The 57,671-nt window shown below is 66.4% G+C and carries 44 protein-coding genes (1 of these 44 running past the window's edge); 18 read left to right on the top strand and 26 right to left on the bottom strand.

All coding sequences use genetic code 11. From position 1 onward, the window contains the following. A protein-coding gene (locus OXF11_13410; GenBank protein MCY4488094.1) for a DUF4175 family protein crosses the window boundary here: on the bottom strand, window positions 1-2,329 show its 5' portion. 995 nt of this gene lie to the left of the window's left edge; the window shows 2,329 of its 3,324 coding nt (coding positions 1-2,329); its start codon is at window positions 2,327-2,329; the stop codon falls past the left edge of the window. Window positions 2,330-2,579: 250 nt separating this feature from the next. Here OXF11_13410 and OXF11_13405 point away from each other — a divergent pair, with 250 nt between their 5' ends. Continuing rightward, on the top strand, window positions 2,580-4,163 hold the full coding sequence (locus tag OXF11_13405; protein ID MCY4488093.1) for an ethanolamine ammonia-lyase reactivating factor EutA: 1,584 nt from the start codon (window positions 2,580-2,582) through the stop codon (window positions 4,161-4,163). A gap of 17 nt (window positions 4,164-4,180) precedes the next feature. Here the strand turns inward: OXF11_13405 and OXF11_13400 are convergent, their stop codons facing one another. The 6 genes from OXF11_13400 to OXF11_13375 form a co-directional block, all read right to left on the bottom strand. After that, window positions 4,181-5,176, bottom strand: a complete 996-nt coding sequence (locus OXF11_13400; protein ID MCY4488092.1) for a TauD/TfdA family dioxygenase — start codon at window positions 5,174-5,176, stop codon at window positions 4,181-4,183. Beyond that, window positions 5,177-6,502, bottom strand: a complete 1,326-nt coding sequence (locus OXF11_13395) for an HlyD family type I secretion periplasmic adaptor subunit (GenBank protein MCY4488091.1) — start codon at window positions 6,500-6,502, stop codon at window positions 5,177-5,179. 227 nt (window positions 6,503-6,729) lie between these two features. Then, window positions 6,730-7,383 (bottom strand): GPP34 family phosphoprotein, encoded by a 654-nt coding sequence (locus tag OXF11_13390; GenBank protein MCY4488090.1) that lies wholly within the window; start codon window positions 7,381-7,383, stop codon window positions 6,730-6,732. A 14-nt stretch (window positions 7,384-7,397) separates the two neighbouring features. Next, window positions 7,398-7,730 (bottom strand): STAS domain-containing protein, encoded by a 333-nt coding sequence (locus OXF11_13385; GenBank protein ID MCY4488089.1) that lies wholly within the window; start codon window positions 7,728-7,730, stop codon window positions 7,398-7,400. A 140-nt stretch (window positions 7,731-7,870) separates the two neighbouring features. Then, window positions 7,871-9,442 (bottom strand): UbiD family decarboxylase, encoded by a 1,572-nt coding sequence (locus OXF11_13380; GenBank protein ID MCY4488088.1) that lies wholly within the window; start codon window positions 9,440-9,442, stop codon window positions 7,871-7,873. 209 nt (window positions 9,443-9,651) lie between these two features. Then, the gene (locus OXF11_13375) at window positions 9,652-10,416 is read right to left on the bottom strand and encodes a class II aldolase/adducin family protein (GenBank protein MCY4488087.1); all 765 of its coding nucleotides are present in this window, start codon (window positions 10,414-10,416) and stop codon (window positions 9,652-9,654) included. Between the two features lie 336 nt (window positions 10,417-10,752). Between OXF11_13375 and ileS the strand changes: the two genes are divergently transcribed. The 8 genes from ileS to OXF11_13335 all read left to right on the top strand — a co-directional run bounded on the left by ileS (window position 10,753) and on the right by OXF11_13335 (window position 18,903). After that, window positions 10,753-13,665 carry an isoleucine--tRNA ligase gene (gene ileS, locus OXF11_13370; GenBank protein ID MCY4488086.1) on the top strand — a complete coding sequence of 971 codons (2,913 nt, stop codon included), beginning with the start codon at window positions 10,753-10,755 and terminating at the stop codon, window positions 13,663-13,665. Beyond that, complete coding sequence (gene lspA / locus OXF11_13365; protein MCY4488085.1) at window positions 13,632-14,150, top strand: signal peptidase II; 519 nt, start codon at window positions 13,632-13,634, stop codon at window positions 14,148-14,150. Before ileS ends, lspA begins: the two co-directional genes overlap by 34 nt. Next, window positions 14,147-14,545, top strand: a complete 399-nt coding sequence (locus tag OXF11_13360) for a hypothetical protein (protein MCY4488084.1) — start codon at window positions 14,147-14,149, stop codon at window positions 14,543-14,545. Before lspA ends, OXF11_13360 begins: the two co-directional genes overlap by 4 nt. A 49-nt stretch (window positions 14,546-14,594) precedes the next feature. Further along, window positions 14,595-15,827 carry a CoA transferase gene (locus OXF11_13355; GenBank protein MCY4488083.1) on the top strand — a complete coding sequence of 411 codons (1,233 nt, stop codon included), beginning with the start codon at window positions 14,595-14,597 and terminating at the stop codon, window positions 15,825-15,827. 94 nt (window positions 15,828-15,921) lie between these two features. Beyond that, a complete protein-coding gene (locus OXF11_13350; protein MCY4488082.1) occupies window positions 15,922-17,136 on the top strand; it encodes a CoA transferase in 1,215 nt (404 codons plus the stop codon). 64 nt (window positions 17,137-17,200) lie between these two features. Beyond that, window positions 17,201-17,668, top strand: coding sequence for a M67 family metallopeptidase (locus tag OXF11_13345; protein MCY4488081.1), 468 nt, complete (start codon window positions 17,201-17,203; stop codon window positions 17,666-17,668). After that, window positions 17,665-18,522 carry an alpha/beta hydrolase gene (locus OXF11_13340; protein MCY4488080.1) on the top strand — a complete coding sequence of 286 codons (858 nt, stop codon included), beginning with the start codon at window positions 17,665-17,667 and terminating at the stop codon, window positions 18,520-18,522. The genes OXF11_13345 and OXF11_13340 overlap by 4 nt, the downstream gene beginning before the upstream one ends. Before the next feature lie 96 nt (window positions 18,523-18,618). After that, the gene (locus OXF11_13335; protein ID MCY4488079.1) at window positions 18,619-18,903 is read left to right on the top strand and encodes a DUF3553 domain-containing protein; all 285 of its coding nucleotides are present in this window, start codon (window positions 18,619-18,621) and stop codon (window positions 18,901-18,903) included. Window positions 18,904-18,980: 77 nt separating this feature from the next. On the opposite strand, the gene OXF11_13330 is transcribed toward OXF11_13335, so the two are convergent. From OXF11_13330 to OXF11_13315, 4 genes are all read right to left on the bottom strand, one after another. Beyond that, entirely contained in the window at window positions 18,981-20,135 is a 1,155-nt protein-coding gene (locus OXF11_13330) for an AAA family ATPase (protein ID MCY4488078.1), read from the bottom strand. Between the two features lie 142 nt (window positions 20,136-20,277). After that, window positions 20,278-21,006 (bottom strand): dienelactone hydrolase family protein, encoded by a 729-nt coding sequence (locus OXF11_13325; protein MCY4488077.1) that lies wholly within the window; start codon window positions 21,004-21,006, stop codon window positions 20,278-20,280. A 68-nt stretch (window positions 21,007-21,074) separates the two neighbouring features. Continuing rightward, window positions 21,075-23,246: a TRAP transporter permease gene (locus OXF11_13320; GenBank protein ID MCY4488076.1), complete on the bottom strand. Its 2,172-nt coding sequence runs from the start codon at window positions 23,244-23,246 to the stop codon at window positions 21,075-21,077. A gap of 117 nt (window positions 23,247-23,363) precedes the next feature. Next, window positions 23,364-24,329 (bottom strand): TAXI family TRAP transporter solute-binding subunit, encoded by a 966-nt coding sequence (locus tag OXF11_13315; GenBank protein ID MCY4488075.1) that lies wholly within the window; start codon window positions 24,327-24,329, stop codon window positions 23,364-23,366. 274 nt (window positions 24,330-24,603) lie between these two features. Here OXF11_13315 and OXF11_13310 point away from each other — a divergent pair, with 274 nt between their 5' ends. The 4 genes from OXF11_13310 to metH all read left to right on the top strand — a co-directional run bounded on the left by OXF11_13310 (window position 24,604) and on the right by metH (window position 31,513). Then, window positions 24,604-26,007, top strand: a complete 1,404-nt coding sequence (locus OXF11_13310; protein MCY4488074.1) for a glutamine synthetase family protein — start codon at window positions 24,604-24,606, stop codon at window positions 26,005-26,007. 1 nt (window position 26,008) lies between these two features. Continuing rightward, entirely contained in the window at window positions 26,009-26,719 is a 711-nt protein-coding gene (locus OXF11_13305; protein MCY4488073.1) for a gamma-glutamyl-gamma-aminobutyrate hydrolase family protein, read from the top strand. Window positions 26,720-26,788: 69 nt separating this feature from the next. Further along, the gene (locus OXF11_13300) at window positions 26,789-27,577 is read left to right on the top strand and encodes a glucose 1-dehydrogenase (protein ID MCY4488072.1); all 789 of its coding nucleotides are present in this window, start codon (window positions 26,789-26,791) and stop codon (window positions 27,575-27,577) included. Between the two features lie 255 nt (window positions 27,578-27,832). Beyond that, window positions 27,833-31,513, top strand: a complete 3,681-nt coding sequence (gene metH, locus OXF11_13295) for a methionine synthase (GenBank protein MCY4488071.1) — start codon at window positions 27,833-27,835, stop codon at window positions 31,511-31,513. A 93-nt stretch (window positions 31,514-31,606) separates the two neighbouring features. Here the strand turns inward: metH and OXF11_13290 are convergent, their stop codons facing one another. From OXF11_13290 to OXF11_13275, 4 genes are all read right to left on the bottom strand, one after another. Next, window positions 31,607-32,425, bottom strand: coding sequence for an alpha/beta hydrolase (locus tag OXF11_13290; protein ID MCY4488070.1), 819 nt, complete (start codon window positions 32,423-32,425; stop codon window positions 31,607-31,609). After that, window positions 32,422-33,666 carry an LLM class flavin-dependent oxidoreductase gene (locus OXF11_13285; protein MCY4488069.1) on the bottom strand — a complete coding sequence of 415 codons (1,245 nt, stop codon included), beginning with the start codon at window positions 33,664-33,666 and terminating at the stop codon, window positions 32,422-32,424. Before OXF11_13285 ends, OXF11_13290 begins: the two co-directional genes overlap by 4 nt. Window positions 33,667-33,732: 66 nt before the next feature. Continuing rightward, a complete protein-coding gene (locus OXF11_13280; GenBank protein ID MCY4488068.1) occupies window positions 33,733-34,299 on the bottom strand; it encodes a TIGR04211 family SH3 domain-containing protein in 567 nt (188 codons plus the stop codon). Beyond that, window positions 34,299-35,162 (bottom strand): alpha/beta hydrolase, encoded by an 864-nt coding sequence (locus tag OXF11_13275; protein MCY4488067.1) that lies wholly within the window; start codon window positions 35,160-35,162, stop codon window positions 34,299-34,301. Before OXF11_13275 ends, OXF11_13280 begins: the two co-directional genes overlap by 1 nt. Before the next feature lie 208 nt (window positions 35,163-35,370). Here OXF11_13275 and OXF11_13270 point away from each other — a divergent pair, with 208 nt between their 5' ends. Beyond that, a complete protein-coding gene (locus tag OXF11_13270) occupies window positions 35,371-36,714 on the top strand; it encodes an aminopeptidase P N-terminal domain-containing protein (protein ID MCY4488066.1) in 1,344 nt (447 codons plus the stop codon). Here OXF11_13270 and OXF11_13265 read toward each other — a convergent pair. The 7 genes from OXF11_13265 to OXF11_13235 all read right to left on the bottom strand — a co-directional run bounded on the left by OXF11_13265 (window position 36,711) and on the right by OXF11_13235 (window position 46,644). Continuing rightward, window positions 36,711-36,896 (bottom strand): hypothetical protein, encoded by a 186-nt coding sequence (locus tag OXF11_13265; GenBank protein MCY4488065.1) that lies wholly within the window; start codon window positions 36,894-36,896, stop codon window positions 36,711-36,713. The two genes, OXF11_13270 and OXF11_13265, sit on opposite strands and share 4 nt — an antisense overlap. A gap of 100 nt (window positions 36,897-36,996) precedes the next feature. Then, entirely contained in the window at window positions 36,997-39,189 is a 2,193-nt protein-coding gene (locus tag OXF11_13260; GenBank protein ID MCY4488064.1) for a phospho-sugar mutase, read from the bottom strand. Window positions 39,190-39,600: 411 nt separating this feature from the next. Beyond that, entirely contained in the window at window positions 39,601-41,175 is a 1,575-nt protein-coding gene (locus OXF11_13255; protein MCY4488063.1) for a UbiD family decarboxylase, read from the bottom strand. Window positions 41,176-41,398: 223 nt separating this feature from the next. Beyond that, on the bottom strand, window positions 41,399-42,760 hold the full coding sequence (locus OXF11_13250) for an MFS transporter (GenBank protein MCY4488062.1): 1,362 nt from the start codon (window positions 42,758-42,760) through the stop codon (window positions 41,399-41,401). After that, entirely contained in the window at window positions 42,727-44,019 is a 1,293-nt protein-coding gene (locus tag OXF11_13245) for an MFS transporter (GenBank protein ID MCY4488061.1), read from the bottom strand. The genes OXF11_13250 and OXF11_13245 overlap by 34 nt, the downstream gene beginning before the upstream one ends. A gap of 46 nt (window positions 44,020-44,065) precedes the next feature. Beyond that, window positions 44,066-45,355, bottom strand: a complete 1,290-nt coding sequence (locus OXF11_13240; protein ID MCY4488060.1) for an MFS transporter — start codon at window positions 45,353-45,355, stop codon at window positions 44,066-44,068. A 5-nt stretch (window positions 45,356-45,360) separates the two neighbouring features. Next, window positions 45,361-46,644 (bottom strand): LLM class F420-dependent oxidoreductase, encoded by a 1,284-nt coding sequence (locus OXF11_13235; protein MCY4488059.1) that lies wholly within the window; start codon window positions 46,642-46,644, stop codon window positions 45,361-45,363. Between OXF11_13235 and OXF11_13230 the strand changes: the two genes are divergently transcribed. The 4 genes from OXF11_13230 to OXF11_13215 all read left to right on the top strand — a co-directional run bounded on the left by OXF11_13230 (window position 46,594) and on the right by OXF11_13215 (window position 51,355). Further along, a complete protein-coding gene (locus OXF11_13230) occupies window positions 46,594-47,511 on the top strand; it encodes a DUF1932 domain-containing protein (GenBank protein MCY4488058.1) in 918 nt (305 codons plus the stop codon). The two genes, OXF11_13235 and OXF11_13230, sit on opposite strands and share 51 nt — an antisense overlap. A gap of 153 nt (window positions 47,512-47,664) precedes the next feature. After that, window positions 47,665-49,434 (top strand): thiamine pyrophosphate-binding protein, encoded by a 1,770-nt coding sequence (locus OXF11_13225; protein ID MCY4488057.1) that lies wholly within the window; start codon window positions 47,665-47,667, stop codon window positions 49,432-49,434. Window positions 49,435-49,534: 100 nt separating this feature from the next. Then, complete coding sequence (locus OXF11_13220) at window positions 49,535-50,350, top strand: transglutaminase-like domain-containing protein (protein ID MCY4488056.1); 816 nt, start codon at window positions 49,535-49,537, stop codon at window positions 50,348-50,350. Between the two features lie 24 nt (window positions 50,351-50,374). Beyond that, on the top strand, window positions 50,375-51,355 hold the full coding sequence (locus OXF11_13215; GenBank protein MCY4488055.1) for a molybdopterin guanine dinucleotide synthesis: 981 nt from the start codon (window positions 50,375-50,377) through the stop codon (window positions 51,353-51,355). A gap of 139 nt (window positions 51,356-51,494) precedes the next feature. On the opposite strand, the gene OXF11_13210 is transcribed toward OXF11_13215, so the two are convergent. The 4 genes from OXF11_13210 to OXF11_13195 form a co-directional block, all read right to left on the bottom strand. Continuing rightward, window positions 51,495-52,262 carry a hypothetical protein gene (locus OXF11_13210; protein MCY4488054.1) on the bottom strand — a complete coding sequence of 256 codons (768 nt, stop codon included), beginning with the start codon at window positions 52,260-52,262 and terminating at the stop codon, window positions 51,495-51,497. Window positions 52,263-52,269: 7 nt separating this feature from the next. Then, on the bottom strand, window positions 52,270-53,541 hold the full coding sequence (locus tag OXF11_13205) for a hypothetical protein (protein MCY4488053.1): 1,272 nt from the start codon (window positions 53,539-53,541) through the stop codon (window positions 52,270-52,272). 12 nt (window positions 53,542-53,553) lie between these two features. Then, the gene (locus OXF11_13200) at window positions 53,554-54,507 is read right to left on the bottom strand and encodes a hypothetical protein (GenBank protein MCY4488052.1); all 954 of its coding nucleotides are present in this window, start codon (window positions 54,505-54,507) and stop codon (window positions 53,554-53,556) included. Window positions 54,508-55,495: 988 nt separating this feature from the next. Next, on the bottom strand, window positions 55,496-57,523 hold the full coding sequence (locus OXF11_13195; protein MCY4488051.1) for a DUF4070 domain-containing protein: 2,028 nt from the start codon (window positions 57,521-57,523) through the stop codon (window positions 55,496-55,498). Between the last annotated feature and the right edge of the window lie 148 nt (window positions 57,524-57,671).

Here is a 57,671-nt window from a genome sequence, read left to right as displayed (position 1 = left end):
ACTGGCCCATGGCCCCCTGCATGCGCGACATCATGTTGCCCTGGGCCTGTTGTTGTCCGCTGCGCAGCATGGCGGCCAACTGCGCCATCTGGTTGAACATCTCCCGCGCCATCTGGAGCGCCCCTTCGATGTCGCCTTCCCTCAGTTTCTGGCGGATCTGCTCCATCATCGAGCGCATGTCCGAGAAGGGCATGTTGCGCATGGACGACGGGTTGACGAACTCGTTGGGCATCTGGCGGGCCAACTGCGAGAGCGAGGCCTGAAGCTCCTGGAGCTGCTGTGCCAGCTTGGACAACTCCTGGAGCACTTCGTCCAGCTCCTTGTTGCCGCTGCGCAGCTTCTCCAGCGACTCGAGAAAGCGTTCCTGGTTCTTGACCATGTCGCGGGCGGAGTCGGCCATGTCCTGACCCGTCATCCGGCGGCTCACGTCCTCGCTCAGCATCGAGAGCCGCTCCAGCTCGGTGGCCATGGCGTCGTGGGCGCGCTCGCGCTCCTCCGGCGACGCCGCCTGGCGCATCTGCTCCACCAAGTCCTCGCGCGCATGCCGCAGGTTGCGCTTCAGGGTCTCCAGGTCGGACCACGTGGCGAAGTCGCTGATGCGGTCCTCGCGCGTACGCTGCATGGTGTCGTCCACGCGCTGCATCATCCGGTCGATGCCTTCGGCCAGCCGTTCTATCGGCCGGTCCGCCGCCTGCTCGTCACCGGCCGGCTGGTCCGGCGGCGCCTCCAGGTGGTCGCCCAGCAGGTCCACCATCTTGTCCGAGATGTCGCGGATCATCTCGGCGACCTGGCGGTGCTCGGCCTTGAGATTCTTGAGGCGCAGGCTCAGGGGCCGCGACTTGCCCACCTTGGGACCCGAGATGGTGTCGTTGTCCAGCACCTCGAGGTGGTAGACCACCACGTCGCCTTCCTCCAGGCGCATGCCGTCGAGGTCCCAGATGAAGGTCTCCTGGAGTTCACGGGTCAGCTCGGCGCGCCACACCGGGATGCGCTCCTCGCGCTCGCCGATGGTGGCCACCAGCGTGACTTCCTGGAGGCCGTAGTCGTCGTTCGCGCGGTATTCCAGCGCGATGCGTTCGTCGCCGTTCACCTCCAGGTCTTCCGAGGGCTTGAGCACCTCCACCACCGGAAAGCCGTCGGGCACCGCGTGCATCGCGTAGGGAACCGGCAGGTTCTCGAAACCGAAGCCGTCCTCGATGCGAATGCGGTATCGCTGCGAGCGGAACAGCACCAGGCTCCCCTGGGCCAGGTCGCCGGCTACCTTGAGCGGCACCTCCCGGCCGTCGTCCAGGGCGACGACGGCGCCCGCCATGGCCTTGTTGGCGCTGGCGGAGAAGCTCAGCGTGGAGCCCTTGATGCCGCGCACGTTGCCGCTGGAGAAGGTCTGGTGTGGCAGGCCGGTGTAGTGGGGCGGATAGAGGGTGACCTTGAGGCCGGTGACCACCGGCCGGTCCACCGCCGTGATCCGGTACCAAGGTGAGACGAAGGGGCCGGTCACCACGCGATAGTCCAGATCTTCCGTGACCTCCGGCAGCACCGCCGCGTAGCGGTTGGCGTCGCCGGCGTTCTCGCCGGTCGTCATGGCGACGGCGTCGACCCCGGCGGCTTCGCCGGCGCCGGAAGAGGGCGGGGGCCGGAAAGCGAGTTCCACGACCTCGGGCTGCGCGCCGGAGGTGACGGCTTCCACCGATACCGCGGTGCCGCGGATGACGCGCACGTCGCGGGTCACGACGTGGATGAAGATCTCGGCGGGCGGCATGTGCTCCAGCGGGTGTGCGACCAGCGCCAGGGAGCGCGCGGGGAACCCCGGATGCCACAAGGCGAGCGCGAGGACCGGGATCACGGCCAGCGCGAGCAGGCGCGCCTTGGTCCGGAGCGGCCGGGTGTCCACCAGTGCGGTGGGCCGCAGGTCGCCGATCTGTGCGCGGGTCTGGCGGATGAGCGCGAGGATCATCGGGGCCGAGACGCCGGCGCCTCTTCCCGGGTCCGCGAGTTGCGGATAAAGCTGCAACGAGTTGATCAGGTTGTTGCGCAGGTCCGGATGTTGCCGTTCGATGGCGCGCGCCGCCCACCCCAGGCCCCGGCGGCGCAGGAACGCGTACAGGATGAATCCCGCCAGCACCAGGAGAATCAGGATGGACAGCACGCTGAAGACCAGGGGCGCGTAGAGGAGCCGCTCCTTCACCAGGTCGACGCCGACGCCCAGGGCCGCCAGCACCGCCAGCGCGGTGGCGCCGAGGCAGAGCGCCTCCAGCCCCTCGACGGTTCGCAACCGCGCCAGGAACCTCTTCAGGAAATCGTCGATCGGGCGGTATTCTTCTTCGTGCACTGGAGGTCCCTTCCCGGCGCCTCGGGAACGCTTGTCGACCCTTGATAGCCTGGGTGCAACGCGCGTTCGGCACCGACCGAAAGCACGCGATTCATTCTAGAGTTTTTTCCCGTTTTGACAAGCGCTCTCGACCGGATGTTCCGGCGCATCGCGGCGCGTCGGCCGCGCCGCCCTCCAACTGGAAAGCCGCCGGGGCTTGTGCTAGTAGCCAACCATGTTTGCCCGCATTTCCCGAAAGGAACCTTCTTGAATGGATCGCGATTCCGCCGAGCTTCCTCTCCTGTGTCACGAAGGACATGAAGACCACGACCACGACGACATGCCGCTGCCCGATGAAGACCACCCCATGTGGCGCTCGGAGCGCATCTCGCTGACTTCGGTCGGCATCGACATCGGCTCGTCCCCCTCCCATCTCATCTTCTCCAGGTTGTTGCTGCGCCGCCAGGGCATCTCCCTGTCGAGCCGCTTCGTGGTGGTGAGCCGCGAGATCGTGTACGAGTCGCCGATCCTGCTGACCCCGTACGTCGACAAGCTCACCATCGATACGGAGAAGCTCAACGATTTCATCCACGACGCCTACGCGCGCGCCGGTCTTACGCGGCAGGACATCGACACCGGCGCCCTGATCGTGACCGGCGAGGCGGCCAAGAAGAAGAACGCCGAGGCCATCGCGGCCCTGTTCTCGGAGGAGGCGGGCAAGTTCGTGTGCGCCACCGCGGGGCACAACCTCGAGGCGATCCTGGCGGCGTTCGGCTCCGGCGCGGTGGAGTTGTCCAACCAGGACGGAGATGTCGCGTGCATGAACGTGGACGTCGGCGGCGGCACCAGCAAGATCGCGGTTACCCGCGACGGGCAGGTGGTGGACACCGCGGCGCTCGAGGTGGGCGCGCGGCTGGTGGCGCTGGACGGCGCGCAGCAAATCAACCGCCTGGAGGACGCGGGCGCGCGCGTCGCCGCGGCCAGCGGCCTGTCGCTGGCCCTGGGCCAGACGCTGGCGGAGGCCGACAAGGAGCGCATGGCCGACACCCTGAGCGGCTGTCTCATGGAAGTGCTGGGACGCGGGCCGCTGTCGCCGCTGACCCGGGAGATGATGCTCACGCCGGCGCTGTCCTACGAGGGGCCGATCCACACGCTCCAGTTCTCCGGCGGCGTGTCCGAGTACATCTACGGCTACGAGACCGCGGACAAGGGAGACCTGGGCAACTACGTGGGGCGCAAGATCCGCGCGGGCGCGGTGGAACTGTCGACCCGCGAGTCGTGGCGGTTCAAGGAACCGGACGTGCGCATCCGTGCCACGGTCATCGGTGCGTCGCAGTACACGGTGCAGGTGAGCGGCAACACCATCTTCCTTTCCGACGACTCGGTACTGCCGCTGCGGAACCTGCAGGTGATCACGCCTCATTTCCGCCAGACCGAGCCGCTCTCCACCGAGGACGTGCGCGGTTCCATCGAGAACGCGCTCCAGCGCTTCGACATGACCGACGGCGACCGCGGCGCGGCGCTGGCGCTCCATTGGGACCTGGGCCCCTCCTACCCCCTCATCAAGACCCTGGCCACCGGTGTGGTGGAAGGCATGCGCGAGCACCTGCGCCGGGGACATCACCTCGTGCTGGTGTTCGACGCGGACATCGCCAAGCTCGTGGGCAACATCATCGACAAGGAAATCCTCCCCGGGGCCGGGGTCATCTCCATTGACGGCATCGACCTCAAGGACTTCGACTTCGTCGACATCGGTGAGGAACTGCCGGACGCCAAGGCGGTGCCGGTGGTCATCAAGTCCCTCATCTTCCGCCACGAGGAATGGGGCCGGGGGCGGCTGCTGGCCACCGAATGACCCAAGGCCGCGGCCGCTCACGCCGCCGGGACGCGTTCCTTCCCCTTGCGCCGAAGACGGATCGGGTGCTCCGGATCGAGGGGCCTGAAGTCGGCCACGGAGAGCCAGACTCTCAGCAGATGGCGCTCGGAGCCGTCGCCGGTGAAGCGTGTGCGCGAATGCAGGACCACGTGGTTGTTGAAGTACTCGACGTCCCCGGGTCGAAGCTCCAGTGAAACCGCCACCTGGTCCGCGACCTCGTTGAACACCTCCAGTGCCTGGTTCTGTGCCGCTGTCAGCTCCGGAACCCCCGCAAGTCTCTGTGCCCGCTTGATGTGCACCGGATAGGCGCAGGCGTTGAAGACGCCGTCGCGGACGCTCACGAACGGCAGGCGGGTCCAGCGGTGCCCGTAGTCCGGATGAGGCTCCTGCAGCGCCACGTGGAAGGGGCGGGTGAGGACGCGCAGTTGATCCGGACAGTCGGCCGCCAGGATGTTGTAGACGCTGGCGGCGCTGGCGAAGCGCCGTGTGCCGCCGCCACGGGCGGCGCGCAGGCACACGAACCCGATCACGTCTTCGAGGTCGGCGTGGAAGGGAAGGGCGCCGGCGGCGCGGAAGCCCAGACCCTTGTTCTCCGCCTCCTCGCGCACGTGCGCGAGCGTAACCCCTCTGAACTGTTCCACGGGCTCGCCGAGACACCGGCTCAGCGCCATGAACGTCGTGGCCGCGGCCTGTGCCGTCAGCTCCTGAACCGGAAGCCCGCGCAGGATCCGGAACCCCACGCCCGAGCGCAGCTCCCACCCGGTCCGCGCCATCTGCCACGCGAGGAAGGAACCTGCCGGCACCGAGGGGGGTTCGCCGTGAAGGGCGGCGCGAGACATCGCCGACAACTCCGTCAGCTCGTTCGGGGTGAAATCATGCAACCACGCGGGCGACCGGTCGAGGTCGCCCGGCACCCATGCCGCGGGGTCGGACGCCCGCGGGAACTCCGCCGTGCATGGAACAGGGGTCGAAACGTTCGTGTCCGTGTGCACTTACTTCTCCCGGAATGCGTCCTGCCGGTAGCCGCGAAGAGGCTGAAGGACGTATTCGATGAGGCGTTGTTTGCCCAGGATGACCGCGGCCTCCGATGACATGCCGGGCAGCAGGTTGATCTTCCGGCCCTCCACCACCATGTAGCTCTGGTCGAGATCGATGAGAGCCTTGAACACGGGGCCGCTCGGTACGGTTCCGGACGCGGGGGAGGATGCGCCTGCCGCACCCGCCGAGACTCCGTCCTGGGCTCCCGCGTTCACCGCGTCCTTGCCGACGTGGCGCACGGTCCCCTCGATGGCGCCGTAGCGGCGGAAATCGAACGTGGTCACCTTGAGGGTGACCCGCTGGCCGGGCTTGACGAAACCGATGTCGGAATTGGCGATAAACGCTTCCACCTGGATGCCGGCGTCGCGGGGAACGATGACCATGAGTCGGGCGCCCGGTTCCACCATGCCGTCTTCCGTATGCACCGCGAGGTCCTGGACGACGCCGTCCACGGGTGCGCGCAGGGTATGGCGCGCGCGCAGCTCCCGCGCCTGGCGAATGTCCTCGCGCAGCACGAGGATACGCTCGCTCACGGCGGCCAGGGCGCCCCGGCGCTCGCGGTAGAACTCCGACACTGTCCGCTCCTTCTGCGCCCGCATCGCCGCCAACCCGGCCCGGACCTCGGCCAGCTCCCGCTCGCGCAACGCCGTGTTGCCCTCCATCTCCACCAGCCGTTCCTGTTCGTCGATGAAGGCCAGGCGTGAGCCGTGGTTCGTGCGATAGAGGGTCTCGCGCATGGCGGTTCGCTCGCGCAGGATCGGCAGAAGCCGGCGATGCTTCGCCAGGGCGGCCTCCAGGGTGCCCCTCTCCGCCCGGCGCTCGGCCATGCGGTTGTCGAGTTCCCGGAGGTGTGCGCGGTGCGCCGCGATCTGATCCGTCAGGAGTGCCTCGTGGATGGAGACGATCGCGGGCGGCGCGCCGTCGGGTGGGCGGAAGTTGCGTTTTTCGCGCCAGCCCAGGAGGGCCACCAGGCGCGCCGCCTCCACCGACCGGGTCTGGAGTTCGCTCGTGCGTTTGGAGATCTCGGCGTCCACGAGGGTCGTGTCGAACTCGATGAGGAGGTCGTCGCGTTCCACCGGGCTCCCTTCCTCCACGGAGATGCGCCTGATCTTGCCGGCCTCGAAGGACCGGATCACCTTCACCTGTTCGGTGGGGACGATCCGCCCGGGCGCCACCGCCGCCAGCTCCACCTCCGCCACGGAGGCCCACGTGAGCGTGCCCACGAGAAAGACGCACAACGCCACGAGCAAGAGTATGTCTGTGCGACGGGACTGGTTCATCACCGGCTCTCGGACGAGGCCAGATTCCTTCGGCCTCACGAATAAGGATCGACCACGGAGAGCCGGACTTTAGCGGCGAGGAGGTAGAACTTTCTTGGAAATGTGCAAGCGGGTGGGGCGCCGGAAGTACGGGCACGGGCTCGCAAAGCGGTGCCGGTCGACCCCGATCTGGTGGACAAGGCGCGTTGCGCCGGGCAGGGCTGTTCGAGTGGCCTGGCGGAAACTCGCTAGTGCGCCACCTGGGCCATGGCCATGGTGATGGACTCCTCGATGTCGGCGATGACGGCGCCGACCTCGCGGCCGATGAGGTCCATCTTGCGGAGCTGTTCGATGCGCGGGCGCACCCGCTCCATCTCCCGCTCCGAGAAAAGATCGCCGAGGATGTCGCAGGCGTCGACGAGGCATACCAGTGCGATGTCACGGGGATCGGGCATGTCGTCGGACAGCAGTACGTCCTCCATGCGCAGCTTGACGCCGCGTTCCACGCGCCCGTCGATGGTGGGATAGCGCCGCGACTGGAACACCCACAGGAAGCGCTCGTCCTTGGCCTCGATGATGCCGCGTTCGATGAGGTTGTCCATGACTCGCTGGCGAATGGCGGCGGCCTGCTCCCGCGCCAGCAACTCCACCCATCCCTTGGTGTCCAGGTTCTCGCCGGAGTTGGCGATGCGCTCCAGCGCGCCGTCGAACAGGGAATTGCCGGTAGGCGTGGCATCGATGACCACGAGCCGCTCGGGGTCCGTGTCGACGCGGTTGGCGAAAGCCAGATCCATCAACACCGCGCCGATCAGGATGTGTTCCACGGCGCCGCCGCGGATGGGCAGGAACAGCCCATCGTCGTCCAGCATCAAGAGTGTGATTTCTTCGGTGAATGTGAGCATGGCGTCGCCTCGACCTATCCCGCGGCGAGGGCTGAATCGCGGGTCTCGTGGTATTCGAGCATGTTGAGAAAGCCGCTGACCTCCATGACCGACTTGCACGAGGGCTGGAGCGCGCACACCGACAACTTTCCGCCTTGCTGCTGGCACTTCTTGGCGCTCACAAGGACCACGCGCAGTCCGGCGCTGCTGATGTAGTCCATGTTGGCGCAGTCCAACAGCACGCGATGATCGCCGCGCTCGATGATTTCCGAGATGCGTTTCTCCAGCTCGGGGCTGGTAAACCCGTCAACGCGCCCGCTCGGGGCCACAACGATCGTGGATCCGCTGGTTTCCTCTTGAATGTCCATCCGACACCTATTCCCGGGTTCGATAACCCTGTTCCTTGCACCCCGACGGCGTGATCGCCAATTACAACTGATCGGCCAAACTCAGAAACCGGCCCAACAATATCACAGGGTCGTGCCCTGGGCAACAAGCCCGCGGCCCGCTATTCCTTGCCGGGTTCGAATCCGCCCTGTTCGTGGTACACGACCTTTTTGTCTTCCTCGAAGGCGCGCACCGTGGGTATGGTGCCGCGCAGCCCCAGTTCCTTCCAGCGTTCCGCCACCTGGTCGTACATCTCCCGGCGCAGGGTGGTGCGCTTGGAGAAGACCGGCAGGTAGCGGTGCTCCTTGCAGGCGTTGATGAGCGCCTTGGAGCCGTAGGGCCGCTCCTCCGGCGGGTTCTGGGTCGGGTCCAGCCACGTGCTCCAGGTGTTGCGCAGCACGTCGATGTCCTCGATGGGGTTGGAGCGGCTGCTCATGGCCCAGATCACCTGGTCCATGTCCGTGGGGTCGATGTCCTCGTCCACGGCAATGATCCATTTGGTGTAGTAGGCGCCGCCGGGTACCTGCGCCGCCAGCGCCAGGCACTGGGCCGCGTGACCGGCGTAGCGTTGCTCCAGGCTGATGACCGTCATGCCGAAGCCGCCGGCGCCCGCCGGGTGGGCGTAGACGCCTTGCACGCCCGGGATGCCGAGCTTCTCCATGTCGTCCCAGATGCGCGCCGAGCGGATGATGGCGAAGAAGCCGCTCTGCTCGCACGATGGGTAGTCCGCCATGATGGCGTTGGTGAGCACCGGGCGGGTGCGATGGTGCACGCGGGTGACCTCCACCAGCGGACAGCCCGCCTCGGGCCGGCCGTAGTAGCCCGGAAATTCGCCGAACGGCCCTTCGGTCTTGACGGAATTGGGGCGGATGACGCCCTCGATCACCAGTTCGGCGTTGGCCGGCAGCAACAGGTCGCTGGTCTCGGCGCGCACCACCGGGATGGCTTCGCCCTTGATGCCGCCGGCGAACTCGTACTCGGACACGTTCTTGGGGAAGGTCTGGGAGCCCACCAGCATGAACAGCGGGTCGATGCCCCAGGCCGCGGCCACGGGCACGGCCTCGCCCTTCTCCCAGGAGCGGGTGATGTGCAGGCGCGCGTCCTTGCCCGGCGACAGGTAGAGCCCCACCTCGTTCTTGCCCTGGAGCATCATCCGGTAGGTGCCGATGTTGAGGTAGCCGGAGTCCGGGTCGCGCGTGAACACCGCGTCCGCCGTGCCGGCGTAGCGGCCGCCGTCCAGCGGCCAGTGGCGCGGGATGGGGAGCTGCTCCAGGTCGATGTCGTCGCCGGCGAGGGTGTTTTCGTACACCGGCGCCTGGGCCGCCGGGATCTCGCGCGGCGGAATGCGGTCCTTCATCTTCTCCTTCAGCCGGCGGATCAGCTCCAGCGTGGGAGTCTCGGGCGGCTCCTCGATGGTGAGGGCGATGCGCTTGGGGCTCGGCCCCAGGATGTTCCACAGCATGCGCGCGCCGATGGCGCTGTCCTCGAACCCCTTGGGGTTCTCGAACAGGATGGCGGGCGACGGCTCCTGCTTGGCCACCAGGTAGGTGATGGCGCTCATCTCCTCGTCGCGGTCCACCGGCTTGTCGATCTGGATCAGCTCGTTGACCCCTTCGGCCCGGTCGAGCCATTCACGGAGGTCTTGAATCGGGCGGCTGGTCCCCGCGGACCCGGCGCTGTTCGCTTCGGCCATGCTTCACCTTCCTTGTCGTGCGGTGTTCGTGGTTGTTGTCGGCGCCCGCTAGTGTGGTGTCTCACAAATACGCTTGTGAATCTGCGAGGGCATTTTGGTCGTCGGCAAGGCGCGATGACGAGCAGTGGCCAATACCACGTGAGGAAGAGCAACGCAGCCGACGGCCAAAAGGACCCGCAGAGTCATAAGCGTATTTGTGAGACACCACACTAGTCCTTCATGTCGTTCGGCAGCAGGCCGGAGAAATAGGCGAACGCGTGATGGGCGCGGCCGCGGTTCGTGGCACCCATGACGGCGATGTTCCGGTCCGGCATGGAGGGCGCCTCGCCGATGCTGCTGGCCACCCACTGCATGTAGGCGGTGCGCTCCAGGTAGACGGCGTGGCTCGTGGCCTCCTCGACACAGTCGCCCACCGTGGTCATGCCGTGACCCTGCATGAGCACGGCCATGCGGTCGCCCAGCGTGGCCACCAGCTCGGCGCCGTCCTGGAGCGTGTAGATGAGCCGGGGGCTGTGGAAGATGGGCGTTTCCGGGGCGAACGCCGAGGCCTGGTTGTAGATGGGACGGATGGGCACGCCGGCGATGGCGAAGGCCGTGGCCAGGGGCTGGTGCGTGTGCACCACCGAGTTGAGGTCCGGGCGCGCATTCAGGATGGCCGCGTGGATCATGGTTTCACGGGGCGGGATCTTGAGATCGATGACCGCCTTCTGGTTTCCGGCCTTGGCCCAGTTGGCTTCGCAGTTCTCCATGTAGTCGTCGATGTCCACTTCCATGAGGTCCTTGGCGCGGATGGACCCGAGGGGTGCGAGCACCGGCTTGATGAGCAGGCGATTGGTGCCGGGGATGCGCGCACTCACGTGGCCGTGGTAGTCGGCGAGTCCCTGGTGGAAGAGGATGCGCGTGGCCAGCGCCACGGTTTTCCTGAGTTGCCCGATCTGACGCGCGCTGGCCTTGCCTGGTTGTTTCTTGGCCATGGAGATGCCTCCTCGAAATGCCGAACCGGCACCCGCCGCGGGATTCGTCGATCACACGGATGAACGGCAAGGCGGAACGCTGCTTCAGCGGGAATGAGAACGAGCGGAAAGCCCGTCGGAACTGCCGGTTTCATATCACAAGGCCGCGTGTGAATCCACCCGGCGGCCGTCGGGCTGTACCATACGAAGCGGCTTTGTGTTACAACTCTTTTCAACCTGCTCGGCCCGATCAGCGGCCCGGTCGAGGACACGACGACTCGACCCGAGGCCCGAATTCCCCGCATGGTCAACCCGACGTTCCGGAAGTCGCTTGCCGGCAAGTGAGGGACGAAGTTCATGGATTACAAAGCAACGCTCAACCTCCCCAAGACCGCGTTTCCCATGCGCGGCAACCTGCCCCAGAAGGAGCCCGCGCGGGTGGAGCAGTGGGAGCGTGAAGCCATTCACGAGCAGATGGTGGAGGCCAATCGCGGCCGCCCGACGTTCATCCTCCATGACGGCCCCCCCTACGCCAACGAGCGCATTCACATCGGACACGCGCTCAACAAGGTCCTGAAGGACATCATCGTCAAGTACAAGAGCATGCGCGGTTTCTGCGCGCCCTACATCCCGGGCTGGGACTGTCACGGGCTTCCCATCGAGCTGCAGGTGGAAAAGAGCCTCGGGCGCGCCAAGAAGAACGCCCTCAGCAAGGTGGAGGTGCGCAGGCTGTGCCGGGAACACGCGGAGAAGTTCATCGGGGTGCAGCGCGAGGAGTTCAAGCGCCTGGGAGTGCTGGGTCGGTGGGAGGAGCCTTACCGCACCATCGACTATTCCTATGAGGCCACCGAGGTGCGCGAGCTGGGCAAGTTCATGGCCAGCGGCGCGATGTACCGGAGCAAGAAGCCGGTGTACTGGTGTGCGTCCTGCGCCACCGCCCTGGCCGAGGCCGAGGTCGAGTACAACGATCAGGTGACGCCCTCGGTGTACGTGAAGTTTCCGGTCAAGGATGCCAAGGGAAAGCTGCCCGATGAGGACTGCGCCTTCGTCATCTGGACCACCACGCCCTGGACGCTGCCGGCCAACCAGGCCATCGCCCTGCACCCGGAGATGCGTTACCGGCGGGTACGCACGCCCGCGGGCGTGCTGGTGGTGGCGGAGGAGCTGTCGTCCTCGCTGATGGAGGTCTTCGGCTACGGCGCCGGCGAGTTCGAGGCGCTGGAGGGGTCCTGGTCCGGGGCCGAGCTGGAGGGCATCGTGTGCGCGCACGCGTGGCTCGAGCGGGACGTCGCGGTCATCCTCGGCGACTTCGTCACCGCGGATCAGGGTACCGGCTGCGTTCACGTGGCGCCGGGCCACGGGCACGAGGACTTCGAGGCCGGCCAGCGCTACGGCCTCGAGGCCTACGCGCCGGTGGACGGGGCCGGACGCTTCACCGCGGACGCGGAGGAGTTCGCGGGCCAGATGGTTTTCGACGCCAACCCCGCCATCGTCGCCAGGCTGAGCGAGGCGGGCAAGCTGCTCAAGGCCCAGGACTTCAACCACAGCTACCCCCACTGCTGGCGCTGCAAGCAGCCGGTGCTGTTCCGCGCCACCGAGCAGTGGTTCATCTCCATGGCGCACACGGGTCTGCGGCAGGGCTCCCTGGACGCCATCGAGCGGGTGCAGTGGATCCCGCCCTGGGGACAGGACCGCATCACCGGCATGATGGCCAACCGGCCCGACTGGTGCATTTCCCGCCAGCGTTCCTGGGGCGTTCCCATCCCCGTGCTCTACTGCAAGGACTGCGGCGAGATGCAGTTGAGCGAGGCGCTGTGCGAGCACGTGGCGGAACTGTTCGAGGAAGAGGGGTCCGACGCCTGGTTCGCGCGCCCGCCGGAAGAGCTGGTGCCCGCGGGACTATCGTGCCGGGCCTGCGGTTCCACCCGGTTCTCCAAGGAGGAGGACATCCTGGACGTGTGGTTCGACTCGGGCGTGAGCCACGCCGCGGTGGTGGAACGCCGCCCGGAGCTGGGCGGACGGGCGGACCTCTACCTGGAGGGCAGCGACCAGCACCGGGGTTGGTTTCACACCTCGCTCCTGACCTCGGTGGGGACCCGCGGCCGGGCGCCCTACGAGGGCGTCCTCACCCACGGCTTCGTGCTCGACGGCAAGGGCCACAAGATGTCCAAGTCCATGGGCAACGTCACCGCGCCGCAGGAGATCATCAAGAAGTTCGGCGCCGACATCATCCGGCTGTGGGTGGCCGCCGAGGACTACCGCGACGACGTGCGCATCTCCAACGAGATCCTGAACCGCCTGGTGGAGTCGTACCGGCGGCTGCGCAACACCGCCCGGTTCCTCATCGGCAATCTCCACGACTTCGACCCGGCGCGCGACGCCGTGAGCGCGGACGCCCTGGAACCCCTGGACCGCTGGATCCTCGACCGCAACCAGCGGTTGCTGGGACGGTGCCTGGATGCCTTCGACAGGTACGAGTTCCACTTCGTCTACCACGCGCTCAACAACTACTGCAGCGTGGACCTGAGCGCGCTCTACCTCGACATCGTCAAGGACCGGCTCTATTGCGCGGGGCGCGACTCCGCTGCCCGCCGCTCGGCCCAGACCGCCCTCCACGGCATCCTGCAGACCCTGGTGCACCTGATGGCGCCGGTGCTGTCGTTCACCGCAGAGGAGATCTGGGAGCACGCGCCGCGCACGGCGACGAGCCCCGACAGCGTGCTGCTCTCGCCCATCCCGGAACCCGACGAAGGGTTGCTGGACGCCGCGGTGGCGGCGGAGTGGGAGTTGCGGCTGGACCTGCGCGGCGAGGTGCTGAAGGCGCTGGAGGTGGCGCGCCAGTGCGGCGCCATCGGCCATTCCCTCGACGCGCGGGTGGCGCTTTACCCGGACGCTTACGACAAGGCGCCGGACGTCCGGGAGCTGCTGCGCGGAGGCGCGCCCATGCCCTGGGAGGATGTCTTCATCGTGTCGCAGGTGTCCGTCATGGCGGGCGGTGCGCCCGCGGACCTGGCCTACCCGGATCCCAAGGCCGAGCCTGGCGCCGAGGCCGGCAACGGTGACGGTGCCGCGGCCGCGGGTCAGGGCACGGGTTACGAGAGTACGCACCTGGGCGGGACCATCGCCGTGTACCCCGCGGACGGGGCCAAGTGCGAGCGATGTTGGAAGTATCACGTGGGCGTGGGCGAGGACCCGGACCAACCGGGCGTCTGCCCGCGCTGCGCGGAGGTGTTGCGATCTTTACCGCGGGCCGAAAACGCGCACGCGTAATCCTGCTGCTGGCCGCGATCCTGTTGCTCGACCAGGGCACCAAGCTGATCGTGGACCGCACGATTCCGCTGTACCGCTCCATTCCGGTCATCGAGGGCTGGTTCGACCTGACCCACGCGCGCAACACGGGTGCCGCCTTCGGGCTGCTGGCCGGCGAGCGCAGGGCCGTGGGCTCCTTCATTCTGATCGTGTTCTCGTTGGCGGCCGTGGGCTTCATCATCCACCTGCTGCGCAGGCTGGTGGAGACCGATACCGGGCTGATCCTGTCGCTGACGTTCATACTGGCGGGCGCGCTGGGCAACCTCATCGATCGCGTGTTCTACGGCGAGGTGATCGATTTCCTGGACGTGTACTGGAACGGTTACCACTGGCCCGCGTTCAATGTCGCGGACAGCTTCATCACCGTCGGCGCGGTGCTGTGCCTGTGGTTCCTGATGCGGACCAAGGGCCGGGACCCGTTCGCGCCGCGGAGTCCAACGGCGTGAACCGGCGCGGTGTTCTGTGCGTGGCGCTGCTGCTGGCACTCGCGGGCTGCCAGGGGGAAGGCGACACCACGCCTCGGGCCGCCGCCGAGGCGTTCTTGGACCGGCACTACGTCGAGATCGACCTCGCCAGGGCCAGGGATCTCACCGCCGGTCTCGCGCGGAGCAAGATCGATGAGGAGCTTCGGCTCACCTCGGGCCAGGCCATCGACGTGGCCACGCGCAAGCCCCGGGTCTACTACAAGCTGTTGCAACAACGGGAGTCCAGGGGACGCACCGCCTTTGTCTACGAGCTCACCATCCGCCCCGATGGAGGCGGCGAGTTCAACCGCAGACTCATGATCCGCGTGCGCAAGGAAGAGGCGGGTTGGCGCGTGTCGAACTACATGGAATACTGACTCAAAATCGAACCTTGGTTGAACGATGACTCTACGCGAAAACGGACCTTTGTCTCCCTATCGTATCCTGGACCTGACCGACGAACTCGGCTTCCTCTGCGGCAAGACGCTGGGTGATCTCGGCGCGGACGTGATCAAGGTGGAGCGTCCGGGCGGCGACGCGGCCCGGCGCATCGGTCCGTACCTCGACGGCGGGCAGGACCCGGAAAAGAGCCTCTACTGGTTCGCGTTCAACAACAACAAGCGCGGGATCACGCTGAACCTCGAGTCAGCCGAGGGGCGGGAGCTGTTCAAGCGTTTCGTGGAGAAGGCGGACTTCGTCCTGGAGACGTTCCGGCCGGGCTACCTGGAGGACATCGGCCTCGCCCACGACGTGCTGCGCGGCGTCAACCCCAGGCTGGTTCAGGTCTCCATCACCCCCTTCGGCCAGACCGGTCCCTACAGCCGCTACCGCGCCACGGACATCGAGATCATGGCCATGAGCGGCTGCATGTCGCTCACCGGCGATCCGGGCAAGCCGCCGCTCCGGGTGACCTTTCCCCAGTCCTACCAGTGGACCGGCTCCTACGCCGCCATGGCGGCGCTGGTGGCCCACACCCAGCGGCGGCGCACCGGCCGCGGCGAACACGTGGACGTGTCCGCCCAGGCGTGCATGCTCTGGGGCTTCTCCCACGCGCATACCTTCTGGGACCTCAACCGCTCGGTGGAAAAGCGCGCCGGCTCCTTCATGACCGGCCGCACCATCACCGGCGCCAAGATGCGGGTTTTCTGGCCCTGCAAGGACGGCTACCTGAACTTCATCATTTACGGGGGCGAGGCCGGCCGCAAGACCAACCAGGCGTTGGTGGAGTGGATGGCCGAGAAGGGTGAGGCGCCCGCGTTCCTGCTGGAAAGGGACTGGCGCACGTTCAACATCGAGCGCGTGACCCAGGAAGAGATCGACGTCATGGAGGCGCCCATCGCCGAGTTCTTCACCGGGGTCACCAAGCGGGAGTTCTTCGAGGCCGTGACCGGCCGCGGCATGCTGGGCTATCCCGTGTCCACCGCCCAGGAACTCCTGGCGGATCCCCAGCTCGCGGCGCGGGATTTCTGGCAGGAGGTGGAGCATCCCGAGTTGAACCGCTCCCTGACCTACCCCGGGGGGTTCGCCCGTTTCTCGGAAGTGCCGTGCCGGATCTACCGGCGGGCGCCCCTCATCGGCGAACACAACGGGGAAGTTTATGGCGAGCTGGGACTGGATGCCGGGGAGTTGGCGCGACTGGACAGCGCGGGCGTGATATAGCGAAAATTCTCGGCGGGCGACGCGGGACGAGGAACGCCATTGCCGGACGGTCCGCGTCGTCGCCTCATCAACGAATCCATGGAATGAAAGCGTCATGAAAGCACTGGAAGGTCTCAAGGTCGTGGAGGCCGCCGCATACGCGGCCGGACCCGTGGTGGGCAAGCATCTCGTGGACCAGGGGGCCACGGTGGTGCACGTGGAGTCGCGGACGCGGCCCGACGGCTTCCGCACCCACTATCCGCCGTACAAGGACAACATTCACGGGCTGAACCGGTCCGGTCTGTTCGCCCTGTGCAACAGCGAGAAACTGGGCATCACCCTCAACCTGAAGAAGGGCCCGAAAGCCCTTGCCCTGGCCAAGCGCCTCGTGGAGTGGGCGGACGTCCTGGTGGAGAACTTCAGCCCCGGCACCATTGGCCGGTTGGGCCTGGGCTACGAGGCCCTGAGGGAGGTCAACCCGCGGCTTATCATGCTGAGCAGCTCGAACCTGGGACAGACCGGACCCCACGCGCACCATCCCGGCTTCGGCTCCCAGCTCTCTTCCCTGGCCGGCTTCACCAACCTTACGGGCTACCGGGACGGCTCCCCCCAGATCCTCTACGGCCCCTACATCGACTACATCGCGGTGGGCTACGGCGTGGTGGCCGTGCTGGCGGCCCTGGAGTACCGCGAGGCCACCGGCCGCGGCCAGCACATCGATCTGGCGCAGTACGAGACCGGCCTCCAGTACATCGCGCCGTTGTTGCTGGACTACACCGTCAACGGCCGCATCGCCGAACGCGACGGCAACCGCCACCCGGAGGCCTCGCCCCACGGCGCCTTCCCCTGCGCGGGGGAGGACCAATGGTGCGTGCTGAGCGTGGCATCCGACGAGCAGTGGCGCGCGCTGTGCCAGACCATGGACCGCCCGGACTGGGGCGGCCGCGACGAGTACTCCACGGCCGAACGCCGGCGCGCCCGCGCCGACGAGCTGGAAGCGCGCATCGGCGAGTGGACCCGGCAATTCGAGGCGCGGGAGCTGGTGGAGAAGCTCCAGGCCGCGGGCGTCCCCGCGGGCATGATCAACGGCATGGAACAGATCTACGACGACCCCCAGCTCGTGCACCGGGGGCAGTGGACCCGCATGGAACAGGCCGAGATCGGCGCCATGTCCTACCAGCGCGCCCCCTACACCCTGTCCGAGAGCGACAGCGGCCCCGACCGCCCGGATCCTCTGCTGGGCGAGCACAACGCCTACGTCTACCGCGAACTGCTGGGCCTCTCGGAAGCGGAGTTCGAGGCGTTCACGCAAGAGGGAATCATCGACTAGTGCGGTCATCCCCGTTCGGTCGTTCCCGCGAAAGCGGGAATCCAGGAGTGGTGGGGAGGGTCCAGTGTTCGTGCTGAGCGAGCCGGTCTTCGCAAACATCGCTGAACACGCCTCGGAGACCTACCCGGAGGAATGCTGCGGGGTGATCCTCGGCGGCGAGGGCGGCGACGAGGTACATCGGCTCGAGAACATCCAGAACCGGCTGCACGCCACCGACCCCGAGACGTTTCCCAGGGACGCGCGGACCGCTTACACCCTGGATCCCAGGGAATTGGAAGCGATCCTGGAACAGGCGGAACGCCGCGGCCTGGCGTTCAAGGCCCTCTACCACTCCCATCCCGATCACGACGCCTACTTCTCCGCCGAAGACAAGGCCTGCGCCACGCCCTTTGGCGAGCCTACCTATCCGGACACGGCGCAGATCGTCATCTCCGTCATGGGCGGCAAGGTCGGCCGCGCCGCGGTCTACGCGTGGGACCCGGACGTCGGCGATTTCGTGGAGAGCCCGACGCGGAAAGTTCCGGGCCGTTGAAACCCGAACATCACAGCCTGGACGTGCGCGGTCTGCGCATACACTGGGTCGAGTGGGGCAGGCAGGGCTCGCAACCGCTCATCCTCGTCCACGGCTTCCGCGACCACTGTCGGACCTGGGACTTCTTCGTCGATGAACTACTGGCGACGCTGCCGGACCTGTGGCTCGTGGCGCCGGACTGTCGGGGCCACGGCGACAGCGGCTGGGTAGGCGCCGGCGGCTACTATCATTTCTTCGACTATCTGCTCGATCTCGACGCCCTCATCCGGCATTTTGGTCAACCGGTCGTGCGGCTCGTGGGCCACTCCATGGGCGGCACCATCGCGTGCCTGTACGCGGGGACTCATCCCGAGCGGGTGTCCAGGCTCGCGCTGGTGGAGGGATTGGGTCCGGTGGGGATGTCGTTCGCCGACGCGCCCGGTCGCGCGGCGCGATGGCTGGAGCAGGTTCCGGCGGTGAAGGAGGGCGCCGGCTACGCGAGTCCGGACGAGGCGGTGGACCGCCTCCTGCGCGCCCATCCGAGGTTGACGGCGGAACGGGCGCGCCACCTGGCGAAGCACGGCATGCGCCGTAGCGAGTCGGGCGCATGGCAATGGAAGTTCGATCCGCTTCACCGCACCACAACGCCGCAACCCTTCTACCTGGAACAGTTCCGCGCGTTCCTGCGCCGCGTCGCCTGCCCGACCTTGGTCGTTCAAGGCGCCGAGAGCGATCACCGGGAACGCGGCGACATCGAGGCTCGTTGCAAGCTGGTTCCGGGCGCAAGTCTGGTGACCGTTGCCGACGCGGGCCACATGGTCCAGCAGGACAACCCGGAGGCGCTGGCCGGTGTCCTGGCATCGTTCCTCGCGTGAGCAGCAGGGCGGTCACGGCACGCCGAGAGCGCCGGGCGCCGATTTGTATTGCCCGGCCGATGCTGTTACCGTGCAAGCCAAGCAGGGAGAAGGACCGTGCGCAACGACGTAAGGCTATTCCTGAGGGCGGGAGAGCAGGTCAAGCACAACCGCAACCTCCAGTGGGGCGTCGGCATCGTTGAAGAGGTGATGACCTCCAGCGTCCCTGGCGGCACCTGCCTCGCCCGCATCCGCTTCCAGGACGGCCGCCTTCGCGTCTTCCACAACGACCTCGACAACGAAAGCTGCTGCTACTACTTCGGCATCCGCCACTACGACGACCCCGGCCACAACGGCATCCGCCGCCAGCTCCTGGCGTATTTCGATGCCGACGACTGCTGACGAATAAAGTAGACCTTGGGCGCGGTACCGATGATCGGTCCGGGTGGCGAATCACGTCGGAGAGGTGCGTTTTCCCGTCAGGCCAGACCGGTCGTCGCCGGTAACCCCCCGGTCGTGCACACGTTGAACACCCAGTCACCCCGTCGCACGCGGTATGGGCGCTTGGCCGCGGGACTGACAAGGTAGTTGTCCCCCAGCGGATAAATTTCGCGGAACGCCTGGACCGCGGCGATGTTCAACCTGTCGGGATCGATCCGGCACTCGAAGAGATCCAACCGGTCGCGTCCCCGGCGGACCACGAAGTCCACCTCGCGGCGCGACTTGTCCAGCCAGTAGAAGATATCCTCGTCCCGGTGCCTGAAACGCAGAGCGTCCAGAACGAGATGCTCCCACAGCAGCCCGCGGTCGTCGTCCCTGACACTGTCCCAACCCTTTTCCAGCGTGACGAAACCCGTATCGAAGGCATAACACTTGGGGCGGCTGACGATCTCGCGCCGGCCGCCGCCATGGAAGGGGCGCACCAGATGCACCGCGTGAGCGATCTGCATGGCCTCGATGTGGGCCTTGACGGACGGACGGCTGAGTTCGCTGAGACTGGCGAGCTTACCGTAGTCGAGTTGCCCGCCGCTCTGGCGCAGCAGCAGCCGGAAAAGGGACAGGAAGCCCTGACGGTTGCGGATCGCGAACAGTTCCAGGATGTCGCGGGCGTAGAAGCCGTCGATCCATTCGCTGAAGAACTCGGGGTCCTTGCGCTCCGCCAACAGCGGCTCCGGCAGGCCGCCGTGAAGCAGCCGGCGGTCGAGACTTCCGATCCCGAACGGACCGGAACATTCCTCCCACAACACCGGGCAAAGGTGCACTTCCGCCTTGCGTCCCGTGAGCGAGTCACGAAACTTGCCGGTGGCAGCCAACGTCGACGATCCCGTGGCCAACACTCTGACCTGCGGATATTCGTCGGCCGCGATCTTCAATAGACGGCTGGGGTCGGTCAGACGGTGCACCTCGTCCAACACTACGACGGCCCCCGGCGTCTGACCTTCCAGGAACAGCTCCGGATCCTCGAGAGCCCGAAGCGAGGACGGCAGATCACAGTTCAGATGGATGACGTTCTCATCCGGCAGCATCCGCGCCAACGTCGTCTTGCCTACCCGACGGACTCCCGATAGCCAGACCACGGACCGACGTGACCAGGCTCGGAGGACTCGGTCCAACCAAAGTGCGCGTTCAATCATACTCGTATCTTACATTCAGGCGTCCAAATGTAAAGTATGATTTCACGGAGCTCGTAAGCGTGTCAACGGTCAGCGTGTGGAGGAAGGCGGGACTTGGCAAGTAGTCCAGGCCATTGCCAAGTCCCGTCCGTTGAGCGGTCGGTCAGCCCGAAAGATTGGCTTTGAAGAAATCCGCCGTGCGCTGCCACGCGTCCCCGGCGGCGTCCGGGTGCCAGCGGTCGGCGTTGGTGTTGTTGTTGAAGGCGTGCTTGGCGCCGTCGCCGTAGATCTTGAGGTCGATGCTCTTGCCCGCCTTGGCCAACGCTTCTTTCAGGGGGTCGATGCCGGGCATGATGTTGGGGTCGTCCTCGGCGTAGTTGCCCATGAGCGGGCAGGAGATGTCGGCCACCTGCTCCAGCGGATCGGGGTTGCGGCCGTAGTACACCACGGCGGCGTCGAGTTGGTTGCACTTGGTGGCGAAGTTGAGGGACTGGCCGCCGCCCCAGCAGTAGCCCACGACCCCGACTTTGCCGTTGGCGAAGCCCTGGCTCTTGAGGTACTCGACGGCGCTGGTCAGGTCTTCAACGCAGCCCGCCGGGTCCAGGCTCCGGATGGCGGCGATGGCGTCTTGCGAGCTCTGGTACTGGGCGGTGCCGCCGGTGCGTTGAAGCATGTCCGGAGCCAGGGCGGCGAAGCCCTCCTTGGCGAAGTGGCGCGCCACGTCCTTGATGTGGTCGACCAGGCCGACGTTCTCGTGAATGACGACGACGGAGCCCAGGCTGGCGCCGCCCTTGGGCCGCGACAGGTAGCCGGTGCAGCTTCCGTATTCCACCATTCCGGATTCGAGCCCGGGATCATTCTCGTCGACGAGATAGGGTATGGTATCCGCCATGTCTGAAAACCTCCTCGTTGTCAGTTGCGGTTTCAAATCACCCAAGTCAATAGCAGATACTCCACCCGCTACGCCGCCGCCAACCGCGACCCCCGCCTCCTCCTCTGCACCAGATACAGCCCGGCAAACAGCACCCAGGCGCCGAACTGGACGGTCATGCGCAGGGAGTCGGTGTCGCCCGCCAGGAGATCCGGCCGGAAGGCGCCGGCGCAGATTACGAACAGGAGAGCCCGCTCGGGCCAGCCGCAACGGTCGGCGAAGAACCCCTGCATGGCGGCGGCGAAGGCCATCATGGCCACTAGGCCGTTCACGATCACCCAGACGACGCTGAACATGTCGGTGAGCCAGATGATCGTGCCGTCGGCGGTTACGCCGGCGATCAGCAGCAACTCCAGGTTGAAGATGAAGACGAAGGGCAGGATCGCGGTGCGCAGGTCGTACGTAAACCCCTGGATCCCCGTCTTGATGGGGTCCGAGCCGGCAATGGCCGAGGCCGCGAAGGCCGCCAGGCCCACCGGCGGCGTGTCGTCGGCCAGAATCCCGAAGTAGAAGACGAACAGATGGGCCGCCAGCACCGGGATCACCAGACCCGCCTGCCCGCCCAGCGTGACGATCACCGGCGCCGTCAGCGTGGCCATGACGATGTAGTTGGCGGTAGTGGGGAGGCCCATGCCCAGGATCAGGCTCGTGGCCGCGGTCAGGATCAGCATGAGCACCACGTTGCCCAGGGAGATGATCTCGATGGCCTCGATGAACCGGCTGCTGAGGCCCGTCAGGGTCACGGTGCCGACGATGATTCCGGCGGCCGCGGTGGCCACCGCAATGGGCGCCATGTTGCGGGCGCCGGACACGCAGCCCTGCAAAATCTCGCGGACGCTGAGGACCAGACCCTGAAACACGGCCTGTCCGAGGGAGCCGGTCGCCAGGTTGTCGGGTGACGGTCGGAGAACCGCGGCGCAACTCTGCACCACCCGCTGGATGACCATGATGGCCAGGGTGAGCAGGATCGCGTTGAAGGCCGCGGAAACCGCGGAGAACCTGAGGATGACCAGCGTGTAGATCAGCGCCAGAATTGGGATCAGGAAGTGCGCACCCCTTAGGAACGTCGGCCAGAATCGGGGCAACTCTTCGTCCGGTATCGCGGTCAGGTCAAGCTTGAGGGCTTCGAGGTGGACGACGTAGAGCAGGGCGATGTAGGACAGAACCGCGGGAATCGCCGCCGCGGTGACGATGTCGATGTAAGGCAGCCCGAGGAACTCCGCCATGATGAAGGCCGCCGCCCCCATGACCGGCGGCAGGAGCTGTCCGTTGGTGCTGGCGCCGACTTCCACCGCGCCGGCCTTGTAGGCCGGCAGCCCCACCCGCTTCATGAGCGGGATGGTGAAAGTCCCCGTGGTGGCCACGTTGGCAATGGATGATCCCGACACCATGCCGGTCAGGCCCGACGCCAACACGGCGGCCTTGGCCGGTCCGCCGCGGAAACGGCCCACCATGGCGAAGGCCACCTGCACGAAGTACTCCGCCGCTCCCGCCCGGTCCAGCAGCGCCCCGAACAGCACGAACAGAAAAACGAAATCGGTGGATACACCCAGCGGCACACCCCAGATGCCGCTGTCCGACAGGTACATGTGGTCGACGACGAAGTCGAGGGGGATGCCGGGGTGGGCGAGAAACCTGGGCATGTACGGGCCGATGAAGCAGTAGAACAGGAAGACCGTGCCGAGCGCCGGCAGCGCCAGCCCCAGGGACCGCCGCGCGGACTCCAGCAGCAGGATGATGAACGCCGCGCCGATGTAGACGTCCCGCGCCAGCGGCAGGCCGGAACGCTGGATGATCCCCACGTAGTCCCAGGCCAGGTAGACGGTGCCGCAGCCGGCCAGGGCCGCGATGATGAAGTCGTACCAAGGGACCTTGACGGGGTCCCGCTTGCGCCGTCCTGGAAACAACTGCTGCATCAGCGCGTGAACGCGCTCCAGCGTCGCGGTCCGCCGTATGGCCGGAAAGGCCATGTAGACCAGCAGCACGGCGAAGGTCAGGTGAATACTGCGGGCGATGATGGAGTTGATGGGCCGGTAGGCGATGTAGAGCTGGAACAGCGACCAGCAGAGCGCAAGCACCCAGAGGAACCCCCCGACGGGACCGCCGGGGGAGCGGGTCTTACCTTCGCCCTCGCCCAACTCGGCCAACGCTTCGAGGTCGACGGTCTCGTCGGCTGTGTCGTCGCGATCGGTTGAATTCACGGGGCCGCCTGGCTGGCCTGTTGCCGTTGGTTCTTTCGTCAAGTGAATCGGCCCGGGGCCGGGCGATTCCGCCCGTGCCCCGAGCCGCGCGTCATTTCGGAAAAGAAGGCCGGTTGTTTACAGCCAGCCCTTCTCCTTGTAGTACTTCACCGCTCCCGGATGCATCGGAGCCGAGAGGCCCTTCAGCATGTCCTTTGGTTGCAGGTTCTTGAAGTTGGCATACGAGTTGCGGAGCGTGTCGAGGTTTTCGAAGATCGTCTTGACCACCTGGTAGACCGAGTCGGCTGGTTCCTGCTCACCGGTGACGAAGGTCGCCTTCACGGCATAGGTCTCAACGTCCTTGTCTACGCCCTTGTAGGTCCCGCCGGGTATCTTGGTCATGACGTAGTAGGGGTTGTCCTTCACCAGCTTCTGGATCGGCGCCGTGTTCACCGGAACGACGTCGATGGCGGTGCTGTTGGCGATCTCCAGACCGCCGCCCCAGGGAACGCCGATGGTGTAGAAGAACGCATCGATCTTCTTGTCCACCAGCGCGCGGTTGGCCTCGTTCTGTTGCAGACCTTCGGCCTTGATGTCCTTGTCCTTGTCGATGCCCGAGAGGCGCAACACATCCTCCGCGTTGCCCCGCTGTCCCGAGCCGGGGTTCCCGATGTTTACGCGCTTGCCCTTGAGGTCGGCGATGGACTTGATCCCGGTGTCCTTGCGGGTGACGAGCATGATCACCTCGGGATGGACGCTGAAGACCGTGCGCAGTCCCGTCTGGGGCTTGCCGTTCCAGTCCTTCTTGCCGTTGGTGGCCTGCCAGACGCGGTCGGACTGGGCCACGCCGTAGTTCAGCAGTCCCCGCTTGATGGCATTGATGTTGAAGACCGATCCCAAGGCCGGCCGGCCGATACAGTTGTAGCCCTTGCTCCCCAGTTTGTCGTTGACGATCTTGCAGATGTTGAGGGCCACCTGGTAGTAGACGCCGGTCGTGGAACCGCCGCCGACCACGAGGTAGTTCTGAGCGGATGCATCCTTGGCCGTCGCGGCCAAGGCGCCGCAGAGTGCCAAGCCGAGCGCGAATACGAGAAAACGCTTCATGGTAACCTCCTTGTAGGTTAGGTTTACGGACTTGAGAGCTACTGCAACCAACAGTCGTTGTCCATGCCACATCAGGTGGGGCAATGCAACCTGAACCGGTTCGAGATCAACCCGTTTGCGAATCGCCGATTGCCAATAAGCTATTGAACCGCGTCGGGTTTATGGGCACCCTAGGACCGCCCGCGGGCGCGCCGGCGCTCCGGCGAGTGGATATTTCCGGCATCCTGGGTTAGGACACTAGGAAACCCCGAGGCGGGTTGGCGCGGAATCCATCATGGCAAAAGAGGAACGAAAGATCGAAAACGGCGCCGCCGAGGTCACCGGCATGCTCACCGTCGACCAGCTCCGGGCGTCGGTGACCGCCGGCGAGCTGGATACGGTCGTGGTCGCCTTCACCGACCTGTATGGCCGTTTGTTGGGCAAGCGCCTGGACGCGGAGTTCTTTCTCGACACCGCGGCCGCGGGCGGCACTCACGTGTGCGACTACCTCCTGACCGTGGACATGGAGATGGAGCCGGTGCAGGGGTACCGGCTGGCCAACTGGAAGCGCGGTTACGGCGACGTCCATCTGGTGCCGGATCTGACGACGCTGCGGCGTCTGAGCTGGCAGGACCGGACCGCGCTCGTGCTGTGCGACGTCAAGGAGAACGTCTCCCACGAGCTGGTGCCTGAAGCGCCCCGGTCGGTGCTGCGCGGCCAACTGCAGCGCGCCGGCGCCCTGGGGTACGAGGCCATGGCGGGGTCGGAGCTGGAGTACTATCTCTTCGAGAACTCCTACCGGCAGGCGGCGGAAAAGCATTACCTGGACCTTGCTCCGGCGGGTGGCTACATCGAGGACTACCATGTGCTCCAGGCCTTCCGGGAGGAGGGCTTCCACGGCGCCGCCCGGCGCCATCTGCGGGACTCCGGCGTTCCGGTGGAAAGCTCCAAGGGCGAGTGGGGACCGGGCCAGCACGAGTTGAACGTGCGCTACGCCGACGTGCTCACCATGGCCGACCGCCACTGCGTCTACAAGGAGTGCCTCAAGGAAATAGCCGAGCAGATGGGGCTCAGCGTCACCTTCATGGCCAAGTTCGCGACCGAGTTGGCGGGCTCGAGCTGTCACGTGCATTTGAGCCTGTGGCGCGACGGCGGCAACGCCTTCGCCGGGACCGGCGCGAGCGGTTTCTCCGACGTGTTCCGATGGTTCCTCGGCGGCTGGCTGGCGCATCTGCCCGAGACCATGGTGTTCTACGCGCCCACGGTCAACTCGTACAAACGCTACCGCGCGGAGTCCTGGGCGCCCACCGGCGTCGGCTGGAGCCACGACAACCGCACCGCCGGTTTCCGGGTGCTGGGGCAGGGCAAGGGTGCCCGGATCGAGTGCCGCGTGCCCGGCGCGGACTGCAACCCCTATCTCGCCTATGCCGCCGCGCTGGCCGCCGGCGTGGACGGCATCCGGCACCGGACCGAGCCGCCGCCGGCCTTCGACGGCAACCTGTACGCCGCCGGCGACGTGCTCCAGGTACCGGGGTCCCTGGGGGAGGCAACGGACCTCTTCGCGGAGAGCGAGTTCGCGCGCGAAAGCTTCGGCGCGGAGGTGGTGGAGCACTACGCGCATTTCTTTCACACCGAGGAACGGAAGTACCGCGACGCCGTCACCGACTGGGAAAGGAAACGCTATTTCGAGCGGATCTGAAATGCGCGCCACCGACACGCCGTTCATCGGCATCACCACCTACGGGCGCGGCCCGCACAACCGGTTCATCCTGCCCGCGGAGTACGTGGACGCGGTGCGCCGGGCCGGCGGCATCCCGTTGCTGCTGCCGCCCGGGGAAGAGCGCCTGGACGCGGTCCTGCCGCTGCTCAAGGCGGTGGTGCTCAGCGGCGGCGGCGACCTCGACCCCGACCTCTACGGCGGCAGCCAGCACGAGACCATCTACATGGTGGAACCGGAACGGGACCGTTCCGAGATCGACCTCGCCCGGCGCGTATTCGATCTGGAGGTCCCCACCCTGGCCATCTGCCGCGGCAGCCAGATCCTGAACGTCGCCAAGGGCGGGACCCTGATCGAGCACCTGCCCGACGAGGTGGGAGAGACGGTGAACCACCGGGTGCCGCCGCGCGAGCCCACGCCCCACCCGATCCGGGTGGACCCGGCATCCCGGCTGGCCGGTATCCTCGGAGCCACTGATTTTTCGTGCATGTCGTGGCACCACCAGGCCATGCGCAGGGTGGCGCCGGGATTCGAGGTGGTGGCGCACGCTCCGGACGGTACCATCGAGGGGCTGGAGATGCCCGCGCACCCCTGGCTGGTGGCGGTGCAGTGGCACCCGGAGTTGACGGCGGCGGAGGACCCCATCCAGCAGCGTCTGTTCGACGCCTTGGTGGAGGCCGCGGGAACACGCTGAGCGGAGGCCGCCGAATGGGTGTCTCGTGCGCAAGAGCACCTCGGCGCAAGCCGTCGTTCGATTGACCCCATGCGTTTGAAGGACAAGGTCGCCCTCATCACCGGCGGCGCCAGCGGCATCGGCCGGGAGACGGCTCTGCTGTTCGCCCAGGAGGGTGCGCGGGTGGTCATCGCGGACGTCGACGACCGGAGCGGCAAGCGTCTGGCGGGGCGGATCAAGCGGGCCGGCGGCGAGGCGGCTTACTGCCACGCGGACGTTTCCCGGGACGGCGATTGCGCGCGCATGGTGGCCGCGGCGGAAGCCGAGTTCGGCGCGCTCCACGTCCTCTTCAACAACGCCGGCATCATGCTGGCCGAGGACGCGGACGCGGTGGCGACGTCGGAGGAGGTGTGGGACCGGACGCTGGCGGTGAATCTCAAGGGGGTGTTCCTGGGCTGCAAGCACGGGATTCCGGCGTTGCGCCGGGCGGGCGGCGGGTCGGTCATCAATACGGCGTCGTTCGTGGCCCTCATGGGGGCGGCCACGCCGCAGCTTGCCTACACCGCCAGCAAGGGGGGCGTGGTGGCCATGACCCGTGAGTTGGCGGTGCTCCACGCGCGCGAGAACATCCGTGTGAACGCGTTGTGCCCGGGTCCGCTACGCACGGAGTTGCTCATGAAGGTTCTCGACACCACGCGCAAGCAACGGCGGCGCCTGGTGCACATCCCCATGGGGCGTTTCGGCGAGGCCCGAGAGATCGCCCGGGCGGCACTGTATCTGGCCAGCGACGAATCGTCGTTCGTCACGGGCACGGAGTTCGTCGTCGACGGCGGCATCACCGCGGCCTACGTCACGCCGGAGGCGGGGCGGCCGCGCTAGTGTCCTGCGTCACAAATAGCTTGATGAAACCGCGAGGGCATTTTTGTCGTCGGCAAGGCGCGATGACGAGCAGTGGCGGGCACCACGCGAGGAAGAGCAACGCAGCCGACGGCGAAAAGGACCCGCGGTTTCATCAAGCTATTTGTGACGCAGGACACTGGTGTACCGCGTCACGAACAGGCTCATGAATATGCGAGAGCAGATTCACAAGCCTGTTCGTGACGCAGCACACCGAGGAAAGGAGCAGGCGAGGGCATGTCGGCACGGGTGCTGCAAGAACTTCTGACGGACCGGATACTATTGTTCGACGGGGCCATGGGCACGCGCATCCAGGCGCTCGCCCTCGGGGAGGCGGAATTCCGCGGCGCGCGCTTCGGCGAGCACCCGAAACCGCTCAAGGGCTGCAACGACATCCTGTGTCTGACCCAGCCCCAGGCCATCGAGAAGATCCACGAAGAATACCTGGAGGCGGGTGCCGACATCGTCGAGACCAACACGTTCAACGCCAACGCCATCTCGCTGCTCGACTACGGCATCGAAGACCTGGCCTACGAGATCAATGCGGCCGCCGGGGCCGCGGCGCGGCAGGCGGTGGACCGGTTCAACGCCCGGGACGGCGGCTCTCGCCTGGTGGCTGGGTCGCTGGGGCCCACCAACCGGACGGCCTCCATGTCGCCGGACGTCAACGACCCGGGTTTCCGCGCGGTCACCTTCGACGATCTGGCGGCGGCCTACTACGATCAGGTTCGTGGCCTCGTGGATGGAGGAGTCGACCTGCTGCTGCCGGAGACGACCTTCGATACCCTGAACCTCAAGGCCTGCCTGTTCGCCATCACGCGGCTCATGGAGGAGCGCGAACTGTCGCTGCCGGTGCTGGCCTCCGTGACCATCACCGACCTGAGCGGGCGCACCCTCTCCGGCCAGACCCTGGACGCGTTCTTGACCTCCATCGGCCACGCGGATCTGGCCGCGGTGGGGATCAACTGCGCCTTCGGACCGCATCAGATGAGCCCCTTCGTGGAGGAGCTGTCGCGACTGTCGCACCTGCCGGTGTTCGCCTATCCCAACGCGGGCCTGCCCAACGAGTTCGGCGGCTACGACATGGGGCCGGACGAGTTGGCCGGGGCGCTGACCGAGTGGGCGCGGGAGGGTTGGCTCAACCTCGTGGGCGGGTGCTGCGGCACCACCCCGGAGCACATCGCGGCGCTCCGGGAAGCGGTCGAGGGTCTGCGTCCGAGAACGGCTCCCGAGTCCGACGGCTTCACCCATCTCAGCGGGCTGGAACGGCTGGTAATCCGGCCGGACACGAACTTCATCATGGTGGGCGAGCGCACCAACGTCGCCGGCTCGCGGAAGTTCGCCCGGCTGATCCGCGAGGAACAGTACGAAGAGGCGGTGGTCATCGCGCGCGAGCAGGTGGAGGGCGGCGCCAACATCATCGACGTCAACATGGACGAGGGCATGCTCGACTCACCCGAGGCCATGACCGCGTTCCTGAACCACGTGGCCGCGGAGCCGGAGATCGTGCGCGTGCCGGTGATGCTCGACAGCTCCAACTTCTCGGTCATCGAGGCCGGGCTCAAGTGCGTCCAGGGCAAGGGCGTGGTGAACTCCATCTCGCTCAAGGAAGGGGAGGACGCCTTCCGGCATCAAGCGCGCCTGGTGAAACGTTACGGCGCCGCGGTCATCGTCATGGCTTTCGACGAGGAGAAGCAGGCGACGACGGTGGAAGAGCGGGTGACGGTGTGCGGGCGCGCACATCGCATCCTCACCGAGGAGGTCGGTTTCGACGAGGCCGACATCATCTTCGACACCAACATCCTCTCCGTGGCCACGGGCATCGAGGAGCACGCCGAGTACGCCATGAACTTCATCGAGGCGGCGCGGCGGCTCAAGGCGCTGTTCCCGCGCTGTCACATCTCCGGCGGAGTGAGCAACATCTCGTTTTCCTTCCGCGGCAACGACCGGGTGCGCGAGGCCATGCACGCGGCGTTCCTCTACCACGCCATCCAGGCGGGCATGGACATGGGCATCGTCAACGCCGGCCAGCTCGCGGTGTACGAGGACATACCGGCGGACCTGCGGGAGCTGGTGGAAGACGTGCTCTTCAACCGGCGGCCGGACGCCACGGAGCGGCTGGTGGACTTCGCCGAACAGATGAAGGACGCGGGCCCGGTGGCCGTGGAGGAGCAGGCCTGGCGCGAGGAACCGGTGGAGAGCCGGCTCTCCCACGCGCTGGTAAGGGGGATCGCGGACTACATCGACGAGGACGTGGACGAAGCCCTGGAGCAGTACGAGCGCCCGCTGCACATCATCGAGGGGCCGCTCATGGACGGCATGAGCGTGGTCGGCGACCTGTTCGGGTCGGGCAAGATGTTCCTGCCCCAGGTGGTGAAGAGCGCGCGGGTGATGAAGCGTGCCGTGGCGCGCCTGACCCCGCTGATGGAGGCCGAGAGCGCGGCGGCGGGCGGCGGCATGAAGCGCGCCAAGCTCGTGTTCGCCACCGTCAAGGGCGATGTCCACGACATCGGCAAGAACATCGTCGGCGTGGTGCTGCGCTGCAACAACTACGAAGTCATCGACCTGGGCGTCATGGTGCCGGCGGACCGGATCATCGATACCGCAACGGCGGAGAACGCCGACGCCATCGGCTTTAGCGGCCTCATCACGCCGTCCCTGGACGAGATGGTGCACGTGGCCGGCGAGATGGAGCGGCGCGGCCTCGAGCTGCCGCTGCTCATCGGCGGCGCCACCACGAGCAAGCGCCACACCGCCGTGAAGATCGCCCCCGCCTACGGCCGTGAGACCGTGCACGTGCTGGACGCGTCCCGCGCCGTACCCGTGGTGCAGGACCTGTTGGACCCCGATGCCCGCGCGGCCCTGGACGCCGCCAACCGCGCCGACCAGGAACGCATGCGGGAAGAGTACGAGACCCGGGTGGGCACGCGGCTTCTGAGCTATGCGGATGCGCTGGAGCGGCGTTGCCGGATCGACTGGGAGGACTGCGAGCCGGATGTCCCCGAGTTCACCGGCAGCCGGGCGCTGCGGGAGTTCCCGCTGGCCGACCTCGTCCGGTACATCGACTGGTCGCCGTTCTTCCACACCTGGGAGATCCGCGGCCGCTACCCCGAGTTGCTGGACGACCCCGTGCGCGGCCCCGCGGCGCGGGAGCTCTTCGCCAACGCCCGCGAACTGCTGGACCGGATCGTCGGGGAGGGCCTCCTGACGGCCCACGGCGTCTACGGCTTCTATCCCGCCAACGCCGACGGCGACGACATCGTGCTGTTCACCGACGCGACCCGGAGCGCCGAGCTGACCCGCTTGCACACCCTGCGCCAGCAGAAGGAGGCGCGCAAGGGCACCCCCCAGTACGCCCTGGCGGACTTCGTGGCGCCGCGGGACTCCGGCCGCGAGGACTACATCGGCGCGTTCGCGGTGACCACCGGGCACCGCTCGGACGAGATGGCCAAGACCTTCGAGGCCGAGCACGACGACTACAACGCCATCATGACCAAGGCCCTGGCCGACCGCCTGGCCGAGGCCTTCGCCGAGTGCCTGCACGCCCGGGCGCGGCGTGAGTGGGGCTACGGCAAGGACGAGCAGTTGAGCCACGAGGACCTGATCCGGGAGCGCTACCGCGGCATCCGCCCCGCGCCCGGCTACCCCGCTACGCCGGACCACACGGAAAAGCCCATCCTGTTCAACCTGTTGAACGCGCCCGAGGCCACGGGCATCCAGCTCACCGAGAATTTCGCCATGTGGCCCGCCGCCTCGGTCTGCGGCCTCTACCTCGCCAACCCGGCCGCGCGCTATTTCGCGGTCAGCGCCGTGGGCCGCGACCAGGTGGAAGCCTACGCCGCGCGCAAGTCCATGATGGTAGGAGAAGTGGAACGGTGGCTGGGACCGGTGCTGGGGTATGAGCCGGGCAAGGGCTGACCGCCCCGGCTCGGCTACGAAATGGCACCAACGTTCCGAATCGTCATTCCCCCGGAAGCGGGAATCCAGGGGTGGGGTGGGTGGCGCTTCCCGTCAACCCGCCAGAAAACCCGTCACCAGCGCCGCCGTGGCCTCCGGGTCCTCCGCCTGGGGGCTGTGGCCGGTTCCCTTGACCAACTGGACGCCGTTGGAACCGGAAATGCCCTCCGCGTAGGCCTCGCCGTGGGCCGGCGGGACCATGCGGTCGGACTCACCCCACACCACCAGCGTCGGCGCGGAGATGCGGCGCAGCCGGCTTCTCAGCGAGCGGTTGTAGAAGTAGGGCGGGCTGAAGCCGAACCGGTTGGTGAAGCGTATCATCTGGTAACGCCGCAGCTCGTCCTCAATGTTCTCGGCCCGGCCGTCGGGGAACAGCGCGTGCCCTACCGGTGTACTGTCGCTTGCGAACAGCATGGCGCGGAGTTCGGAGTAGTCGGTGCCGCGCACCGGGTGGGACATCATGAAGATGTCGCCGATGGGCGCTCCGGGGACGAACAGGCCCGACGCGTCGATGAGCGCCAGCCGGCGGACCTTCTCGGGGTGTCTCGCGGCCAACTCGGCAGCCATCCATCCTCCGACACAGGTTCCCACCAAGTCGAACCGCTCGAGTCCGAGGGCGTCGATGACCTCCAGGTAGTGGAATATCAGGTCCTCCGCGGACTCCAGGTACTCGATCTCGTCCGACGCGGCGCACCCCGGGTGGGCCGGGGCGTAAAGCCGGCAGCTTTCCATGAGCTTCTCGTGGAACGGCATCCAGCCTTCCGTGACCGCGTGCACGTCGGCGAAGCCGTGCAGATAAAAAGTGGGCTCGCCCGCGCCGTCCTCCAGCACCGAAACCTTGCGACCGTTGATCTCGATGGCCCGCGCGCTCATGCCACCGTCCCCGCGGCAAGGGTCTCTTCCATCCTCGGATAGGCCTTGGCGAACACCCGCGCGGAGTCCTCCCGCAGGGCCGGCGCCACCTCGGTGGCGAACAGGCGCTGGCTCTTGAGCGCCAGCTCGCTCGGCATGTTGCCGAGATGGAACTGGATCAGCAGGTTCCCCACCTGCGACTTCTCGATGAGGTCCAGGATCTTGCGGTGCACGGTCTCGGGACTGCCCACCACGATGGACTGGGCCTTGTCCAGTTCGTCCCAGTCGTTGACGTCCCCCAGCATGGCGCGGTTCGGATCGGAGTGCTTCAGGAACTCCTTCCAGGCGGGCGCCGGGATGTAGGGCACGCCGGCGCCGAAGGTGAGCTGGCGCCCTTCCTTGCGCAGGTGCCCCTTGAGGCAGTTGCGCAGGAAGTACCAGACGCCTTCCTCGCACTCCTCCTTGGCCTGCGCGTCGGTCTCGCTCACGTAGGCCGACATCAGGATGCCCATGCGATATGGCTGGTAGCTGTCGCCGTGATCCTCCAGCACCTTGGAGAACTGCTCGCGCGCCTTGTAGGTCTCGCCGCCGTGGCTCCGGGAAGAAAGAAAGTAGCAGTAGCCGCGCTTGGCCACCTCCGTCAGGGTCGACGCGCTACGGGAACCGGGGACCCAGATGGGAGGGTGGGGCTTTTGGGTGGGCTTGGGCCACGGGTTGACGTAGCGCAGCGGATAGTAGCGGCCCTCGTGGTTGAACGGGCCGTCATCGGTCCACGCGCGCACCACCAGGTCCATGGCCTCCCAGAACCGCTCCCGCGAGGTCACCGAGGGGATGTCGTAGTTGTAGTTCTCCGGGCCGCCGCCGGGGGCAAACCCCGCGATAATGCGCCCGTTGCTCATGTTGTCGAGCATGGCGTACTCTTCGGCCACCCGGAGCGGGTTGTTGTGCAGCGGCAGCAGGTTCCCAAGAACGCAGATCTTGGCCTTGCTGGAGCGCTGCGTCAACGCCGCGGCGATGAGGTTGGGCGAGGGCATCAGGCCGTAGATGTTCTGGTGATGCTCGTTCAGCACCAGCCCGTCGAAGCCCAGGTCGTCGGCGTAGGCGAGCTGGTCGATGTATTCCTGGAAAAGGCCGCGGGACTTCTCCGAATCCCACAGGCTGTTGGGAACCGTCACCCAGCCCGTGTCGTACTTCTCATCGAAGTCCGCGGGCAGATGCGGGTAGGCCATGAAATGCCAGCAGAAAAGTTGTACCGGGTGCATCCTCGTATCCTCCATGCCCTGCCCCAACTGGATTCCCGCTTCCGCGGGAATGACGTATTGAGGCGACTAGGTAAAGCTCCGGGCGCGCGCCTTCCTCCTCAACCGTACCCGGGTCATCCCCATGAGCCAGCCGACGAGGAGCACGCCGGCGCCGCTGCCGAACCACCACAGGCGCTCGTCTCGTTCCAGGTTGGCGCTTTCCTGTTGCAGGCGTTGCAACTGGCGCCGCTCGCCCTCGTGATCCTCCGTGAGCTTGTCATTGCGCGCCACGAGATCCCGGTTCTCGTTGCGCAGCCGCTGGAGCTCGGTCGCCTGGGTGTCGACCACTGCGGTCAGCTCTTCGAGGCGCCGTTCCGGCGGGGCCTCGTTCGTGAGAAAGCTCTTGAGCACGTAGCCTTCACGCCCGTCCGGAAGGGACACAAGGTTGTAGTCGCCGTCCTCGCCGAGGATGTCCATCTCGTTGCCCGTGCGCAGCACCGCAAGGATACGGTGCTCCACGCTTGGTCCCGAGCGCAGCATGACCTCGCGATAGCCGCTGATGTACGCGGATTGCGCGTGGCACAACGCGCTGAGTGCAAGAACCCACAGGGCCGCGAGCGCCACGCGGCGGGCGGTCACCGACGCTTGCTCCATCAGAGACAACCCATCTGACCTAACACGGTACGCGACATGAGGCTGCCCCGTTCGCCTAGTTGTCCCGAAACGGAGAAGTGGTGTGTGCCCGGCACTTCCAGGAAACTGCAGTCGAGGCCCCGCTCCTGGCAGAGGGTGAAGAAGTCCCTGGACATGCCGATCCACCCGCGGGTCTCCGCCCCGCCCACCGCCACCACGAACGGGGTCCGGTCCAGGGGCGGATGCAGCATGGCGCTGATCTCCCGGGCGATATCGGGGGTCAGGCGGATGTCCTCGTTGGACGAGATATAGAAGACCGGGTCGGGGTCATACACACCGGTGATGGCCACGGCCGCCTTGATGATGTCCTCGGGGAGACCATCCTCTTCCCAGCGATGGCTGAGGGCCCTGGCCGTCAGGTGGCCGCCGGCCGAGGACCCCGACAGGTAGAGCCGCTCCGGGTCGCCGCCGTACTCGGCGATGTGGCGGTACACCCACGCGATCCCTTCTCGGGTCTCGCGCATGATGTCGGCCACGGTGACCTGCGGACAGAGGTCGTATTCCAGCAGCACCAGGGTCACCCCGGCCTCGACGAACGGATCGGCGAAGAAGCTGTACTGGTCCTTGTTGCCGCCCCGCCAGTACCCGCCGTGGATGTAGACCTGCACCGGAGCGCCGGGCTGCTCCGCCGGGAAGATGTCAAGCGTCATTCGCGGGCCGTCGCCGTAACGCACGTCGCGGTGGTGCTTGAACTGGGCCCGGGCGGCCTCGCTGGCCCTGTCCCGCTCCTCCTGCAACCGCGCGTATTCGGTAACCGTGAAGCGAGGGTTGAACTGGTATTCCATCTCCTCGCGGCGAAAGTCCTTGTACACCGTTTCCGCCATGCGCATTCCTCCTTGGCCTGTGTCCCTGCGCGGGCTTGCGAAGCTCCGCGAGCCCTCTTTGGGCGAATGCCCGGAATGATGAGGGGGGACGGCTGAGTTCCGGATTGTGTACCAGATCGGGCCGCGTGAAGCGAGAAGAAAGATTCGGTTCGGCGTCCGTTTGCCTCCCCGCCTTGTCACCGGCGGAATCTTGCCGTAAGCAGACGGTATGGACGCAACCACCTATGCGGAGCGGCGCGGTGCCTTCATGGAGCGCATGGGCGAGGGCGTGGCCATCATTCCGGCGGCGCCCCAGTCCACTCGGTCCAACGACGTGGAGTACCGCTACCGGCAGGACAACGACCTGCTTTATCTGAGCGGCTTTCCGGAGCCCAACTGTCTTTGCGTGCTGGTGCCGGGGCACGAGGCGCAACGCTTCGTACTCTTTGTGCAGCCGCGGGACCGGGAGAAGGAGACCTGGACGGGGAAGCGCTACGGGACCGAGGGGGCGAAGGAGGTGTTCGGGGCGGACGCGGCCTACACCATCGATCAGGTGAAGGAGGTTCTTCCGGGGCTTCTGGCCGGGGCGGACCGGGTGTACTTCGCGCCGGGGCGGGACGAGCGCATGAACGCTCTGATCCAGGGGCTTCTCGACGCCAGCCGGTCCGGGCGCGCGCGCACCGGCCGGGGGGTGGTGTCGCTGGTGGACCCGGCCTCCATCCTGCACGAAATGCGGCTTTTCAAGTCGTCCGGTGAACTGGACCTCATGCGCAAGGCGGTGGCGGCGTCGGAACGGGCTCACGCCGCGGCCATGCGGGCGGCGCGCGACGGCGCGTGCGAGTACGAGCTTGAGGCCTTGCTGGAATACCACTTCCGCGCGGCCGGCGGGTCGGGCATGGCGTATCCCTCCATCGTCGCCTCCGGAGCCAACGCCACCATCCTCCACTACACGCAGAACGACCGCCGCATGCGCGACGGCGACCTCGTGCTCATCGACGCGGGCGCGGAGTTCGACGGCTACTGCTCGGACGTCACGCGCACGTTCCCGGTGGCGCCGGCCTACTCGCCGCCCCAGCGGCGCATCTACGAGACCGTGCTGCGGGCGCAGAAGGAGGGCATTGCGCTGGTGCGGCCGGGCGTGTCCATGGAGGACATCCACCGGCGCGCCACGGAAGTGCTGGTGGAGGGACTGCTCGATACCGGGCTGCTGTCAGGGAAGGCCGATGAACTGATCGAGCAGGGCGAGCACGCCAGGTTCTACATGCACCGGACCGGCCACTGGCTAGGGCTGGACGTGCACGACGTGGGCCGGTACCGGATCGACGGCGCCGTGCGTCCGCTGGAGCCCGGCATGGTGCTCACGGTGGAGCCCGGGCTCTACATCGCCGAAGACGTGGACGGGGTGAGCGACGACTACCGCGGGATCGGGGTCCGCATCGAGGACGACGTCCTGGTCACCGACGCGGGCCACGAGGTGCTGTCGGCCGCGATTCCCAAGGAAGTGGACGCCATCGAGGCGATCCGGCGCGAAGCGCTGGCGAGCCCGAGCCCGGCACCGCCTCTGTCTACCTAACCGCAGCCCAGACAGCGGACGGTCTCGAAGAGAGCCTTTTCGTCGGTGGCGGTGCGCGCGTGGTCCAGCACGATGCGCAGCGCCTTGGATGCGTCGGCGATCTGGTACTTCTCCGTCATGGCTTCCAGCCATTCCCGTTGCGCGCGCTCGATTTCCACGCTGGTGTTGATCTTGTCCTTCATCGGGTGCTCCTTTCTCAACCTGTCAGGCGAATGTTCGGAACCTTTCGTCAGTCGATAGGCACGCAAGCCGGATTTGCCGAAGGCGTGATCCGACAGGCGACTACAAGCCACGCTCCGCCCAGTTCTCGAGTTCTTCCACCAGGGTCATGCCGGCCTCGCGGCGCCACTGGCGGCACAGGTACGCCAGCGCGGGCTTGAGGGCGGGTAGGGGGTCTGACGCCGGGGTCATGGCGGCCGCTTCGCGCCGCAGCCAATCCAGCAACCCGTCGACGCCGGCGAACTTCCCGCTCTTCATGGCATCGCGCAGGCGCGGCACGGTCTCCCGGCCGAAGCGTTGCTTGCCTTCCAGGTCGATGATGTCGGGCAGCAGCAGCGCGGCTTCGTCGAGGGAGACGTCGATGCGCGAGAGCATCTCGTTGTACACGGTACGGACGACCGCGTCGGCCCTGGCCCTTATCTGCCGCAGCAGGTCGGTGCCGCCAGCGTCCAGTGTTTCTCCGTCCGGCAGCAACTGGCAGTAGAGCTTGAGCTTGGGTTCGGTGCCGGACGGGCGCATGGTGATGACGAAGCGGTCGGTGTGGGCCTGGAGGACGTTCCGCGGCAGCCGGTCGGTTTCGCTGGCGATGGGGCCGAAGCGCTCCGGGTCCCAGTAGTCGACGAAGCGTTGCACCGGGCGTCCGCCGAGTTCCCGGGGCGGCGCCTCCCGCAGCGCCGCCATGATGCGGTCCTTCTTGCGCGACCCTTCCGCGCCGGCCAGGGCGATGCTGCGGTTGACGTTGTCGTAGCCGCCCAGCTCCCGCAGCATGGCCACGTAGTAGTCCAGCATGGTGCGACCCTCGTCCAGCAGCCGCTGGTACAGGCCCGCCAGCACCATGCACGCCGGGGTGGCGTCCTTGTCGCGGATGCCCGGGGCCATGACCACGCCGTGGCTCTCCTCGGCGGCGAGGACCAGGTCCCCCGGCGCACAGGCGATGTCCTTGTAGCGGCCGGTGCGCTCCAGGGTCTTGAGCACGTCGGCCACGTACTTGAAACCCACCAGCAGGTCGTCGATGAGCCACGAATCGCCGGCCTCGGCCACGACCCTCCCCAGCAGCTTCGTGGTCACCAGGGTCTCCATCACCAGCCCCCGGCGGCGCGGCCCCTCGGGGTCGAGCATGAGATGGTGGCACAGGATGGCGGCGATCTGGTTGCCGTCGAAGTGGTACCAGGAGCCGTCCTCCAGGCGCGCCTCCATGCCGATGCGGTCGGCGTCGGGGTCGCTGGACAGGACGATGCCGGCGCCGTGGCGGTCGGCGAACTCCCGCGCCGGCGCGGTGGCATGAGGCACCTCCGGATTGGGTGCCTTGAAGGGGATGGCGGCGAAGCTCCCGTCGAGTCCCTGGTCGGGCGGCATGAGCACCGGGAAGCCCAGCCGCTCCAGCACCGGCTTCACCGTGTGCACGCCGCAGCCGCACAGGGGCGTGTAGACCACCGGCGCGTCGGCCCGGGGGGGATAGAGGTTGCCGTACAGGTCCACGTAGGTGTCGACGTAGGCGGTGTGCAGGTCCCCGGGCAAGGGGCGGATCATCTCCGTACGCAGCCCCTCCGCGAACGGCACGGTGCGCACGGCCGTGGCCCGATCCATGGCGTCCACCAGCCGCTGGTCCTCGGGGGCGACGGGCTGGCTGCCGTAGGAATCGTAGACCTTGATGCCGTTGTCGTCCGGGGGGTTGTGGGACGCCGAGACGTTCATGCCGCCGCCGGCACCCAGTTGCACGATGTAGAAGGAAAGCTCCGGCGTGCTGGTGACGGCGTGGTCGTCTTCCGGCTCCGCCAGATATGCGACGATGCCGTTGGCGGCGTAGATCTCGCACGCCAGTCTCGCCAGCGAACGCGACGACACGCCCAGCAGGGGATGCCGCGGACCCAGGAACGCGTACACTTCGGCGTTGTCGGCGAAGACGCGCACGTCGTTGGCCACCACCACGCTGAGCGCGGCGTCGGGCGACTGCTCCCGCAGGTAGTTCGCGTGCCCCTGCGCGGTCATGGCCACCGTCGACGGGTTCATCCGGTTGGCGCCGTAGCCCATGGGGCCGCGCCGCCCGCCCGTGCCGAAGGGAAGCACCTGCCGGAAGGCGTCGAACACCAGCGCCGCGTGAGGTTCGTCCAGATGCCGCTCGATCATTTCCGGCTTGGCGTAGGGAATTGCGCCGCTGATCCAGCGGCGCAGGCGGGCGGCGGCCTCGGTGCCGGTGGCGCCGTAGCGCTCCGTCAGCAGGGTGCACATCCGGTCCAGTCGCGCGGGGTCGGTCATGTTGAGCGGTCCATGTCGGGAATGGCGTCTTCTGAAATAACGTCCTTCGACTTCGCTACGCCTGTCCTAAGCGTTGTCGAAGGGCGGTTGGTGGGCGGGAGTCGTCCGGTCGAAAAGCAAAGCAATCTGTCATTCCTGCGGAACAGGCTGTGTCAAACCGCCATCTGAGAGAGGCAGCAACCCCCTGAATCGTCATTCCCGCGAAAGCGGGAATCCAGGGGTGGCGAGGTGGGGAAACGCCGCCGTAGCGCCCCACCACCGCCCCTGGATTCCCGCTTTCGCGGGAATGACGTTCTGTTACGTAATTGCCTCTCTCAGATGGCGTTTTGACACAGCCTGTTCCGTGGGAATGACGGATGAGTGCACCAAAAAAAGGGCGGCCACCAGGGCCGCCCTTTAGGTCGGTTCGAGTTACCGGCCGGTGCGGGCCAGGGAGTGCACCCAGCCCTGCATCCGGGACTTCGCGTTGGCGATGTCCTTGTCGCTGAAGAAGTTCTTGAGGTCCACCTTATCCACCGCGTAAACCGGGCGCAGGAAGTCGCTCTCATAGCCGAAGGGCACGGTGGCGTCGATGCCCATGCCGCCCTCGAACACGGTGTTGGACGCGGTCCACTGCTGGTCGCCGGCGGTCATGCGCTCGGCCGGCATGAAGGTCTGGCCGCGTCCGCCGGGGATCGGGTTCAGGATGTCGGTCCTGGGGTTCACCCGGGTGGTGAGGCACCACATGATGTCGTCCATGTCGTAGATGTCGGTGTCCTCGCTGGCCGCGACCACCAGGCGGGAGCCCTGGGAGGTGGACAGGATGGCGGACATGAAGTTCCGCTGCCAGCCCTCCTCGATGCGGTTGCGCTTCTTCACCTGAATGATGGCGCCGCCCCAGTCGGTCATGCAGTAGGGGATGTTGACGTCCTGGATGATGCCGGGCTGCATGCGCTCGCACAGGAGGTACATGCACGCCTCGCGCACGGTGGTGTCGATGTTGTGGTCGTCCAGGGTGTGCACGCCCAGCGGGAAGATGATGGGCTTGCCCTCGCGTGCGCGCGTGGTCACCGCGGTCACGTGGAAGGTGGGCGCCTTGTAGGCCTTGCCCATGTAGCCGGCCCACTCCGGATGGAAGTGGTAGCGGCCCTGGATGTCGGCCTTCTCGGACTCTTCGGTCTCGTAGCGCCGGTCGCGCGGGTTTACGTAACCCTCCAGCACCACCTCGCAGTCGGCCAGCGCCAGCGCGTCCACGGTCTTGGCCTTCACCACCCGGACCGGCGAGCCCTGCACGGCACCGGCCACGCCCAGCTCGTCGCAGCCCTGGGGCAGCACGACATAGTCGAAGCCGGCCCCGGCCAGCAGCGTGCATGAGGGCGGAACGCCGAAGCACATGGTGATGGGCACCGGCTTGTCGGCCTTGTAGTACTTGGACACCACCTGCCACATGTGCGATCCGGGCGAGATCTGGAAGGTGGCGACGTTGCCCCAGCGGAAGTTCATGCGGTTGTAGCCGAGGTCGGTGCCGCCGTCGAAGTGCTCGCCGGAGATGAGCCGGTTGCCCGAGCCCACCGTGAGCTCAGGCTCGTACTCGGTGTGGCGAATGGGCAGCATGTACTCGTTGACTTCCTTGGGATCCTTGATGATCTCCTCGTGGACCGGTGCCTCCTCCGAGCTCACCTCCAACGGCGGGATCTGGTTCTTGATGGCATCCGCGAGCTTGCGTGTGCGGTCGGTGTGGGTCTCCCACCCGAACATCTTGTTGATGACGCCCATGTCGCCGAACAGGTTCGTCACCGCTCGGTGATGCGGCTTGTCCTTGACGTTGTTGAACAGGATCGGACAGCCGCCGTCGAGGTTCTTCTGAATGGCGGTGATTTCAAGGTCGGGATCGACCTCCTTGTCCGTCTCGATCAGGTCGCCCTCGGCCTTGAGCCACTCGAGCGCGGTCCTCAGATCGTGGATCTGCTCGGCCGCGGGCCCCGTTTTCTTCGCTGGTTTCGCCATTTCCTACTCCTCTTGTGTGATTTACGGTTGTTTCGCGGCGAATGTTCGCCGCTCCCCGCGTGATGGTGGCCCCCCCGGGTCATCGGGGCTTGCCGATGACAGAAAACGCTTCCTCAAGTCTACAAAAGGAACTCGTCGAACGGGGTAATGCACTCACGAGCGGAGTTCGACAACATTAGCCAAAGGATTTGGCCGTGTCAACCTGTGAAGGTCTCCTCCGACCTCACGCCGGATCGGGCCGAGACCGCCGCCTCCAGGCCAGCGCGGCGCAGATGCTGGCGTAGATGACCACCAGGCACAGCAGCTCAAGGACCCACGCGTACCGATAGGAGCCCGTCAGGTCGTAGGCGAACCCGCCGAACCAGGTGCCGAGGGCCGCCCCCAAGCCGAAGGTGACCTCCAGGAGTCCGACGATCATGGCCACGTTCCGGCCCCAGAAGATGTCGGCGATGGTGGAGGCGTAGACCGGGTTGCTGGCGCTGTGGCCCAGCCCGTAGAGGAGAGCGAATGCCACGGACCACCAACCGGGGGTATCGGCGCCGAGGACCATGAGAAGGCCGACGCCGGCCATGCCCATGAGCGTGGCAAGGCCCAGGGCGCGCTCGCGGCCGATGCGGTCCGAGGCAAAGCCCCAGATGGCGGTACCGGGAATCCGCGCCACCCCCACCAGGCCGAACGCCGAGGCCGCGGCGAGCTTGTCCAGCCCGGCATGGATCAGATGGGCGACCGCGTGCGTATACACCAGCGAAATTCCCGTGCCGACCGCAAGGTGGCCCACGGCGATGGACCAGAAGGGCAAGGAGGACAGCGTCTGCTTCAGCGTCCAGTCCCGATGGCCCGCGTCCCGTGCCGACCGCGTGGCGGCCGCCGCGTCGCGCGCCTGCGCTTCGATGAAGCCGCCGTCCGGAAGCTGACCGATGTCCTCCGGCCGGCGCCGCTGCAGCAGCGCGTTGAGCGGCACGTGGGCTACCAGGATGGCCACCCCCAGCAGCATCATGGCGCCGCGCCAGCCGTAGCCGGTGATGAGAATCTGCACGCCGGGCACGATCACGATGCCCACGCCAAGCCCCATGGCTGCGAGGCCGATGGCGGTGGCCCGGCGCCTGTGGAACCAGTGGGCCAGCACGGCGGTGGTGCCGACGAAGTCGATGCAGCCGATGCCGAACCCCGCCAGCAGGCCGTAGCAGAGGTAGAACTGCCACAGCGATTCACCGCCGGACGCCAGCACGAGCCCGATGCCGACGAGGCCCAGGCCCAGGGGCATGACGATACGCGGTCCGAGCCGGTCGAAGGCCCAACCCGCCACCGGCGCCATGGCGCTGTAGACGACGCCGTTCACCGAGGCGATGGTGGCGGTGGTGGCGCGCGACCACCGGAATGCCTCCAGCAACGCGACGTTGAACACGCTGAACCCGGCCATGAGGCCGCCCACCACCACCAGGTTGAGGAAGCACATGGCGACGATGACGTAGCCGTAGAAGAAGGGGCGGCGCGGCATGGAGTTTGCCGGATGGGTCGGCCGGGGGTTGTCCCGTGTGCCGTCCTGCTGGTTCACCGCGTCTCGTGGCGGGTCCGCCGTTTCCACATCATGCTCACCTGGATGCTCACGTACATCAGCGTATACGACAGCAGCGCCAGCATCCAGGCGTAACGGTACGAGCCCGTGACATCGAAGGCGAGTCCGCCGAACCAGGGTCCGATCGCGATCCCGATGCCGTAAAAGATCTCCAGGAGGCCGATGATGGTGGCGACGTGCCGTCCCCAGAAAATATCGGTGAGGGTGGCGCCGAAGGTGGGGTTGGCGGCGCTGTGACCGACGCCGTAGAGGACGGCGAAGCCCACGAACCACCACGCGGGGGCCTCGGGGTCCGGGAACATGAGCAGTCCGATGCCGGCGAGGGCCATGACGGTAGCGATGACATAGGCACGATCACGCCCCAGACGGTCCGAGACAAAGCCCCAGAAGGGCGTTCCGGGAATCCGCACCAGCCCCGCCACGCCGAAGACCGTGGCGGCGGCGAGCTTGTCGAGGCCCACGTGGACCATGTGGGCCACGGTGTGGGTATGCATGAGCGACACGGCGATGCCGGCCGCCAGATGGCCCACGGCCATGGACCAGAAGGGAAACGAGCACACCGCCGTGGCCGGCGTCCAGTCGTGGCGGGTCTGCACCGCGGCGGGGGGCCCGGATGCCGGCGGGGTCCCCCGAGTGACCGCGTCCCGAGTGTTGGCTTCGACCCATGCGCCGTCCGGGAGCTGCCCGATGTCCTCGGGCCGGCGCCGCTGGAGCAACGCGTTCAGCGGCACCTGAGACGCCAGCAAGACGGCCCCCAGCAGCACCATCGCGGCGCGCCAGCCATAGCGGGTGACGAGGAACTGCACGCCCGGCACGATCACGATGCCGACGCCCAGGCCCACGGCGGCGAAGCCGATGGCGGTGGCCCGGTTCCGGCGGAACCAGTGGGACAGCAAGGTGGTGGTGCCGACGAAGTCGAGGCAGATGAGGCCGAGACCCGCCAGGAGCCCGTACCAGAGGTAGAACTGCCACAGCGCCGTGCTCCCTCCCGCCAGCATGAGCCCGGTGCCGATCAGCAGCCCGCCGAGGGGCATGACGACGCGCGGCCCCAACCGGTCGTAGGTCCATCCCACCAGCGGTGCCAGGGCGATGACCGCGATGCCGTTTACCGACGCAATGCCCGCGGTGGTGGCGCGAGACCACTGGAACGCCTCCAGCAGCGCGATGTTGAACACGCCGAACGACGCCATGAAGCCCCCCGCCAGCACCAGGTTGAAGAAGCAGAGGGCGACGATGACGTAACCGTAGAAGAAGGGGCGTCGAAGCATGGCATCCGGGCCGGTTGCGAGGCCGCTCTCCGGCTCGCCGGCCGACTCACCGCGTCTCGTGGCGGGACCGCCGCTTCCACACGATGCACACCTGGATGCTCAGATAGGCCACCGTGAAGGATATCAGTCCCAGGACCCAGGCGTACTGGTAGGACCCGTTCACGTCGAACGCATAGCCGCCGAACCACGATCCCAGGGCCACGCCGATGCCGAAGGTGATCTCGAGCCACCCGAAGATGGTCCCGACGTTCTTTCCGCCGAAGATGTCCGCGATGGTGGAGCCGAAGGTCGGGTTGCCGGAGCTGTGCCCGACGCCGTAGAGGATCGCGAAGGCCACGAACCACCATGCCGGGGCGTCGGCGCTCAGGGCCATGAGGACCCCGATCCCGCCGAGGGTGAAAACGGTGCCGAGGCGGTAGGCGCGGTCGCGCCCGAGGCGGTCCGAGATGAACCCCCAAATGGCCGTGCTCGGAATTCGCGCCACTCCCACCAGGCTGAAGGCGTTGGCGGCCAGTTGCTTCGCCAGTCCGACGTGAACCAGGTGCGCCACCGCGTGGGTGTACATGAGCGCAAGCCCGGTGCCGAGCCCCAGGTGGCCCACGGCGATGGCCCAGAACGGAAACGAGCCGAACGCGTCCATCAGCGTCCAGTCCCGCTCCGGCACGACCTCCCGCACAACCTCTTCGGCAGCGCTCTCCCCTGGCGTCGGGGGTTGGTCCACGGCTCCCATCGAGTCGCCGTCCGGAAGCTGGCCGATGTCCTCGGGCCGGCGTCTCTGGAACAGGGCGTTAAGAGGCACGACCGTTGCCAGCACCACCACTCCCAACAACACCATGGCGACGCGCCAGCCGTAGCCGGTGATCACCGCCTGCACCACGGGTACCACCAGGATGCCGAAGCCCAGCCCCATGGTGGCGACGCCGATGGCCGCGCCCCGCCGGCGCCGAAACCAGTGGGACAGCAGGGCCGTGTTGCTGACGAAGCCGATGCAGCCGATGCCGAGCCCCACGAGCAGGCCGAAGCCGATGTAGAAGTGCCAGAGGGTTGTGCTTACGCCCGACACCAGCAACCCGGCGCCGATGAGGGCGCCGCCGACAGGCATGAGGACGCGCGGCCCCACCCGGTCGTAGGCCCAACCCACCAGCGGTGAGGAGAAGCTGTAGAAAATGCCGTTCACCGAGGCGATGGTGCCGGTGGCGGCCCGCGACCACCGGAACGTTTCCAGCAGTGCGATGTTGAAGACGCTGAAGGAGGCCAGGATGCCCCGCAACAGCACCATGTTGAACAGGCACAGGGCGACGATGACGTAGCCGTAGAAGAAGGGGCGGCGGGCCATGGGATTCAGGCCTGGAGGTGCGGCAGAGTCTCCTCGGCGAACTGCTGCATCTGCTCCAGACGGTCGGGCCAGCGCGGCACCATGAACTGCAGCGCCAGGTGCTCCACGCCGGCGTCGCGGTAGCGCGCGATGGCTTCCACGAGCTGGGCCGGGGTGCCCGCGAGACGGTCCGGTTCCTGCGCCACGGGTTCGCGCGTCACCTCCACGGGGAGGCAGCAGTTCAGGTGCAGGCTCTCGGGGTCGCGCCCGGCCGCGGTCGCGTGGCGCCGGGCGTTGTCGAAGCGCCGGGCCAATTCGCCGGGCTCGATACGCACGAAGTAGGGAAACCATGCGTCGCCGTGGCGGCCGGCGCGCCGCTGGGCGTGCTCGCCTTCGCCGCCGACCCAGATGGGGATGCCTCCGGCACGGGTGGGTTTGGGCAGGAAGGCGATGTCCTCGAACTCGTAGAAGCGGCCGGAGAAGCTCGCGTGCTCGGCGCTCCAGAGTTCCTTGAGCACCTTCAACTGTTCGTCGGTGCGGCGCCCCCGGTCCTTGAACGGCGCCTGGAGCGCGCGGAATTCCTCCTCCATCCAGCCCACGCCCACTCCCAGGATGAAGCGCCCGTTGGACAGATGGTCCAGGGTGACCGCGATCTTGGCCCACACCAGGGGCTGGCGGTACGGCAGAACCAGAACGCTGATGCCGAGTTCGACGCGGCTCGTGCACGCGGCCAGAAACGTCAGGCAGGTGAGAGAGTCGAGAAAGGGGCGGTCCGGCGGCACGATGAACGCCCCGCCCCGGGCGTAGGGATAGTGTGTGTCGATGCGCCAGGGGATGATGATGCGGTCCGCCGCCCAGATGGAGTCGAAGCCCCACGCCTCCGCGTTCTGGGCTGCCTGACGCAAGGTCTCGGGAGTGGCAGCGCGTCCCGAGATGGGCAGAAAAACACCGGTTTTCGTGGTGCGGCTCCGTTTCGGTGAACTGGGTCGTCCTTCGACTGCGCTACGCTCAGGACGAACGGTTGCGAGCCGATCTTCCGTTCGTCCTGAGCGTAGCGCAGTCGAAGGACGCCATGGATGCTGGCGATAGATTGGAGTTTCCTTAGTAGCCGGACCTCGCGAGGGTGTCAAATTCGGCCGCGGCGCGCCCGGTTGACGCAGGCCGGGCAAAGGGGCTATGGCTACGTTGCGCGCGGGTTGCGGACGCAGCGTTTCCGAACCCCGCAAGGCCCGCGCGGAAGAGCATCGGGGAGATCGACCGTGGAGTTCCGCCGCATCGGCATTCTCAACATCGGCGAGATGGGTTACCACTGGGCGCGCCTCCTGGCGGCGCGCGGGGCCGAGCCGCTGACCTGCGTCGCCGGCCGGAGCGAGGCCACCCGGCAGCGCTGCGACGAAGCTCCGGTGCGGCAGGTGGAGACCCTGGAACGGCTCGTCGAGGAAGCCGATCTGGTCGTGTCCATCGTGGTGCCGTCGGCGGCCCTGGAGGTGGCGCGGTCGGTGGCGCACGCGGTCGCGGCGGTGAAGCGCCAAGGGCTCCCGTTCCTCGAAGCCAACGCCATCTCGCCCATGACCGCCGACGCCGCGCGCGCCGAGCTGGAAGGCGGTGGCGGCGTGTACGTGGATGGCTGCATCATCGGCAGCGCACGGCGGCTGGAAAAGGCCGCGGTGTACGTCTCCGGCCCGGAGGCGGAGCGGCTGGTGCCGCTACGGGAACTGGGGCTGCCGATCCGCGTGCTGGGGGACGGCGCGACCCAGGCGTCGGCCTTCAAGGTCGTGTACGCTGGGTTCACCAAGGGGCTCGCGGGTCTCCTGACCGAGCTTCTGGCCGGGGCGCGCAAGCTGGGTCTTCTGGAACAGATCCTGGAGCGCTACGAGGAGAGCTTCCCGGGACTGCCGGGCAAGGCGAGCGGCTCCATCACGTCGTTGCGGCTGCACGCGGCGCGGCGCGGCGAGGAGATGGCCGAGTTGGCGGACACCTTCCGACACGTGGGCCTGGAGCCGGTGGTGACGCCGGCCATCGAGCGGCTCTTGAAGGCCGTCGCGGCGGCGGAGCAAGAGCACAGGCCAAGGGACCGGGACGACGTGGGGTCGTTGCCGGAGACCGTGGAGGGATTCGTGGAACACGGGCTGCTGGCCGCGGGTGTCGAAGGCGGCGGCGAGGGGAAGGACAGGTAAACCCAACGACCGCGGGTTGCCTGATCCCACCGGCAAGGAGTGGAGAGCGGGCTCGCGGGAGATCCACGCTGTTGGCGCGGCGCCGCGAGTGTGGCCCGTGGAGACACCAACAACGCAACAACACGGCGCACGCGCCGAGGGGAGAACACCGATATGGCAAAGGCCAGCAGGACGGAGAAGAAACAGGCCGAGTACGGATCCGACGTCGTCGTCGACATGCTCAAGGCCTTCGACATCGAGTACACGGCTTTCAACCCCGGGGCGAGCTTCCGCGGCATCCACGACTCCATCGTGAACTACGGCGGCAACCACCACCCGGAGGTGATCTTCTGCTGTCACGAAGAGATTTCGGTGGCCATGTCCCACGGTTACGCCAAGGCCACGGGCAAGCCCATGGTGGCGATCCTGCATGACGTGGTGGGCCTCCAGCACGGCAGCATGGGCATCTTCAACGCGTGGTGCGACCGGGTGCCGGTGATCTGTCTCGGCGGCACCGGCCCGGTGGACACCACCATCCGCCGTCCCTGGATCGACTGGATCCACACCGCGCTGACCCAGGGCAACCAGGTGCGCGACTACACCAAGTGGGACGACCAGCCGGCCACGCTCGAGAGCATCCCGGAATCGTTCATCCGCGGCTACCGCCTGGCGGTCACGGAGCCCACCGCGCCGGTCTACATCAACTACGACGCCGGCCTCCAGGAAATGGCCATGTCCAAGCAGATCGAGATCCCGGACGTGAGCCGGTTCGCGCCCCAGGCCCCGATGCAGGGGAACCCGGACGCCATGCGCCGGGCGGCGGAGCTGCTGGTGGGCGCCAAGGCACCGCTCATCATCGCCGACTTCATGGGGCGCAAACCCGCGGCGCTGGCGCCCCTGGCCGAGCTGGCGGAGCTGCTGGCGATCCCGGTCATCGACAAGGGCAACCGCCACAACATCGCCAACACCCATCCGCTGGACGTGACCAACGTCTCCGGCGAGTTCGTGAAGAAGGCCGACGTGGTGCTGGCCCTGGATGTGCAGGACCTCTACGGTTCGCTCACGACCGTGGACCGCACCACCCGCGAGATGGGCTACGTGATCCAGCCCAGCACCAAGATCATCCACATCAACCTGAACGACATGCTGGTGCACAGTTGGGCCACCGACGTGCAGCCGCTGCAGCCGGTGGACGTGCCCATCAGCGCCGACACCGCCATCGCCCTGCCCGAGTTGACGCGGCTGTGCCGCGAGCTCATGGGCCGGGACAAAACGGGCATCGAGGCCCGCGCCAAGGAGGTCCAGGCGGTGCACGATGCGGCGCGCGCCCGCTGGCAGGAAGAAGCGCGCCAGACCCTGACGCGCAACGACATCTCTACGGCGTGCCTGGCCTACGAGCTGGGCGAGACGATCAAGCGCGAGGACTGGGTGCTGGCCAACGGCAGCGCCAACGGGTGGGCGCGGAAGCTCTGGGACTGGACCAAGCCGGGTCAGTACCTGGGACGAAGCGGCGGCGCCGGCGTGGGCTACGGCATGAGCGCGGCCCTCGGCGTGGCGCTGGGCCACATGAAGACGGACAAGTTCTGCGTCGACATCCAGTCGGACGGCGACCTGTTGATGACGTCGAGCGCGTTGTGGACGGCGGCGCACCACAAGATCCCGCTGCTCATCATCATCCACAACAACCAGTCCTTCTACAACTCGGAAGAGCACGGCATCAAGCTGGCGGAGTTCCGCAATCGCCCGGTGGAGAACGCCGGCATCGGCACCCACGTGAGCGATCCTTTCGTGGACTACTCAAAGATGGCCGAGTGCTTCGGAGTGTGGGGCGAAGGCCCCATCCGCACGCCCGCGGAGTTGGGCCTCGCTTTGGAGCGGGCCTACAAGGTGGTGAAGGAGCAACGGCTGCCGGCCGTGGTGGACGTGGTATCCGAGCCGCGCTGACCGGGTTCGGCCTGGGGGATCGCCGGCCCGCCGGAGCGCGGGCCGGCGGCGTCCCCGCGCGGCGGAGAGGGAGCGCCGCGGTTTCACGCCGGAGGGAGACATGGACGAGAGCGCGCAGTACCAGGCTTTCGCCGCGGCGGTGTCCGCACCCGATATGGACTTGGCCCGCGTGGCCCTGACCATCGCCCTGCCCGAGTATCCCGACCTCGACATCCAGGAGTACCTGGGCCGCCTTGACCGGCTCGCCGAGAGGGTGAGGGAAGCGGCGGGCGTGGATGACAGCGCCTATCGGCGTCTCGCGTGCGTCGACTACGTGCTGTTCAAGCAGGAACGTTTCGAGGGTAACGAGGACGACTACTACGATCCCGAGAACAGCTTCCTCAACCGGGTCATGGCGCGCAAGCGCGGCATCCCCATCACGCTGTCGGCGCTGTACATGGAAGTGGCCCGGCGCGTCGGACTCGATGTCGGGGGGGTAGGTTTCCCTGGCCACTTCCTGGTGAAGGCTCAGTGCGACGGCCAGGAGATCCTCGTGGATCCCTTCCACGGCGGAGACATCCTCTCGCCGGCCGACCTCCAGGGCCTGCTCGACAAGCTCTACGGCGGCCGGCTGCAAGTCCAGCCGGAATATCTTTCCGCGGTGTCCGCCCGTCACATCGTCCAGCGCATGCTCAACAACATCAAGCTGATCTACGCCAACCGCCAGGACCTGACGCGCTGCCTCCGGGCGGTGGAGCAACTGGTGATCCTCAACCCCGACGACGCCGAGCAGGTGCGCGAACGGGGCCTGCTAAGGCTGCGGCTGCGCGACGGCGCCGGCGCGCTGACCGACCTGGAGCGGTTCCTGGAGCTGGCGCCGGACTCCGGCAGCGCCGCCACGGTGCGCGAACAGATCGAACGGATCCGCAAGCACTGAGGGCGGGCGGTTCCAGGTTCCCAAGTGGCCGTTTCCAGGAAATCCCCGAGGCCGGCTCCACGCAAACCATCACCGCTCTTCCACACCCACGTCATCGTCGACTGGTCGGCGCGATCCAAGCCGAGTCCCGCGAAGCGCACCAAGGACGCAATCTGGTGGGCTGTCGCCCGTGTCGCCGGCGGCAGCGTATCGGTATGCGAACCCGAGTACGCGCGTACCCGCCACTGTGCCCTGCGCCGCCTCGCGCGTCTGATCGCGGAGGAACTCGACTCCGGCCGGCGCCCGCTGGTGGGGTTCGATTTCCCCTTCGGCTATCCGGAGGGTGTCGCCGCGCATCTGACGGGCAGGGCATGTGCCCTGGCCCTTTGGGATTGGCTGGCGGAACGCGTCGATGATCAACCCGACAACGACAACAAACGCTACGATGTTGCGGCCGAGATCAACGCGGCCTACCCGGGTTGCGGTCCGTGCTGGGGTCGCCCTGCCAAGTGGTCCTATCCGACCATCCCGGTGAAGGAATCGGAGCGCACCGAGAGGGAATGCCACCCGCCGGAACGCCGCTCCGCGGACAAATGCGCCAAGGGCTCGAAGACCGTTTGGCAATTGGCCTATACCGGCTCCGTCGGCTCGCAGGTCTTGCTCGGCCTGCCGGCGCTGAAGCAGTTGATGGAGGCCCGGTGCATCGCCGGCCGCGCCGTGGTCTGGCCGTTTCAAACGGGTCTCCGGACACCGGAGGCGCCGGCCGTGATAGCCGAGGTGTACCCTTCGTTGTTGAGGGATCAGGTCGGACAACGCAGGCGCGAGGGTGAAATCCTGGATTGTGCGCAAGTGCGGGTGAACGCGGAGGCGTTCGCGCGACTCGACGCGGTCGGGGGGTTGGCGCCGCTCTTCGGCGGCGCTCCGTGGCTCACGCCGGCCCAGCGCGGCGTCATCGAGACGGAGGAGGCGTGGATTCTCGGCCTCGGTCACGAAGTTGTGCTCAAAGGCGCATTGCTTGGGCCTTGACGGATAAACTCCCGACTCACCGGTACACCGAGAGAGTACGCGCGTTGTCCGATCTATCGAAAAGCCTTGACGTAGGCCCGCTGGAGCCGTTCCACGCGGGTCGCACTTCGCAACCAAGGACTTGATCGCAGCAGTGAAGTCATGTGGGACGGAGCATCCGTAGAAGTTCGTTGGCTCGACGTTCCAGCGAACCGGGACGGTAAGTTTCGTAGAGGTCGAGAATGTCGGAACCGAGCTCTTCCTGTATCCAGAAGAGATCCTGAATTTCGTTCGGAGACAGAGTCCTGGGCTGAAAACGAATCTCCTTGGCTTGCGCGTCGTATCGCCATCTATCCTGCAACGACACCACGGCACGTTCTGCCAGGCGAACCGCATCCTGAAGCAACGTCTCCCGTAGATGCATGTCAGCACTCGGCCGAGAGGCGGTCCGAAGCACGACAGGGAGTGGCAAGAGACTGGGTTCAGCGAGAACGAGCCCGAGACTCACGCAGAATGCCCGAACACTGTCTGAAACAGGAGTAGCCGACGCGAGGACTCGCCACCAATGCTCTTTGCCGAACCGATCGGGCTCCGCGTAAAAGAAGTCCAGGGTCTTTTCGTGGAACAACGCTGCATCAGCCTTGGTCACGCCCAAGGTCTGTGATTTGCATTCCACGACCAATAGGGTGCCGCCGCCTGCGGCACATGCGTCAAGCTCCTGTGCCACGCCGGACGCCGCCTGAACGCCGAAGAGGGTCGTCGAGCCAGCGCGTTGGCGGTTGGGTAATCCAGGGCGCCGCAAGAGGTCGCCGATGGCTTGCTCCCAGGCTCGCCCGTCCACTGGCGACATGCGGGTGTCGAGAGCGGACCGGGCCAGGAGCCAGGAGTCCAGAGAGAACTCGGCCAGGATATCGAGATCGTGCGGCATGATCCCGTCATCGTGTGCCGAGAAGGAGATCGTCGATATCGCTTTCCTCGGGGCCGCTGCCGTCGTGGCTTCCAGGTTCAGGGTCAGCAGTGTCGGTTCCTGCAAAGAACTTGGACGCAAATTCGCCAGTTATGCGTGGCGCACCCTGCCCAGCGGCGAAGTCGAGCAGCTCTCTTGCACGGTTCAACAGTATTCCCACCCGACCCTCGGAGACCTCCCTGAGTACGGTGATCGCTCCGGTGTCGAAGGGAAGCAGATCGTCTTCAATCTGGCCCTCGCGTTGTTCCTCCAGGTACACGCGTAGCAGGTCCGACACCTGAGCGTCGTCCTTGAGTCCACGGAGCACTACAACAGATGCAACATTGCTGGGCGAGGTCTCGAATGGCGGTAGCCGATTCTCCACCCAGAATCGTTCAAGGACCTGTGCTGCACGGTGGTGGAACGTGAAAATGAAGTGGACCCTGTTGGCATAGGGAGGGCCTTCCAGCATGTCGCGGATGCGCCCGATCTCCCGAGAGCGCTTTGCAGCAGTGATGGTGCGAGTGGTTGCAAGATCTTCCAACTGGTCGATCATAAGATACAGGTGATCGATACCGGCTGCGGCGAGTGCAGCAAGGGCGAAGTCGAGATAGTGGAGTCCGTTGCGAAGACGGGCGGTCGCGGACACCGTCCCCAAGGCAACCTTCACCCCTTGAGATCCGTCGTTTGCAAAGGCGCTTACCACTTCGGGACGCAACGGCGGCGCAGTGCCGCAGATGTTGAGCCATGTATCAGTAACGCGACCGGAAAGACGGGCGGGGTCGGCAGTGCCCAGGTCTTCCACAATACGTGCCCTGGCCTGGTCGAGCACGGTCGTGCTCCCGGCCGCCGATCGGGTGAGATCGAGAGCCGCGTTGAAGAGCACCGGGTAAAGCCCGGACGCGTTGAGGTTGTTCAGATTGGAGAAGGCGGCCGCTATGGGGACCTGTTTGTCTGCGCGGATGCCCGCCTTCGTGAGGGTGTCGACACCCAGGTCGTGGTTGATCTCCTTCGTGATCTCACGCATCAAGGTCGTCTTGCCGAAACCGGTGTCCACGTGAGCGCCTTGCGACCAGAGGAACCCGATGTTTACGTTGCCGCGAACGGAGCCGCGGACGAGCTTCCGACGGAACTCCTGGGCCTCCTCACCGAACACGGTCGGGGAATAGGGGGCGTCTTGGGTGTTGATAGCTTCCGCCGGAAACGGATTGCCTTCCAGATTCCACGCTTCTTCCATGTGGTCGAGTGCGTCAACTGCCATAAGGGTCTCCTTTCAGATGTTTGGGGACTGGATTGTGATCTCGTATCGTCGATTGCCGCCGCGTCGATAGACAGGCTCCGATTCAGGCTGTCGTGTCGTCCCGAGGTGAAGCCAGAGTTGACTTTGTGGGTCAGGAACGGAGCCGGATGCCAGTCGCTCGATGACGAGGTCGACGAGAGCGCGTGTGACCTGACACTCGAAAGCGGCTTGTGCGCGGACGCGGTAGATTGGAAGATACGGTGCTCTAAGGCTGGTCTCTTCTGTGCCCGCCTGGGTGTTGTAGGCGGCGACGACTGCCTTGGCTACCGGGCGTTCATGGTTCCGTAGTGTCCTGCGCCGTATGCGGACATCGCCGTTGTCGCTGACGTCCGCGGCAAGCCAGATGATGTTCTGCCCCGTGAAGGCGGGAACGTACCGCGACTCGTCCAACAGCATCAGTTGCGAACCCCACTTCTTCATGACCTTCAGGTCGATAGCACCGATCGAAAGGCCACGGAGGCGAAGAGCGGCTTCGATGTAGGCGTCATTAAGCGCCTCAGCCATTTGCTTGTTCGTCGGGAGCCGCGCAGGCGTCCGCCCGAACCGCTGTCGCACAACGGCGACGATGGTTTCGCGGATTCGAACCTTTTGATCGTCGCAGGTCGTCTGGCGGGAAATTCGTTGGTTTGCGATCTCGACCCAATGTTCGGTGTCCTTGCCCGTGCGGCGTGATTCCTCGACTTCGCCTTCCGTGACCTCCGGGCAGCCGATCGGCCCGTCCCGCAGGGTGTCAATGAAGGCACGAAAGTAGCGATGGTTGCCGTATACGGAAGCAGCTATTCGGTCGCAGAAAGCCGCCACGTCTGTCTCGGCTTCCTCTGCGGCTAGAAGGCCCAGTTGAGTAAGGGTGTACTGACGGTGCCGATGCGCGTCCACGTATCGGCGTGACGAGGGGAGCGGCTGGCGCTCGACGAATCCAAGGCGCATGGCCTCATCCAGCACGTCACGCGTTGGCGACCAATACTGGTCTCGATCCCCCACGCGACTGGCGGTTCGCCGTCCCAGCCCTTGGGAATCCAGTCGGTCGACCGTCCCCGCATAACGCCGTCGAGCGTGCTCGAATGTTGATCCGTCGCGCAGGCCCGTCAACTGATCGCGCATATGGGGGACGATCTGTTGGAGCCGTGGTATGGTGTCTCGAACTTCTCGGGTCGGTGATCTCATGGCGCAATTATACACCAAGTCAGGTCTGTCGCAAGTCAGGACTGAGTACTGATTGTATTAGTACGGTAGCGCCGTGACCCCGTCTTGAGCCACAATGCGCCCGTGACCTGCCGATGAGAGAGAACTACGCGAAAAGGAGGTGCTGGAAGTGCCCGTATGGAAATTCTTTTGCAGGGAAAATCGCCATCCCGGCTTGTGGCAGTGCTGGTTGGAAAACAACTGCGTAGCCGTTGGGTGGCCTCCGCGGGAATTCCTGCTGGAGGGCCCTACGGAAAGCACGCCCTGGCAACGTGCGCGGGTTTGTCTGGCAGCGATTGAAGTGGGTCACCACATCGTCGTTCATCTGCCGGGGAGGCGTTTTGGCCGCGTTGGCGAGGTCACAGGCACAGCGATCGGAGACGGCGACTGGGAGCCGCTCGTTCCCCCGGCAGATGCCCATCCCGATGGCGAAATGGGTCGTCGGGTCTTCGTCGAATGGGATGGCGCTGGTCCCGTTGACGGCGACTGGGTGGTTCAGGTTCCGCAGCAGGTAAGGTTCCCCACCCGGGACGCGGTCAGGAGGATAAGGACGCTTACTTGGCCCGAAATCCTCCAAGTGATGGATGATCAGGAGAATTGGGTAGGGTTGTAGAGAAAGTACTTCGAGGACTGGCTTTCGTCGGAGTCCTCAAAGTGGCCGCACGCCTGCATGCTCGTAAAGAGCGTGGCGAGGGCGTTAAAGGAAAGCCGGCAATCAGCCGGGGGTCTACTTCTACTGGAACGCTCTGACGTACGCCCGCTGCACCCTCTCTACCCGGCCCGTGTACAGCAGGCCGAGGCGGGCGAACGCTTCCAGGGCGGCGCCGTCTCCCTGGTCCATGGGGAAGTGGATCACCTTGCGGAAGCGCTTGATTTCCTTCTGGGACTCCTCGGTCAGGTGCTCCACCGCCTGTTGCAACTCCTCGCGGCCCTTGAGCATCTTGTTGAGGATGGGCAGCACCAGCACGTCGGCCTTGTCCTGGATGCGTGACAGGGCGGCGCTCGCCACCGGCACCACGTCGATGCCGAGGTCGGAGAGGAAGTGGCTCAGCCGCTGCCCCACCTGGTCCTTGAGGAACGCCTCCGGCACCGCCACGGCGTGGCGCAGCCGGCGCCGCATCCACACCCAGCGCATGGCGCCGGGGTAGACTTCCCGTTTCAGCTTTCTCAGGTATTCCTTGCTCAGCTCGCCCCAGGTCTGCTCCACCGTGGCGCTTTCCACGAACGGCCCGCCGGCCACCGTCTCGGGGTCGCCGTGGGCCTTGTCCACGTAGTCGTGGAAGTGTTTTTCCGAGATCATGTAGCTGATGGCGTAGTCCAGCTTCTCGAAGCTGGGGTGGGGCCACATGATCTGCCGCAGGGTCTTCAGGAAGAAGCGGCGCCGGACGCTGTCGGTGGTGAAGATGTAGTGCCGGAAAGTGTTGGTCAGGATCCCGAGGACCTCCCGATTGATCTTGCTTCCCCGGCCCCGGCGCACGTACTCCGGCCGGAATGCCCTCACCCCGGTGGCCAGCCGCGCGCCGTAGTTTTCGTACTTGTAGAGGCTCCGGATCAGCCAGTTGTAGCCCTGCTGGACCTGCTCGACGGTCATCAGCTTGGGAACGAAGTTCAGGTCGGCGGAGCCGTGCCCCTTCATCTGCGCGGAGTCGTAGGGGATCAGCCGGCCTTCCTTCTCCAGGCGCTCGTAAAGGGGCGTCTTCTCGATGGCCGTCAGCACGCCGCTGGTGGTAAAGGCGATGCCGGCCTCCTGGAGAAAATCGAACTGCTCCTTGAAGATGTCCGTGTCGTCGTTGTCGAAGCCGACGATCATGCCCGCCAGGATCGCCATGTTGTGGGACTGGATCTTGCGGATGCTCTCCATCAGCGGCGAGGTGGTGTTCTGCCGCTTCTGGGTCTCGTTGAGGCTCGCCACCCGCGGCGACTCGATGCCGAGGAACATGCTCGTGAAGTTGGCGTCGTGCAGCAACTGGAGCAGCCTGGGCTTCTCCGCCACGTTGATGGTCATCTCGGCAGAAAAGTTGATCGGGTAGTTGTTTTCACGGCCGTACTCCGCCACCGCGGTGAGCAACTCCTCGGCGTAGCGCATGTTGCCGATGAGGTTGGCGTCCGAGAAACTGATGTGTATGCCGCCGACGGACTCCACCGCCCGGATCTCCGCCAGCACCTGCTCCACGCTCTTGGTGCGCGGCACCCGTCCGTCGGTAATGATGATGTCGCAGAACTCGCACTTGAAGGGACAGCCCCGAGTGGTCTGCAGGAAGTAGTAGAGGTAGTCTTCACGGGAAGCCAGGTCCACCCGCGGCACCGGCGAGAGCGAAATGTCGACGTTGCCCTCCTGCTTGTAGAGTGGCTTGCAAGTGCCGGTCCGGAGGTCGTCGCAGAACTGCGGCCAGGTGATCTCCACTTCGCCGTCGAAGACCACGTCGAACAGCCCGTCGGTGAAGCGCTCGGGACACAGGGAGGGGTACGGACCGCCCGCCACCACCATCTTCCCGCGCTTCCGAAACGCTTCCGCGATATGCCGGGCGCGGCCGTACTGGATGCTCCAGCAGGCAATCGCGACCACGTCGGCGTCGGTATCGAATTTCAGCGGCCTGACGTTCTCGTCCTGAAGCTCGACGTCGAAGTCCGGCGGCGTCAGGGCGGCTACGGTGAGGATGCCCAGCGGTGTCTGCGCACAACGCTGCGGCAGGATGTCCGTTATGCCGGTGAGGCGCCACAGAGAGTTCGGGAAGCGCGGATTCACAAACAGGATCTTCATGGCGTGGAACTCCTCATCGAGTGCTCGTCGAGTCCTCATCGAGTCGGGGTTGTCCCCGTCCGCGGGTTCCCTTTTTGTTCCCGGGGCGGTTTAGTGATAACCTTCCCCGGTAGAGGTCGCCGCGACGGACAATAGACCGCATTTACGC

This window comes from Deltaproteobacteria bacterium (assembly GCA_026712905.1).
Taxonomy (GTDB): Bacteria; Desulfobacterota; Binatia; order UBA9968; family JAJDTQ01; genus JAJDTQ01.
The sequence above is the reverse complement of the archived record's forward strand: the minus strand, read 5'-3'. Positions and strand labels throughout refer to the sequence as shown.

What these genes read in the sequence shown, in the direction of transcription:
- OXF11_13205 (MCY4488053.1), bottom strand. Translation starts at nt 53,541, where the DNA reads ATGGCAGTTGACGCACTCGACCACATGGAAGAAGCGTGGAATCTGGAA.
- OXF11_13275 (MCY4488067.1), bottom strand. Translation starts at nt 35,162, where the DNA reads ATGGCGGAAACGGTGTACAAGGACTTTCGCCGCGAGGAGATGGAATAC.
- OXF11_13375 (MCY4488087.1), bottom strand. Translation starts at nt 10,416, where the DNA reads ATGGCCAAGAAACAACCAGGCAAGGCCAGCGCGCGTCAGATCGGGCAA.
- OXF11_13380 (MCY4488088.1), bottom strand. Translation starts at nt 9,442, where the DNA reads ATGGCCGAAGCGAACAGCGCCGGGTCCGCGGGGACCAGCCGCCCGATT.
- OXF11_13305 (MCY4488073.1), top strand. Translation starts at nt 26,009, where the DNA reads ATGCGCGCCACCGACACGCCGTTCATCGGCATCACCACCTACGGGCGC.
- OXF11_13225 (MCY4488057.1), top strand. Translation starts at nt 47,665, where the DNA reads ATGGCAAAGGCCAGCAGGACGGAGAAGAAACAGGCCGAGTACGGATCC.
- OXF11_13245 (MCY4488061.1), bottom strand. Translation starts at nt 44,019, where the DNA reads ATGCTTCGACGCCCCTTCTTCTACGGTTACGTCATCGTCGCCCTCTGC.
- OXF11_13300 (MCY4488072.1), top strand. Translation starts at nt 26,789, where the DNA reads ATGCGTTTGAAGGACAAGGTCGCCCTCATCACCGGCGGCGCCAGCGGC.
- metH (MCY4488071.1), top strand. Translation starts at nt 27,833, where the DNA reads ATGTCGGCACGGGTGCTGCAAGAACTTCTGACGGACCGGATACTATTG.
- OXF11_13265 (MCY4488065.1), bottom strand. Translation starts at nt 36,896, where the DNA reads ATGAAGGACAAGATCAACACCAGCGTGGAAATCGAGCGCGCGCAACGG.
- OXF11_13210 (MCY4488054.1), bottom strand. Translation starts at nt 52,262, where the DNA reads ATGCCGCACGATCTCGATATCCTGGCCGAGTTCTCTCTGGACTCCTGG.
- OXF11_13390 (MCY4488090.1), bottom strand. Translation starts at nt 7,383, where the DNA reads ATGCTCACATTCACCGAAGAAATCACACTCTTGATGCTGGACGACGAT.
- OXF11_13315 (MCY4488075.1), bottom strand. Translation starts at nt 24,329, where the DNA reads ATGAAGCGTTTTCTCGTATTCGCGCTCGGCTTGGCACTCTGCGGCGCC.
- OXF11_13280 (MCY4488068.1), bottom strand. Translation starts at nt 34,299, where the DNA reads ATGGAGCAAGCGTCGGTGACCGCCCGCCGCGTGGCGCTCGCGGCCCTG.
- OXF11_13285 (MCY4488069.1), bottom strand. Translation starts at nt 33,666, where the DNA reads ATGCACCCGGTACAACTTTTCTGCTGGCATTTCATGGCCTACCCGCAT.
- OXF11_13325 (MCY4488077.1), bottom strand. Translation starts at nt 21,006, where the DNA reads ATGGCGGATACCATACCCTATCTCGTCGACGAGAATGATCCCGGGCTC.
- OXF11_13255 (MCY4488063.1), bottom strand. Translation starts at nt 41,175, where the DNA reads ATGGCGAAACCAGCGAAGAAAACGGGGCCCGCGGCCGAGCAGATCCAC.
- OXF11_13240 (MCY4488060.1), bottom strand. Translation starts at nt 45,355, where the DNA reads ATGGCCCGCCGCCCCTTCTTCTACGGCTACGTCATCGTCGCCCTGTGC.
- OXF11_13350 (MCY4488082.1), top strand. Translation starts at nt 15,922, where the DNA reads ATGAAAGCACTGGAAGGTCTCAAGGTCGTGGAGGCCGCCGCATACGCG.
- OXF11_13195 (MCY4488051.1), bottom strand. Translation starts at nt 57,523, where the DNA reads ATGAAGATCCTGTTTGTGAATCCGCGCTTCCCGAACTCTCTGTGGCGC.
- OXF11_13260 (MCY4488064.1), bottom strand. Translation starts at nt 39,189, where the DNA reads ATGACCGACCCCGCGCGACTGGACCGGATGTGCACCCTGCTGACGGAG.
- OXF11_13220 (MCY4488056.1), top strand. Translation starts at nt 49,535, where the DNA reads ATGGACGAGAGCGCGCAGTACCAGGCTTTCGCCGCGGCGGTGTCCGCA.
- ileS (MCY4488086.1), top strand. Translation starts at nt 10,753, where the DNA reads ATGGATTACAAAGCAACGCTCAACCTCCCCAAGACCGCGTTTCCCATG.
- OXF11_13270 (MCY4488066.1), top strand. Translation starts at nt 35,371, where the DNA reads ATGGACGCAACCACCTATGCGGAGCGGCGCGGTGCCTTCATGGAGCGC.
- OXF11_13310 (MCY4488074.1), top strand. Translation starts at nt 24,604, where the DNA reads ATGGCAAAAGAGGAACGAAAGATCGAAAACGGCGCCGCCGAGGTCACC.
- OXF11_13200 (MCY4488052.1), bottom strand. Translation starts at nt 54,507, where the DNA reads ATGCGCCTTGGATTCGTCGAGCGCCAGCCGCTCCCCTCGTCACGCCGA.
- OXF11_13405 (MCY4488093.1), top strand. Translation starts at nt 2,580, where the DNA reads ATGGATCGCGATTCCGCCGAGCTTCCTCTCCTGTGTCACGAAGGACAT.
- OXF11_13330 (MCY4488078.1), bottom strand. Translation starts at nt 20,135, where the DNA reads ATGATTGAACGCGCACTTTGGTTGGACCGAGTCCTCCGAGCCTGGTCA.
- OXF11_13290 (MCY4488070.1), bottom strand. Translation starts at nt 32,425, where the DNA reads ATGAGCGCGCGGGCCATCGAGATCAACGGTCGCAAGGTTTCGGTGCTG.
- OXF11_13395 (MCY4488091.1), bottom strand. Translation starts at nt 6,502, where the DNA reads ATGAACCAGTCCCGTCGCACAGACATACTCTTGCTCGTGGCGTTGTGC.
- OXF11_13385 (MCY4488089.1), bottom strand. Translation starts at nt 7,730, where the DNA reads ATGGACATTCAAGAGGAAACCAGCGGATCCACGATCGTTGTGGCCCCG.